Source organism: Halocatena pleomorpha, from assembly GCF_003862495.1.
In the GTDB taxonomy this organism is placed as follows: Archaea; Halobacteriota; Halobacteria; order Halobacteriales; family Haloarculaceae; genus Halocatena; species Halocatena pleomorpha.
This window is the reverse complement of sequence record NZ_RRCH01000008.1, coordinates 1-56248: the sequence shown is the minus strand read 5'-3', so window position 1 is coordinate 56248 and position 56248 is coordinate 1. Positions and strand designations below refer to the sequence as shown.

Annotated in this window: 60 protein-coding genes and 3 tRNA genes; 36 read left to right on the top strand and 27 right to left on the bottom strand. The window is 58.2% G+C overall.

Features of this window, described 5'->3' with window-relative positions; translation table 11 throughout:
* The first annotated feature begins 254 nt into the window (after positions 1 to 254).
* Entirely contained in the window at positions 255 to 1574 is a 1320-nt protein-coding gene (locus EIK79_RS04660; protein ID WP_124953977.1) for a dicarboxylate/amino acid:cation symporter, read from the top strand.
* Positions 1575 to 1615: 41 nt separating this feature from the next.
* Positions 1616 to 2800, top strand: coding sequence for an iron-containing alcohol dehydrogenase family protein (locus tag EIK79_RS04655; RefSeq protein WP_124953976.1), 1185 nt, complete (start codon positions 1616 to 1618; stop codon positions 2798 to 2800).
* A gap of 15 nt (positions 2801 to 2815) precedes the next feature.
* Here EIK79_RS04655 and EIK79_RS04650 read toward each other — a convergent pair.
* Positions 2816 to 2888 (bottom strand) — tRNA-Asn (locus EIK79_RS04650).
* Between the two features lie 95 nt (positions 2889 to 2983).
* On the opposite strand from EIK79_RS04650, the gene cca reads away from it, so the two are divergent.
* Positions 2984 to 4333 (top strand): CCA tRNA nucleotidyltransferase, encoded by a 1350-nt coding sequence (cca, locus tag EIK79_RS04645; protein ID WP_124953975.1) that lies wholly within the window; start codon positions 2984 to 2986, stop codon positions 4331 to 4333.
* Between the two features lie 121 nt (positions 4334 to 4454).
* Entirely contained in the window at positions 4455 to 4916 is a 462-nt protein-coding gene (locus EIK79_RS04640; RefSeq protein WP_124953974.1) for a DUF7529 family protein, read from the top strand.
* Here EIK79_RS04640 and EIK79_RS04635 read toward each other — a convergent pair whose 3' ends face one another.
* A complete protein-coding gene (locus EIK79_RS04635; protein ID WP_124953973.1) occupies positions 4917 to 5531 on the bottom strand; it encodes a DUF5806 family protein in 615 nt (204 codons plus the stop codon). It abuts the gene before it with no gap.
* 237 nt (positions 5532 to 5768) lie between these two features.
* On the opposite strand from EIK79_RS04635, the gene EIK79_RS04630 reads away from it, so the two are divergent.
* Both EIK79_RS04630 and EIK79_RS04625 read left to right on the top strand, forming a co-directional pair.
* A complete protein-coding gene (locus EIK79_RS04630; protein WP_124953972.1) occupies positions 5769 to 6134 on the top strand; it encodes a universal stress protein in 366 nt (121 codons plus the stop codon).
* Complete coding sequence (locus EIK79_RS04625) at positions 6131 to 6652, top strand: GNAT family N-acetyltransferase (protein ID WP_124953971.1); 522 nt, start codon at positions 6131 to 6133, stop codon at positions 6650 to 6652. Before EIK79_RS04630 ends, EIK79_RS04625 begins: the two co-directional genes overlap by 4 nt.
* A gap of 3 nt (positions 6653 to 6655) precedes the next feature.
* Here the strand turns inward: EIK79_RS04625 and EIK79_RS04620 are convergent, their stop codons facing one another.
* From EIK79_RS04620 to EIK79_RS04610, 3 genes are all read right to left on the bottom strand, one after another.
* A complete protein-coding gene (locus tag EIK79_RS04620; RefSeq protein ID WP_124953970.1) occupies positions 6656 to 6937 on the bottom strand; it encodes a DUF6360 family protein in 282 nt (93 codons plus the stop codon).
* A 43-nt stretch (positions 6938 to 6980) separates the two neighbouring features.
* Entirely contained in the window at positions 6981 to 8726 is a 1746-nt protein-coding gene (locus tag EIK79_RS04615; RefSeq protein ID WP_124953969.1) for a nitrite/sulfite reductase, read from the bottom strand.
* An 85-nt stretch (positions 8727 to 8811) separates the two neighbouring features.
* The gene (locus tag EIK79_RS04610) at positions 8812 to 9132 is read right to left on the bottom strand and encodes a hypothetical protein (protein ID WP_124953968.1); all 321 of its coding nucleotides are present in this window, start codon (positions 9130 to 9132) and stop codon (positions 8812 to 8814) included.
* Positions 9133 to 9500: 368 nt separating this feature from the next.
* On the opposite strand from EIK79_RS04610, the gene EIK79_RS04605 reads away from it, so the two are divergent.
* The 3 genes from EIK79_RS04605 (at position 9501) to EIK79_RS04595 (ending at position 10569) form a co-directional block, all read left to right on the top strand.
* Positions 9501 to 9680, top strand: coding sequence for a hypothetical protein (locus tag EIK79_RS04605; RefSeq protein WP_124953967.1), 180 nt, complete (start codon positions 9501 to 9503; stop codon positions 9678 to 9680).
* Between the two features lie 57 nt (positions 9681 to 9737).
* Positions 9738 to 10403 (top strand): DUF7119 family protein, encoded by a 666-nt coding sequence (locus EIK79_RS04600; RefSeq protein WP_124953966.1) that lies wholly within the window; start codon positions 9738 to 9740, stop codon positions 10401 to 10403.
* 92 nt (positions 10404 to 10495) lie between these two features.
* Positions 10496 to 10569, top strand: a tRNA-Lys gene (locus EIK79_RS04595).
* A gap of 12 nt (positions 10570 to 10581) precedes the next feature.
* On the opposite strand, the gene EIK79_RS04590 is transcribed toward EIK79_RS04595, so the two are convergent.
* Genes EIK79_RS04590 through EIK79_RS04580 form a run of 3 tightly spaced genes read right to left on the bottom strand, consistent with a single transcriptional unit; the run spans position 10582 to position 11576 of the window.
* Positions 10582 to 10767 carry a hypothetical protein gene (locus EIK79_RS04590; protein ID WP_124953965.1) on the bottom strand — a complete coding sequence of 62 codons (186 nt, stop codon included), beginning with the start codon at positions 10765 to 10767 and terminating at the stop codon, positions 10582 to 10584.
* Between the two features lie 43 nt (positions 10768 to 10810).
* Positions 10811 to 11071 (bottom strand): DUF7553 family protein, encoded by a 261-nt coding sequence (locus EIK79_RS04585; protein WP_124953964.1) that lies wholly within the window; start codon positions 11069 to 11071, stop codon positions 10811 to 10813.
* Positions 11072 to 11114: 43 nt separating this feature from the next.
* On the bottom strand, positions 11115 to 11576 hold the full coding sequence (locus EIK79_RS04580; RefSeq protein WP_124953963.1) for a restriction endonuclease: 462 nt from the start codon (positions 11574 to 11576) through the stop codon (positions 11115 to 11117).
* Positions 11577 to 11795: 219 nt separating this feature from the next.
* Here EIK79_RS04580 and EIK79_RS04575 point away from each other — a divergent pair, with 219 nt between their 5' ends.
* Genes EIK79_RS04575 through EIK79_RS04550 form a run of 6 tightly spaced genes read left to right on the top strand, consistent with a single transcriptional unit; the run spans position 11796 to position 16390 of the window.
* Positions 11796 to 12419: an HAD family hydrolase gene (locus EIK79_RS04575; RefSeq protein ID WP_124953962.1), complete on the top strand. Its 624-nt coding sequence runs from the start codon at positions 11796 to 11798 to the stop codon at positions 12417 to 12419.
* Entirely contained in the window at positions 12416 to 13360 is a 945-nt protein-coding gene (gene cbiB / locus EIK79_RS04570; protein ID WP_124953961.1) for an adenosylcobinamide-phosphate synthase CbiB, read from the top strand. Before EIK79_RS04575 ends, cbiB begins: the two co-directional genes overlap by 4 nt.
* Positions 13351 to 14112, top strand: coding sequence for an adenosylcobinamide-GDP ribazoletransferase (gene cobS, locus EIK79_RS04565; RefSeq protein ID WP_124953960.1), 762 nt, complete (start codon positions 13351 to 13353; stop codon positions 14110 to 14112). The genes cbiB and cobS overlap by 10 nt, the downstream gene beginning before the upstream one ends.
* Complete coding sequence (locus tag EIK79_RS04560) at positions 14097 to 14675, top strand: NTP transferase domain-containing protein (protein ID WP_233737938.1); 579 nt, start codon at positions 14097 to 14099, stop codon at positions 14673 to 14675. Before cobS ends, EIK79_RS04560 begins: the two co-directional genes overlap by 16 nt.
* Entirely contained in the window at positions 14665 to 15672 is a 1008-nt protein-coding gene (locus EIK79_RS04555; protein ID WP_124953959.1) for an aminotransferase class I/II-fold pyridoxal phosphate-dependent enzyme, read from the top strand. The genes EIK79_RS04560 and EIK79_RS04555 overlap by 11 nt, the downstream gene beginning before the upstream one ends.
* Entirely contained in the window at positions 15665 to 16390 is a 726-nt protein-coding gene (locus tag EIK79_RS04550) for an adenosylcobinamide amidohydrolase (RefSeq protein ID WP_124953958.1), read from the top strand. Before EIK79_RS04555 ends, EIK79_RS04550 begins: the two co-directional genes overlap by 8 nt.
* On the opposite strand, the gene EIK79_RS17955 is transcribed toward EIK79_RS04550, so the two are convergent.
* Complete coding sequence (locus tag EIK79_RS17955; RefSeq protein ID WP_185715506.1) at positions 16387 to 16554, bottom strand: hypothetical protein; 168 nt, start codon at positions 16552 to 16554, stop codon at positions 16387 to 16389. The genes EIK79_RS04550 and EIK79_RS17955 overlap by 4 nt on opposite strands.
* Before the next feature lie 189 nt (positions 16555 to 16743).
* On the opposite strand from EIK79_RS17955, the gene EIK79_RS04545 reads away from it, so the two are divergent.
* A complete protein-coding gene (locus EIK79_RS04545) occupies positions 16744 to 17568 on the top strand; it encodes a hypothetical protein (RefSeq protein ID WP_124953957.1) in 825 nt (274 codons plus the stop codon).
* A gap of 68 nt (positions 17569 to 17636) precedes the next feature.
* Here the strand turns inward: EIK79_RS04545 and EIK79_RS04540 are convergent, their stop codons facing one another.
* Complete coding sequence (locus EIK79_RS04540; protein ID WP_124953956.1) at positions 17637 to 18029, bottom strand: hypothetical protein; 393 nt, start codon at positions 18027 to 18029, stop codon at positions 17637 to 17639.
* 5 nt (positions 18030 to 18034) lie between these two features.
* Entirely contained in the window at positions 18035 to 19825 is a 1791-nt protein-coding gene (locus tag EIK79_RS04535; RefSeq protein ID WP_148094126.1) for a DUF1102 domain-containing protein, read from the bottom strand.
* Between the two features lie 600 nt (positions 19826 to 20425).
* Here EIK79_RS04535 and glpK point away from each other — a divergent pair.
* The 3 genes from glpK (at position 20426) to EIK79_RS04520 (ending at position 24353) form a co-directional block, all read left to right on the top strand.
* Positions 20426 to 21964, top strand: a complete 1539-nt coding sequence (gene glpK / locus EIK79_RS04530; RefSeq protein WP_124953954.1) for a glycerol kinase GlpK — start codon at positions 20426 to 20428, stop codon at positions 21962 to 21964.
* A gap of 2 nt (positions 21965 to 21966) precedes the next feature.
* On the top strand, positions 21967 to 23055 hold the full coding sequence (locus EIK79_RS04525) for a hypothetical protein (RefSeq protein WP_233737936.1): 1089 nt from the start codon (positions 21967 to 21969) through the stop codon (positions 23053 to 23055).
* Between the two features lie 131 nt (positions 23056 to 23186).
* Positions 23187 to 24353, top strand: coding sequence for a Cdc6/Cdc18 family protein (locus EIK79_RS04520; RefSeq protein WP_124953953.1), 1167 nt, complete (start codon positions 23187 to 23189; stop codon positions 24351 to 24353).
* Between the two features lie 9 nt (positions 24354 to 24362).
* Here the strand turns inward: EIK79_RS04520 and EIK79_RS17950 are convergent, their stop codons facing one another.
* The gene (locus tag EIK79_RS17950) at positions 24363 to 24509 is read right to left on the bottom strand and encodes a hypothetical protein (RefSeq protein ID WP_185715505.1); all 147 of its coding nucleotides are present in this window, start codon (positions 24507 to 24509) and stop codon (positions 24363 to 24365) included.
* Positions 24510 to 24584: 75 nt separating this feature from the next.
* Positions 24585 to 24782, bottom strand: coding sequence for a DUF5800 family protein (locus EIK79_RS04515; RefSeq protein WP_124953952.1), 198 nt, complete (start codon positions 24780 to 24782; stop codon positions 24585 to 24587).
* 110 nt (positions 24783 to 24892) lie between these two features.
* On the opposite strand from EIK79_RS04515, the gene EIK79_RS04510 reads away from it, so the two are divergent.
* Positions 24893 to 25771, top strand: a complete 879-nt coding sequence (locus tag EIK79_RS04510) for a polymer-forming cytoskeletal protein (protein ID WP_124953951.1) — start codon at positions 24893 to 24895, stop codon at positions 25769 to 25771.
* 126 nt (positions 25772 to 25897) lie between these two features.
* A complete protein-coding gene (locus tag EIK79_RS04505) occupies positions 25898 to 27088 on the top strand; it encodes a redox-regulated ATPase YchF (RefSeq protein ID WP_124953950.1) in 1191 nt (396 codons plus the stop codon).
* A gap of 10 nt (positions 27089 to 27098) precedes the next feature.
* Here EIK79_RS04505 and EIK79_RS04500 read toward each other — a convergent pair whose 3' ends face one another.
* A complete protein-coding gene (locus EIK79_RS04500) occupies positions 27099 to 27446 on the bottom strand; it encodes a DUF7344 domain-containing protein (RefSeq protein ID WP_124953949.1) in 348 nt (115 codons plus the stop codon).
* A gap of 73 nt (positions 27447 to 27519) precedes the next feature.
* The gene (locus EIK79_RS04495; protein ID WP_124953948.1) at positions 27520 to 28158 is read right to left on the bottom strand and encodes a helix-turn-helix domain-containing protein; all 639 of its coding nucleotides are present in this window, start codon (positions 28156 to 28158) and stop codon (positions 27520 to 27522) included.
* Positions 28159 to 28969: 811 nt separating this feature from the next.
* On the opposite strand from EIK79_RS04495, the gene EIK79_RS04490 reads away from it, so the two are divergent.
* Positions 28970 to 30244, top strand: a complete 1275-nt coding sequence (locus tag EIK79_RS04490; RefSeq protein ID WP_185715504.1) for an outer membrane protein assembly factor BamB family protein — start codon at positions 28970 to 28972, stop codon at positions 30242 to 30244.
* An 11-nt stretch (positions 30245 to 30255) separates the two neighbouring features.
* Here the strand turns inward: EIK79_RS04490 and EIK79_RS04485 are convergent, their stop codons facing one another.
* From EIK79_RS04485 to EIK79_RS04470, 4 genes are all read right to left on the bottom strand, one after another.
* Positions 30256 to 30573 (bottom strand): 2Fe-2S iron-sulfur cluster-binding protein, encoded by a 318-nt coding sequence (locus EIK79_RS04485; RefSeq protein WP_124953946.1) that lies wholly within the window; start codon positions 30571 to 30573, stop codon positions 30256 to 30258.
* Between the two features lie 6 nt (positions 30574 to 30579).
* Positions 30580 to 30867, bottom strand: a complete 288-nt coding sequence (locus EIK79_RS04480) for a hypothetical protein (protein ID WP_124953945.1) — start codon at positions 30865 to 30867, stop codon at positions 30580 to 30582.
* 1 nt (position 30868) lies between these two features.
* On the bottom strand, positions 30869 to 31915 hold the full coding sequence (locus EIK79_RS04475; RefSeq protein ID WP_124953944.1) for a ferritin family protein: 1047 nt from the start codon (positions 31913 to 31915) through the stop codon (positions 30869 to 30871).
* Positions 31916 to 32075: 160 nt separating this feature from the next.
* Positions 32076 to 32777 (bottom strand): sterol carrier protein, encoded by a 702-nt coding sequence (locus tag EIK79_RS04470; RefSeq protein WP_124953943.1) that lies wholly within the window; start codon positions 32775 to 32777, stop codon positions 32076 to 32078.
* 139 nt (positions 32778 to 32916) lie between these two features.
* Here EIK79_RS04470 and EIK79_RS04465 point away from each other — a divergent pair, with 139 nt between their 5' ends.
* The 5 genes from EIK79_RS04465 to EIK79_RS04450 all read left to right on the top strand — a co-directional run bounded on the left by EIK79_RS04465 (position 32917) and on the right by EIK79_RS04450 (position 38315).
* Complete coding sequence (locus tag EIK79_RS04465; protein WP_124953942.1) at positions 32917 to 33150, top strand: DUF5795 family protein; 234 nt, start codon at positions 32917 to 32919, stop codon at positions 33148 to 33150.
* Positions 33151 to 33226: 76 nt separating this feature from the next.
* Positions 33227 to 33495, top strand: a tRNA-Trp gene (locus tag EIK79_RS17945).
* A 205-nt stretch (positions 33496 to 33700) separates the two neighbouring features.
* A complete protein-coding gene (locus EIK79_RS04460; protein WP_124953941.1) occupies positions 33701 to 35116 on the top strand; it encodes an ATP-binding protein in 1416 nt (471 codons plus the stop codon).
* 235 nt (positions 35117 to 35351) lie between these two features.
* The gene (locus EIK79_RS04455; RefSeq protein ID WP_124953940.1) at positions 35352 to 36719 is read left to right on the top strand and encodes an adenosylhomocysteinase; all 1368 of its coding nucleotides are present in this window, start codon (positions 35352 to 35354) and stop codon (positions 36717 to 36719) included.
* Positions 36720 to 36959: 240 nt separating this feature from the next.
* Positions 36960 to 38315 (top strand): MmgE/PrpD family protein, encoded by a 1356-nt coding sequence (locus tag EIK79_RS04450; RefSeq protein WP_124953939.1) that lies wholly within the window; start codon positions 36960 to 36962, stop codon positions 38313 to 38315.
* A gap of 11 nt (positions 38316 to 38326) precedes the next feature.
* Here the strand turns inward: EIK79_RS04450 and EIK79_RS17940 are convergent, their stop codons facing one another.
* Complete coding sequence (locus tag EIK79_RS17940) at positions 38327 to 38467, bottom strand: hypothetical protein (RefSeq protein ID WP_185715503.1); 141 nt, start codon at positions 38465 to 38467, stop codon at positions 38327 to 38329.
* Here EIK79_RS17940 and EIK79_RS04445 point away from each other — a divergent pair.
* Complete coding sequence (locus tag EIK79_RS04445) at positions 38466 to 39299, top strand: phosphosulfolactate synthase (RefSeq protein ID WP_124953938.1); 834 nt, start codon at positions 38466 to 38468, stop codon at positions 39297 to 39299. The genes EIK79_RS17940 and EIK79_RS04445 overlap by 2 nt on opposite strands.
* 55 nt (positions 39300 to 39354) lie before the next feature.
* A complete protein-coding gene (locus tag EIK79_RS04440) occupies positions 39355 to 40101 on the top strand; it encodes a GNAT family N-acetyltransferase (RefSeq protein WP_124953937.1) in 747 nt (248 codons plus the stop codon).
* A gap of 3 nt (positions 40102 to 40104) precedes the next feature.
* On the opposite strand, the gene EIK79_RS04435 is transcribed toward EIK79_RS04440, so the two are convergent.
* Together EIK79_RS04435 and EIK79_RS04430 are read right to left on the bottom strand one after the other, a co-directional pair.
* Positions 40105 to 41634, bottom strand: a complete 1530-nt coding sequence (locus EIK79_RS04435) for a cobyric acid synthase (protein ID WP_124953936.1) — start codon at positions 41632 to 41634, stop codon at positions 40105 to 40107.
* 176 nt (positions 41635 to 41810) lie between these two features.
* Positions 41811 to 42485 (bottom strand): cob(I)yrinic acid a,c-diamide adenosyltransferase, encoded by a 675-nt coding sequence (locus EIK79_RS04430; RefSeq protein ID WP_124953935.1) that lies wholly within the window; start codon positions 42483 to 42485, stop codon positions 41811 to 41813.
* A 77-nt stretch (positions 42486 to 42562) separates the two neighbouring features.
* Between EIK79_RS04430 and EIK79_RS04425 the strand changes: the two genes are divergently transcribed.
* The 5 genes from EIK79_RS04425 (at position 42563) to msrA (ending at position 47503) form a co-directional block, all read left to right on the top strand.
* Positions 42563 to 43537, top strand: a complete 975-nt coding sequence (locus tag EIK79_RS04425; protein ID WP_124953934.1) for an NAD-dependent epimerase/dehydratase family protein — start codon at positions 42563 to 42565, stop codon at positions 43535 to 43537.
* A gap of 120 nt (positions 43538 to 43657) precedes the next feature.
* The gene (locus EIK79_RS04420; RefSeq protein ID WP_124953933.1) at positions 43658 to 44401 is read left to right on the top strand and encodes a DNA polymerase sliding clamp; all 744 of its coding nucleotides are present in this window, start codon (positions 43658 to 43660) and stop codon (positions 44399 to 44401) included.
* Positions 44402 to 45239: 838 nt separating this feature from the next.
* Entirely contained in the window at positions 45240 to 46022 is a 783-nt protein-coding gene (locus EIK79_RS04415; protein ID WP_124953932.1) for a hypothetical protein, read from the top strand.
* 58 nt (positions 46023 to 46080) lie between these two features.
* A complete protein-coding gene (locus EIK79_RS04410; protein WP_124953931.1) occupies positions 46081 to 46926 on the top strand; it encodes an aldo/keto reductase in 846 nt (281 codons plus the stop codon).
* Between the two features lie 46 nt (positions 46927 to 46972).
* Positions 46973 to 47503, top strand: coding sequence for a peptide-methionine (S)-S-oxide reductase MsrA (gene msrA / locus EIK79_RS04405; RefSeq protein ID WP_124953930.1), 531 nt, complete (start codon positions 46973 to 46975; stop codon positions 47501 to 47503).
* 244 nt (positions 47504 to 47747) lie between these two features.
* On the opposite strand, the gene ilvA is transcribed toward msrA, so the two are convergent.
* Positions 47748 to 48962 (bottom strand): threonine ammonia-lyase, encoded by a 1215-nt coding sequence (gene ilvA / locus EIK79_RS04400; RefSeq protein WP_124953929.1) that lies wholly within the window; start codon positions 48960 to 48962, stop codon positions 47748 to 47750.
* 165 nt (positions 48963 to 49127) lie between these two features.
* Here ilvA and EIK79_RS04395 point away from each other — a divergent pair, with 165 nt between their 5' ends.
* Entirely contained in the window at positions 49128 to 50903 is a 1776-nt protein-coding gene (locus EIK79_RS04395) for an ArnT family glycosyltransferase (RefSeq protein ID WP_124953928.1), read from the top strand.
* 14 nt (positions 50904 to 50917) lie between these two features.
* Here the strand turns inward: EIK79_RS04395 and EIK79_RS04390 are convergent, their stop codons facing one another.
* The 3 genes from EIK79_RS04390 to EIK79_RS04380 all read right to left on the bottom strand — a co-directional run bounded on the left by EIK79_RS04390 (position 50918) and on the right by EIK79_RS04380 (position 54473).
* A complete protein-coding gene (locus tag EIK79_RS04390; protein ID WP_124953927.1) occupies positions 50918 to 52162 on the bottom strand; it encodes an AI-2E family transporter in 1245 nt (414 codons plus the stop codon).
* 114 nt (positions 52163 to 52276) lie between these two features.
* On the bottom strand, positions 52277 to 53515 hold the full coding sequence (locus EIK79_RS04385; RefSeq protein WP_124953926.1) for a mandelate racemase/muconate lactonizing enzyme family protein: 1239 nt from the start codon (positions 53513 to 53515) through the stop codon (positions 52277 to 52279).
* 37 nt (positions 53516 to 53552) lie between these two features.
* Entirely contained in the window at positions 53553 to 54473 is a 921-nt protein-coding gene (locus EIK79_RS04380) for a dihydrodipicolinate synthase family protein (protein ID WP_124953925.1), read from the bottom strand.
* Positions 54474 to 54569: 96 nt separating this feature from the next.
* Here EIK79_RS04380 and EIK79_RS04375 point away from each other — a divergent pair, with 96 nt between their 5' ends.
* A complete protein-coding gene (locus EIK79_RS04375; protein WP_124953924.1) occupies positions 54570 to 55625 on the top strand; it encodes a glucose 1-dehydrogenase in 1056 nt (351 codons plus the stop codon).
* Between the two features lie 435 nt (positions 55626 to 56060).
* Here the strand turns inward: EIK79_RS04375 and EIK79_RS18405 are convergent.
* Positions 56061 to 56248 (bottom strand): hypothetical protein (locus tag EIK79_RS18405; protein WP_221621680.1); only part of this gene is annotated, 188 nt, incomplete at its 5' end.

Sequence of the window (56248 nt, the reverse complement as noted above, 5' to 3'; positions counted from 1 at the left end):
CACCTGACACGAATTCTGTCTTCGTTTGTCAATCACGCGTTTCCGTTCGTGCAGTTCACTCCACAGGACCCACCTCTCTCGACTCGATTGGATCGCCGTGATCACAACGGCTCGGTGCCGTGCAGTTGCTTCGTTCGGAGAGACTGTTGAGGGCGTTCCGTGGCTGAATACGGTTTGACAGGACTTTCCTTGCTGTTTCACACGGCGAGTCAACTCCGACAGCCATAGCAACGTCAAGCAACTACCGAGTATCGATGTCGGACTCTGAGTTTCTGGTCTTTCGTCTATGGCACCGGTATCACGCGGTACCGATCGTCTACCGACTTGCGATTTCGTTCGTTCTCGGCACAGTCGTCGCTTTCTCCGTCGGTGCCCCAGCCTCGCGGCTCGCCCCATTGGGCGATCTCTTTTTGAATCTATTGGAGATGATCGTAGTGCCAGTCGTTATATTCAGTTTACTCGCCGGGGTCCGACGGCTGTCACCGAGACAGATGGGACGCGTCGGTGGTATCGTTCTCGGATTGTACGCGGTAACGACGGCAGTCGCGGCAAGCATCGGTCTCGCAGTTGCGAATCTGCTTAGCCCCGGACAGGGCGTCGTTTTCACTGGCGGTGAAGCCCAATCTGCTCAGCCACCGAGCATCAACGAGGTGCTTCTCGGTATCGTTCCGACTAATCCCGTTAGTGCGTTGGCGAACGGCGATCTCCTATCCATCATCTTCTTCGTGATTGTCTTTGGGATCGCGCTCGCCATTGCTCGGGATCGCGCTGATGAGGCAGTAGTACAGAACGGTGCTGAGACGTTCTTCGAGTTGGCCGAGGCAGGGATGAACGCGGTGTTCATCCTTGTCTGGGGCGTTATGGAGTACGGTGTGATCGGCGTCTTTGCGCTCGTCGCCTCCGAACTGGCGGGCAAGGACGTGGGTGCCATCCTTGCGCTCGGATCACTCGTCGCAGTGGTGTTCGTCGGTGTGCTCATCCACATCACCGTTACGTATCTTGCCGTCATCGTTGGGGGACTAGTCGGAGAATCCCCACTGGCGTTCCTGCGCGGCGCGAAGAACGCGATGATCACGGCGTTCAGCATTCGCTCATCGAGCGCCACGCTGCCCGTGACGATGACCGACGCTGAAGAGCGGTTGCGCATCGACGAAAGCGTCTATGGCTTCTCACTCCCGCTTGGGTCGACAGCCAACATGGACGGTGCAGCGATCCGGCAGGCAGTGACAGTCGTCTTCGCCGCCAACGTCGTCGGCCAACCGCTCGGTCTTGGCGATCAGGTAGCGATCCTCCTCGTCACAGTGTTGATCAGCATCGGCACCGCTGGCGTTCCTGGAGCAGGGTTGATCATGCTGACGATCGTGCTTCAACAAGCCGGACTCCCGTTAACTGTCGTCGGGTTCGTCGCTGCCGTCGATCCAGTGCTCGGTCGGATAGCAACGATGAACAACGTCACTGGCGACCTTGCTGTGTCGACGATCGCTGCCAAGTGGACCGGTGCGATCGATCTTCAGGACGGCGTCTGGACTACCACCGAAACGGGATCCTCGCCACCCTCTGTGGCTGATGAGTAACCCAAAGACCGTTGTCAGCTCCATCCGAACAGCTGGGCACGATGACTGGTTCGTTCAGATTCGAGTACACACCGGGAACGATCGCGTACGGCCGTGAGAGTGTTGCTACCATGGGTGAGGAACTCGCCCAGCAGGGTATCGATCGCGCGCTCCTCGTCACCGGATCCACAGTTGGGTCCACCCCGAGCGTCATGGACCCGGTTCGAGCAGGGATTGGCGACCGGTTGGCTGGCGTATTCGCGGAGACGACGCCCGAAAAGCGACTAGCCACCGCACTTGATGGTGTCGAACAGTTGCGCGCGATCGACGCCGACGCGTTGGTGTGTCTCGGTGGCGGGAGTAGTCTAGACGTAGCGACAGTTATGAGTGTGCTCGCAGTCGATGATCGCCCGCGAGAGACGATCAGAACCGAGTTCCTCGACACGGGAACCGTCTCAGTCCCCGACGCGGAGCTGCCGCCCGTGTTCGCGGTGCCGACAACGTTGGCCGGTGCGGATCTCTCGATTGCTGCTGGACTCACTGCCGATCGCGGTAATCGGGCACCGATCCACGGTGGTGTGTTCGATGAGCGGCTCATGCCCGACGCGCTCGTGTACGATCCGGCGCTGATCGAGACGACCCCGCATGAGATCCTGTGTGCCTCCGCGATGAACGGTTTCGATAAAGGACTTGAATCACTGTACGCACGAAACCGGACACCAATCACGGACGCGACGGCAACGCGTGGGCTAGCGTTGCTTGCCGAAGGCCTTCCGCGACTGGGCTCCGGTGCGCACGACAACTCACTGCACGACGCGATTGTGGGGACGATACTGGTACAGTACGGCGTTTCCCGGAACACTGGATCGACGCTGTCACTGATTCACGCGTTCGGCCACGGCATCTCTCGTGGGTATGACATCCAGCAGGGTACTGCGCACGCCATCATCGCGCCCCACGCGCTCGAACTGCTGTTCGATCAGGTCGACGGTCGGCGCGAGGAGATCGCTGCTGCGCTCGGCGCTGGGGCGGGCGATGACCCAGCTACGGCCGTCGTTAACGCGGTCACTGACATTCGAGATTCGCTCGGACTACCCGCTCGTCTCCGGTCGATCCCGGATCTCTCACGAGAAGAGCTGACGATGGTCGCAAACGCGGTCATCACTGACGGACTGCTGGGGAACACGCCGGAGGGATTCGATCCGACGGAATCGGAGATCGAAGCCGTCCTCGAAAGCGCGTGGTGATGCGGTAGTAGAAAACGCCACCACCAGGGCTCGAACCTGGGACAACCTCGTTAACAGCGAGGTGCTCTACCAGCTGAGCTATGGCGGCCCGTCGTCGTAGTAACTGGTAGTCGCATTCGCTTGAAATCCTTTTCGCTTTCGCGGTCCGATATCCTTTACCGCCGGAGGGCCGTCCGCCGTGCTATGGGCGATGCGTTCGATGCAGTCACTGATCGGGCTCGTTCGCGCGTCGATCCCGATCCGACCGAACGGGAACGATTGGGAGCGGTCGCGGAGACGCTTATCGCGCGTGCGGAGACTGCAGTCGAGGAGCTCCCCGTCTCGGCAGACGTGTTACAGGTCGGTTCGACCGCGCGGAACACGTGGACCAGTGGTAACCGAGACATCGACGTATTCGTTCGGTTTCCTCCTAAACTGTCGCGCGAACAACTCGAACGATACGGGTTGCGGGTCGGGTGGGAGGTGCTTCCCGACGGCCGTGAAGAGTTCGCAGAACACCCCTACGTGACGGGCGAACGATCGGGATTTGGCGTAGATATCGTGCCGTGTTTCGCGGTCGAGAGTGCGGGCGCGATCCAATCAGCGGTCGATCGAACGCCGTTTCACACCGAATACGTTGCAACGCGTCTCGATTCCGAGACTGCGGGGGCGGTTCGTCTCGCCAAAGGCTTTCTGCGAGGGATCGGTGCCTACGGTAGCGATCTCAGAACGCGGGGCTTTTCTGGGTATCTGACGGAGTTACTCGTGCTCGAATACGGTTGTTTTCGCTCGCTCATCGAGTCGGTTGCGGAGTGGAAACTTCCCGTCACGATCGATCCCGAAGGACACGGGGAACGCTCATTCGACGCGCCGTTGGTCGTGATCGATCCAACCGATCCCGAGCGCAACGTCGCGGCTGTCTGCTCGGAGCGCAACGTCGCCCGGCTGATCCACCACGCCCGTGCGTTCCAGGACGATCCGACGGTTGATCGGTTCGTGCCGGACGATCCCGAACCGCTCTCTCAAGAAGCAATGCGCGCTCAGTTGTCCGACCGTGAAACGACGCCGGTCGCGGTGCGATTCGACGCTCCCGATCTGGTCGACGACCAGCTGTACCCCCAACTCGATCGATCACTCCGCGGGCTTCGTGACGAACTGGATCGACGCGGCTTCGATCCTCTCCGAGCAACCACTGTCGCGAATGATCATGCTGTGTTGTTCGTCGAATGTGAAGTGCCTGCTCGACCGGCAGTTGAACGCCACGTCGGTCCGCCCGTTGACGCCGGTGAGCACGCGAGCAGCTTCTACGAGAAATACGCCGACAGCGACGCGTACGGTCCGTTCATCGACGGCAATCGGTACGTGGTCGAGCGTTCCCGTGAACGCACGAGCGTCCGTTCGGTGCTCGAAGAACAACTGTTTTCGATCGCGCTTGGTGTGGATATCGAGGACGCGCTCAATGAGAACTACGAGATCATGATCGGTCCACGAACCGCGACGCTCGCCGAGGAGTTCGGCACCGAGTTCGCCCGCTACTTCGACCCGAAACCGTAGTCTGTGTTCGGACGGCCAGAACAGCCCTTCTGTTTCCCATATCAATCTTCGCCTCCTCTGCTCGACAGTCAGACACCCAGCAGAAGATAATCCCTATGCGCGTTGCTCTGTGAAACGGAGTATGGATGTACCGATCGAATCAGTCTCCGAACAGTGGGACGCCGTAATCGACGACATGGAAGCGACGGCGAACGACTACCGAGCTGCCGGCTGGACGGTCATCGAACTCCATCCCGGCGACGTGACGCCGCTTCCGGGCGAGCCACCGGGCTTCGACGTGCTCGTTCCTGATAACGAATTCTCCCAGCTACGGACGGCTGTGGCGGAGGCAGCGTTCGACGCCACCGAACTGTACCGGGCCGAGGACGGTGGCGTCATGTTCGTGCTCGCGGTCACTCGCGACGCCGAGCGCGAAATTGCTGTCTGTTGTCCGTTGTACTACGACCACCAAGCGGCAATGGAACTGGCCGAACAAGCCGACGACGGACTCATTGCCTCCATCAGAACACTCACGGGCGACCAGACAATCACCATCGACTACGACGACTTCGACCTCTTCGAGACCGGGTCCCCGTCGGCGTAGCTACTCCTCTTCGCGTTCGTCCGCTCGGAGTTCAGCACTGGCTTCACGCACTTCTCGCATCATGTTCGAAACGCGCTCTTCGGCTTCAAGTTCCTGTTCGACAGAGAGATCGACGCCCTCGACTTCCAGTAGGAACTTCGCAACCTCCGTAGATTCGTACATGATGTCGTCCAATTCTTCAGCAGTGAAGAAATCGCACATCGCGCCGTAGAGAAATGTCGCTCCCGCCGTCCTGATCTTCTCTTCGAACGCCGACCGGGCCTGATTGACCGCCTGCGGGGTGTAGGTGTCTTCCATGAACGGCACGAGATCTGGGAGATTTTCCCCGATTTTCGTCATCTCAACGCCGGTCTCGGTCCGGAAATCTGAACACAGTCGGGCGATGGCCCACTCGCGCGCCGTGATGTACGTCCGATCACGGAGGAACTCGTTCGCCCGCTCGTACTCGCTGCCGTCGATCTTCTTAAACCGATCGTATTGGCGGATGTCATCGGGCATCTCGCCTTCCTGTTCGGTTTCTGATTCCGCGTTCGCGTTGTCATCGTCGGGGGTGTCGTCAGATTCGATTGGAGGAACTGCGGATGATTCCCCGTTACCTACAGAATCGTCGGTCATACGCATACTGGGTACTGGGCGATGAAAAAGCGTGTCGCCAGAAATCTTTGATTTCTGGCTGCTAACCGGAACGCTTTCCATTCCGGTGATGTCGCCGAGCGACGCTCGGCTGCTAGCCAGAACATTCGGTTCTGGCGATGTCGCCAGAAATCTTTGATTTCTGGCTGCTAACCGGAACACGAAGCGTTCCGATAACGCCGCCGAGAGACTTTTAGCTCGCGCGAGCAATCGATCGCTATGAAACTGCTCGTCGGGATCGATCGCAGCGATCGAACGCAGGCAGTGCTTGAGACGGCTCTCAAGCGCGCCACAGCCATGGGGGACGAGATCACCGTCGCCATCGTGGAAACCGATAACGGTCCACCAGCTGATCTGCTCGAAGCGGAGGTTGAAGAGTTCTTTTCTGAATGTTCCATCGATGTTTCGATCAGATCGCTTACCGGGCACGCTGGCAGTGAACTCGTTGAACTCGCGGAGCGCGAGGATTTCGATCGAGTCATCATCGATGGCGGACGACGGAGTCCACTCGGGAAGATCCAACTCACGGACGTTGCGGAGTTCGTTCTCTTGAACGCAACAATGACGGTCACGCTAGTACGATGACGCGTGTCTATCCATCCGAACCGGCCGGGTCGTTCGAGTCCCCGCCGATACCGTTCGAGGACGCTGCCGGTCACACCGTGCGTATCCACGAGTACACCGGTGGCGATTTCGATGCCTTCCTTGAGATGTACCGCGCGTTCGATCCGACGGATCGGGCACAGGGAATTCCTCCGACGACCGACGACCGCATCCAGGAGTGGCTCGATCGCATCCTCACCGACGACGCTGTCAACGTCATCGCCTCGACGGAGGATCGACTTGTTGGCCACGCGACGCTCGTCCCCGACGGAACCGAGGAGTACGAACTCGCCATTTTCGTTTTGGGTGAGTTCCAGGAACTCGGAATCGGAACGAAACTCATCACGGCGCTGTTGGGGGCCGGACAGGAGCAGGGCATCGAACAGGTCTGGCTATCGGTCGAACGGTGGAACACCGCCGCGCGCACGCTCTACCGAAAGGTTGGGTTCGAACCGAGTAACACCCAGAACTTCGAATTCGAAATGTCGCTTCGACTGTAATCCTTACTCAGATTCTGATTCGATCTGTTTTGCGCACTCGGTAAGCTCTTGAGCCAGTGTCCGCGCCTGACCGGCGGTCAGCGTCACCGAGTCGGCGTGTGCTGGCAGGTGGTCGAGTTCGGTGTTGTCCAATTCGAGTTCGAGTGTGACGTGGTCTGGCTCCGTACGAGGCGTACGAACGTTGAGTGTCGCCATTGCGTCCTCCTCGAACCCGTGTCCCTCTGCGTGGCCCACGAGGAGATCGAGCGTGGTGTACGCGTTGACCGTCATGATTCGGTCGGCCATACCGGACGAACACGCCTGAGAACGGTAAACCTGACCGTTCGCGTTAATCGTCGGCCGGAGCGGGTGAACTCGCCATCGCGTCGTCCTCGGCGTATGGGTACCACGTCATTTTCGTGTTGTGCATGTAGGGATCCTCGTAACTCGTCTCCTCGGGGTCAGCGAGTTCTTGGAGTTCCTCCTCATCGTGGGCCGCGATGAACTCCCGGAAGCTCTCACCGTCGCGCTGGTCCTCGTACGTTCCGAGTAGATTTTCGATGTAGCCCGGCACCTCGTCGGCCGCGACGCGCATCTCGATCCAGTCGGCAAACTGGGGTTCTTCTCCGAGACCGCCGCCAAGACCGATATCGAATGCTTCGACCGGCTCACCGTTCTTTCTGGTTTTCATCCCGCGAAGGCTGATGTCAGCGATCTGTGGCTGAGCACACGACGCCGTACAGCCCGACAGGTGAATGTGGAAGTCTTCTACGCCGTCCGGTACCGAAACGTTGTTTCGGAGCCAGCGGGCGTACCGCACCATTCGGTTTTTCGTTTCAACGATCGACAGCGAGCAGAACTCCGTGCCCGTACACGCGATCGAACCACGCATGAACGGATGGGGATCGGGGCTGTACTCCGTCAACAGCGGTTCTGCGAGGAAGTCATCGAGATCCGACTCGTCGATATCAGCGACGATGAGGTTCTGGCGCTGGGTGACGCCGATGAGTTCGGAGCCGTACGCCCCAGCAGTGTCAGCGAGTTCGATGACTTCTTCTGCCCCCATTCGACCCACGAGCACGCTCAACCCGACGAAATGCTGCCCGTCGTGTTGCTCGTGGACCCCAATATAATCGCCAGGGGCGTCGGCGCGCCCTGCGTTGTAATCGTACTCATCACGGAGGTCCTCACCCGCGGTCGGTAGCTCGTAGTCGACGTACTCCTCGTCGAGAACCCGCCGGAACTTCGCTGGACCCCACTCGTCCATCAAGAACTTGACCCGAGCGCTGAAGCGATCGTCGCGGTCGCCGTGATCTCTGAACAGGGCCGACACGGCCCCAGCCACGTCGTAAATCGTCTCGGGCGTGCAGAACACGTCAATATCACGGGCGAACCGGGGCTCTTTCCGAGCGAGTCCACCCCCAACGCGGACGTTAAAGCCCGAGACCGTTTCACCGTCGATCTCCTTGACCGCCGGCTCAAACGCGAGATCGTTGATGTCTCCCTGACCTGCGCCGCGAGTGTCTCCCGTTACCGACACCTTCCACTTGCGAGGAAGGTTAGCGTGATCGGGATTGTTCTTGAACTCCTCGTTCAATCCTTCGATGACCGGCCACACGTTCATGTGCTCGTCAGCGTCCCGACCGGCGACGGGACTCCCGACGATGTTGCGCCAAGAGTCACCACACGCCTGAATCGTCGACAGTCCGTGTGCGTCGAGTTTCTCGAAGATTTCCGGAATGTCTTCAATCTGAATCCAGTGTAGCTGAATCGATTGGCGAGTAGTAAAATCGACGAATCCGTCTCCGAATTCGGGGTTATCGACCGGGCCATGGGCGTACTCTGCAGCGATTTCCCCGATAGTGCGGAGTTGGTCGGGTGTGAGACGGCCACCAGGCACTCCGACACGCATCATGAAATTGCCTTCTTGACCCTTGCGCTGGTGGTACAACCCCCACCATTTGAACCGCTCGAACCACGCATCGTGTTCGTCCTCTGGAATCGAGTCCCACCCTTCTTCAGCGAACTGAAAGAGATGTTCACGGATTTCGGCTCCGTACACCTCGTCTTTCCATCCCTCGACCTTACTCGGCATATCAACGCCCAACAGTCCTGCGCCTAAATCTTCACGTATTCCGACAAGGCTCCCTCCCTCATCAGCTATCAGGAAAATATGTCCGCTATCTCGTGACAGGATGTGGCCGGTGAACGCTCTCAGGAACGACGGGGCGGAACTGGCCGGTTTCCGGGTCGACGGTGCCCATCTGGAGCCATCCAGTCACGCCGTCGGAGCCACAGACGATACACTGGCCTGCAATCCGCGCTTCGACGTTCAAGCGATCGGTGCCGACCTCGACGAACCCTTCAGCGAGTACGTCAGCCACCTCACACTCACAGAACTCGTGATCTCGTAACTGCCACAGATCGCTCACAGGCATAACGCGACGGTCGTTCACGCTGATCCACGCCCCGTCGTCGAGTTGATGAACCGAGGTCGTCACACCTAGTTGTTCCATCCCGACAGTAGTAATCCCGACGATCGGAAGCAGTCACAGGCTACACGAAAACATCAATTATCTATTATGTATAACATGGGAACTTCGCTTTCGCTCTCGTCACCAACTCTGGTGACGCTTCGAACGGACATAACCACTGGACAGAACCCGAATGGTCAGATATACGCCGGCACAGATACGGGCAAATAATTCCTCAAAACGATAGCACGGGCCAGCCTTACAGCGGGACATGGGCTTATACATGATAGCATCGTAAGAGGAGTGATGACAGACGCGGAACTGAGTGAAGTGCGCCAGCACACGTCGGCAGATGTCGCGCCGGAACTTTACGAAGATCCTGAGGTGTGTTTCAGATGAGCAACGCCGACAGCATGACGTCGAACGTGGATGTGGATTCGGAGACCGATGCGTGTCGATTCGACAGTGGTGAGGACACCGACCAAGAGACCGATCGGTCGCATCTCGAAGGAGTCGAGGACGGCTGTGGATGTACGGAGATCTGGGAACATCTCTCCGAACAGCGGGACGGGTGAGTGTCCCAGATTTGTTTCCCGAGACGTTTTTCATCATTGCCTTCGTTTCCGTGAATAATGAGTGGTAATCCACCGCCGACAGACCGTGAATCTCCCGTCGGCCAGCCAGTGATTCGTGGCAATCCGGAGTTGGCGGGTGAACGGGCCCCACAAGCGGTTCAGTTCGATCCGTCTGATCCCGAGAGTCTGTCAGCGGCGGCAGAAACAGTGCGAGCGTTCGCAGACAACACGGCCGGAGCCGAAGACAACATCTACATGCTCCGCGGCGCGGCGGCGTGTGCTGCTTTGGTCCGTGGCGAAGGGTCGTACAAGAGCGCTGCTGAGCGCGCCGGTGATGGGGTAACGGTGTCGTTCATCCGGAAGTGGGCGCGGGTTCACGATCTTCCTCGGCCGGTACGAAAATACGTTGCCACGGGTCGGATCGCGCCCACCGCGGCCAAACACATCGCTCGCGTTCACGGAGAAACCCGGTACCAACTCGCGTGGACTGTGCTTGACCACGATCTCACTGTCAGAGAGGTTCGGGCGATCGCAAGCGACGTGAACGATGGCCGCTCACTCGGAGCTGCGCTCGAAAAACGCGGGCTTGAACTCGGTCGGCTCACGCTGTCTCTGCCATCGCAAACGTATCTCGAACTCCGGCGTGTCGCTGCCATCAACGACACTGATCCTGAAACAATCGTCACCGACGCGCTTGAACAGACCACCAACCAGAGACGGTAACAAGGTTTGATATCGCTCTCCACTACCCCAAGTAGCTCACGGGAAACGTATTCCGTAACGGTTTAGCCGGGGGACGGTAAACGTGCAGATGAGGGCTGGTAGCTCAGTCTGGCAGAGCGTCTGGCTTTTAACCAGATGGCCGGGGGTTCAAGTCCCTCCCAGCCCGTTTTTGGTGTTCCTATCCGCGAACGGGGAGATACGACAATCCGATTATAAGGATCCCGGCGAGCAGACTCATTACTGCTACAGCCCCGAGTCCTCCAGCACGTCCTGCTGGAACGTTAGCCATTGTTCGGATCGCGTACGCCCCGATTCCGATCACGAGAAAGAACAGCAAATACGTCGCGGCTGCTCGTCGTTGCATATCTGAATCTTGGAATACGTCCATAAAACGGTTGCTTTTCAGCTCATACGCCGCTCACGCCCTGTCGATATGCTTGGAGTCGCTCGTAGGCGCGCTCGATATCGGGATCATTGGTCTCATCGTGGAGTTCTCTGAGAACGTTCATGTGTCGATCCAACCGGCCGTGATCGGGATCTTGTTCCCGTTCGGCCAACTGCTTGAGCTGTTCGGACTGGTCTTCGATTCGCTGGCGGTGACGGTCGTCCGCGCCCGTGGTGGCCTGATTGAGCGCTTTGCTCGCCGTCATAAGCTCCTCTCGTGTCATACATCACCTATCGAGAAGCACGCGCAAAAGCGTACGGCTTCGATTACCGCCAGCCCGGATGAACGACACCGTTGTTCGTGAGTCTTGTGATGAGCTGTTGCCCGTCGAGCAGTTCAATGGTGCCGTTGTCGACGGCAGCGTTCCGAATCGCGTCTCTGAACGGCTTCGGTCGTGCGAGTATGCCCTGACTGGCTCCGTTGATTCCTCGGCCACGCTCTAACTGGTTGACTGTTGGTAACGAGACGGTGCCTCCAGGAGGAATGACTGAGATAACGATCGTCTTTGACCGGATAAATCCCGATTTCTTTGCGATGAGATCGATTCCCCCTTCGACAGTGGGTCCTGCCCCCTCGACATCGAATCCGTCGGCGGTGTACAAGGCACCCACCACTCGCTCGAACGCCGCCGGAGACAACTCGTACAGAGCCCTGCTGTCCCACTCGTATCCACCCCCCGACGAATCACCCCCAAGTAACGAGCTGAAACGATTCCCATCATCTCCCATATGTATTTATATGTGGTAGTCAAACAAACAGCTTTCGCAAGTCAGGAATTGTCTTTTATTTTCCCAGCCAAGTGTCTTCTACACCAGTTTACTATGTCAATAATTGTGGTATTTAACTTTTGAAGAATCTCATCAACTAACGTGACTCATCTACCATGTGATCCGGAACGTTTAGGGAAGACCGGGACGTTCAAGTCTGCTTGGACTAATACCACAGAAGTGGTCGTTTCGTTCGATTGTTTTGGCACGCTTCTCGCGGTTCAGACTCCAGCCGATCCTGCTAGCGCTGTGGCCGTGGAACTGTCGAACCGAGGGGTGTCGGTGCCGACGGATTGGTCGGTCGCGTACGGTGAGTCCCATACGCCCGTCCCGAGCGGTGGAGAGACATCACTCACCGAGCACGTGGTTCACGCGCTGGAGAGTCGTGGCGTTGAGCCGGATCGCGACCGGTGTGCTCGCGCCGTTGCTACGGCGTTTGCGCCTGACGTACGGACTCGCCGGGGTGCGCGGATAGCGCTCGCGGCGGCCGCTCATAAAGGACAGATCGCTGTCTGTTCGAACTGCAGTGTGTCTGGACTTGTCGAGCGGGCGCTCGCCCGTTCGGCGGTTGATCGGTCGTTCGACGCAGTCATCACGAGCGTCGGCTGTGGGTGGCGAAAGCCACATCCACGCGCGTTCGAAGCCGTTGCCGAACGATTCGGGACGAGCGGAGACGCTCTCGTTCACGTTGGTGACAACCCCGACACGGACGGCGGGATCGAAACGATCGGTGGAACGTTCATCGACGTGAATGAGTGTCCACTCGAAACGATTCCGGCGCGATTGCAGGAGATTGAGGGATGATTACCGGCACGCTAGCACCCGCGGCATCGATCGCGCTTGCGTTGGTGCTCGACACCACTGTCGGGGAGTTTCCCGAGCGTGTGCATCCCGTGTCGTGGCTAGGTCGAATGATCGCCCCCTTCGATCGTGAGTGGTCTCGACCGTTGGTTGTCGGCGGAATCGTCGGAGGCTCTGTTTCGCTCCTCGCAGCCGGTAGCGCTGGCGGCGTGGTCGTTCTCGTCAGCCGGATCCATCCGTGGAGTGGTGTTTTCGCTGCTGGTCTCGTGTTGTTCGTAACGACGAGCCGCCGCTTGTTGCTCGATACGGCTCGATCGGTCGTCACGCACACAGCGACGGATGTGCCGGACGCACGCACACGACTTCGGGCGCTGGCCGGCCGTGACGCCACCGCTCTGTCGGCTGGGCAGATCAGAAGTGGTGCTGTCGAGAGCGCCGCAGAGAACCTTTCTGATGGACTGGTTGCACCCCTGTGTGCGTTCGTGGTGCTCGCACCTGTCTCGCTTGCGCTCGGTGCGGCGGGTGCCACAGCGGTGAAGGCGGTCAACACGCTGGATTCGATGCTGGGCTATGAGCACAAGCCGGTCGGAACGGTCAGCGCTCGCCTTGATGATCTCGTGATGTGGATCCCTGCTCGGGTGAGCGCCCTGCTGTTGGCCGTCGGATCTCCGTCTGCGCTCTCGACCCAGCGGGCGTGGTTGGCCACTGTTCCCTCGCCCAATGCGGGCTGGCCGATGGGCACGCTCGCTGCTGTCGTCGACTGTCGACTGGAGAAACCGGACGTGTACACGCTCAACCCAGACCGCCCGCTCCCATCAGTTACGGTCGCACACAGGGCCATCCAGCGCGTCAGCCGCGTAAGTCTGCTGGCATTCGTGCTCGGGGCGGTTCTCGTGACCGGGCTTCGGATCTGTGTGGCTGGAGGGATGAAACCATGGTTCTGAGGGCTGTCTGGGGTGCGATTGGATTTCTGACACGACTACCGATCGGCACCGACGAGGCGGCGTGGACGGCGTTCCGTCGGACTCCCGTTTCGTTCGTGCTCGCCGCCTACCCGATCGGTGTGATCATCGCGCTCCCTGTCGGCGTCGGCGTGTGGCTCGTCCCCGGTGTCGAGGGGTCGATTGCGGCACTGTTGATGGGTGGCGTGATCGGTCTCACCGGCGTTAATCACGCCGACGGGATCGCGGACCTCGGTGACGCAGCGGTTGTCCACGGCGACCGTGAGCGCAGGCGCGCGGTGATGAAAGACACGACCGTCGGTGTTGGGGCCGTGCTCGCGCTCACGAGCACACTGATTGGGTTGGCGCTTGCGGGACTGGCGCTTGCAAACTGTCCTCCGCTCGTCGCCGTCGGACTCATAGTCGCTGCGGAGGTCGGCACGAAACTCGGGCTGGCCGCGATCGCCTGTCTCGGCACTGCGGCCCACGAGGGACTCGGATCGGCGGTCACGACGGCAGCCACTCCACGAGAGCTGTTCGGGCCGTTAATCGTGGCGCTGGTTGCCTGCGGACTGACTGGTCGATCGCTGGGCGGGGCGACCGCTGCGGTGACCGGGTTGTGTACCGGGCTTGCCGTGTTGGTGTGGGCACGCCGAACGCTCGGGGGTGTGAGTGGCGACGTGTTTGGTGGCGCAAACGAACTCGGGCGCGTTCTCGCGCTGCACGCGGGGGTGATCGCATGGACGCTCTCGTGATGTGTGGCGGTGCTGGAACGCGGCTTGGCTGTGGTGAAAAACCCCTTGTGTCGGTCGATGGTCGCCCGATGATCGACCGCGTGATCGATGCGCTCGTTGCCGCCCGGATTGATACGGTGCATGCCGTCGTCTCTCCGAACACACCACGGACGGCCACCCGGATCGAGGGAGTGCTCGACACGTCGACGATCGAGACGCCGGGTGCGGGATACGTTTCTGACCTCGGACGAGCACTCGATCGCGTCGCGTCGCCGGTGCTGACCGTCGCGGCCGATCTCCCACTGCTTGACGGACCGATAATCGATGCCGTACTCGATCGACACGGCACCGGCTCGCTCACCGTCTGCGTTCCCATCGAACGAAAACACGCGCTGGGAACGAGCGTCGATGCCACCCTCGACGGCGACGAATCGCTCGCTCCAACCGGCGTAAACGTGGTTGCGGACACTGATTCCGAAGAATACATGATCAGGGACGACGCCCGACTCGCAGTGAACGTGAACCGACCGAGAGACGCATGGATCGCTCAAACGCTGCTGGCGGAGGCGAATGATGGAGCCTGACGCCGTCGGCTCTGTCGATCGCGTCGAACACGGCAGCGACACCGCTGTTAGGTATGATTTCAGCGCGAACTGTAATCCACGCATTCCCGATGGGACGCGTGATGTGTACCGGGCGGCCTTCGAGCGGGCACGTTCCTACCCCGGTGGATACGACGCGTTTCGACGGGCGGCAGCGGCGTTCGTCGGCTGTGCTCCACAGCAGGTGATACCCACGGCAGGCGGCATGGCTGCCATTCGACTCACGATTGAAACGACCGTAACCGCTTCGTCGTCAGTGCTCGTTCCGACGCCGTCGTTCGGTGAGTACGCCCGTGAGGTGCACCTTCAGGACGCAACCCCTGTGTTTGTTCCGTTCGAGGAGTTGCTTACCTCTGATCCGGGTGACCATGCCCTCGTCGTCGTCCCCACCCCGAACAATCCGACCGGCGGCTTGCCCGGCCGTGACGAACTGCTCGCGTTCGTGGACCGCTGTCGATCTGCCGGAACTGTGGTGCTCGTTGATGAAGCGTTTCTCGGATTCACTGATCAGTCCTCGCTCGCTGGCACTCCCGGCGTTGTGGTCGCTCGCTCTCTGACGAAACTGTTCGGATTGCCCGGTCTTCGAATGGGGTACGCCGTGGCGACCGGCGGGATGAACGAGCAGCTTCACAACGCCGTCGAACCGTGGGCAATGGGCGTCCCGAGTGCTGCTGTCGGTGCGCACTGTCTCGCGGCCTCGGAGTTCGTGACGCGAACGCGCGAACGTGTCCGACGCGAACGTAAACGGCTGACTGAGGCGCTTTCTGTCCGTTTCGAGGTGGCTCCCTCTCGTGCCCCGTTTTTGCTGGTCGATGTTGGTGATGATCCCGGGCCGGATTCGATCCGCCGCTCTCTCCGTGCAGCCGGTATCGCCGTTCGAGACGGGACGACGTTCCGTGGACTCGATACGCACATCCGGATTGCGGTTCGAACATCCGAGGAAAACACACGGCTCATTGATGCGCTTCTCGATGTCTGAGATCAGTATCGAAGACGAGGTCCTCCAGTACTGCCGACCGGGCACGCGCTGGCTCTCAAGTGGGTGGCGAGGGGGATATCGGACTGATCCGGCTGTGTACAACGTCTCTGTTCCCGAGGAGTGGGACCACGTCGATCTGGACGCGTACGGGAGTCGGCGGCGCGACCGGGCGGGATTCGACGCGCCCGGTCCAACGCTGTTCACCGGGGTCGATCTTGAACACGCACGGGGCGCGCGGTGTGGTTCCGTTGAGGCCGTCACGACCGCCGGAATCTCGAATCCGGCAATCCTTCCGATGGTCCCCGACCGACAGGCGGCCACATCCGAATCCTCGATCGGGTTTCATCCCGGCACTGTCAATATCATCCTCTCTGCCTCCGAACCGCTCACTGATGGTGCGCTTGCGACACTGCTCGGAACCGCCGTTGAAGCCAAAACCGCAACGCTGCTCGCTGAGTCCGGTATTACTGGCACCACATCGGACGCGATCGTCGTCGGCTGTGACGGACATCGTTCCTCAGACGATCGGACGCAGTCCGGCGACGATAAACGACAGCCGTTTGCTGGCAGTGCAACCACAGTCGGTACTGCGGCTCGGGCGTGTGTCCGAGAAAGTGTCCATGCGAGTCTTTCTTCCCGGTACGCAGAGACGCCGTCGCCCGACGAAACTGAACACGGCGTCACGACGACCCGACGAGCGACCGTCTTCGAGGTTTAGGAAAGATCCGGAACGAGCGGATCGATGGCGTAACGCTCCTCTGCCGGCAACACGTCCGGACCCCGCTGGGCCTCTCTGAGTACGCCACCGTCCGTCCAAATGTGGGATTGTGGCATCACCGGCACCAGCGGTTCGATTTCGTCTGTGGGTCGGTCGTCGATCATGGTACATCCACGTATTCATCATGGAAGATCATAAAGGTACATGGTTTATCATTTCTTGCCTGAATCAGTTTCGTACCAGTCGTGTTCCCTAGGGATGCCTGAAATATCAGACGTATACACACCTTAATCGATTGCCATTATTTATTCAAACACCGATAGATATATTTCCTGTCGTGAAGTGAACCCTCTATGCATGTACAGTCCGTTTTCGACGCGCTTCGTCGACCAGAATACACTGGTGATAACCGATGTGTTCCATGTACGATAAATAATCTCGCTGTCGCCGCCGTTGTGTGTATCTGGCTGTGGGTCATGTGGTGGCCGGGCGCGATGGTGTTTGGCGCGGTGGCGCTCGCGAGCATCGTTTTTCGGGGGTACCTTGTGCCGGGTACACCGACGTTGACGAAGCGGTATCTCCCCGACCGTGTGGTCTCAGTGTTCGAGACCTGGGGAGACGAACCGATGACGACTGAGGAGACGGTTGCGGCCAACACCGAGCGGTTGCTCGTTGAATCGGGACCACTCAAACCGTGTGAGGAGTTCGATGATCTCTGTCTCACCCCGCAGTTTCGGGAGTCGTGGTACGGACGGATGGAGCAGATCACCACTTCCGAGACCGAACGCGAAGCGCTGTCGGAGACGCTCGATACGGACGGCGAGATCGCCTTTCTTGATCACGGGGAAGCGTTTACCGCCCACATTAACGGTCGATCGATCGGGCAGTGGGAATCCCACGCCGCGTTCGTCGCGGATCTTGCGGCTGCGCGGGAGCTGCCGCAGTGGATCGATCAGTGGGACCGTCTCGATGTGGCCGAGCAAGGGACGCTCATCCGGGGTCTCCGCGTGTTTATCGATCTGTGCCCGAACTGTGAGGGGCAAGTCACGCCGATGACGGAAACCGTCGAATCGTGCTGTCGGGAACACACTGTGCTCGCCATCTCGTGTGATGGCTGTGACGCGCGGCTGTTCGAATCCGTCGCTGACTCGATCGAACGAGACCAAAAGACGGTGTGAACGCGTCGTGAGTCGGTTGGGGGATGCTCTGGGTTGTCGATCCGTATTGGAACAAAGTATTTTTATTCCTAGGAATCGTCTTCGTATGGATCGTATTCCCAACGATCTATTCCGAATAACGGTAGTATGTTATTTTTAACAACTCCGATGGGAATTATAATAATAATTGCATAAACCATCAATAATATATCTGTTGATTTAGTATTATCATCAAATATGAGTATCATTATAATATAGTATACAAATAATCCAAGTAGAATGGTCACGAATAGCGCTAGCTGGGCTGGACTATCGGGATAGCGGCCGACACGGCTGTCTGGGTTGTACGTGAAAACTGGATGGAGGCTCATCAAAGCAGGATGAATAAATTCCCAAAACACCTGCCAAACGATTGCGAGAGTAACTAGTCCACCAACTAATACCCAAAGTGCACTGGGTAAGTTATCCTCAAAATCACTCATATTCTTCAATATCTATTTATGTGGTAAATATTTTCTTGTATTAGTGCCTTCGATCGTTTATTTCCCTGATTATTCTTGTCTTTGGTTTGCGAATCTGATCTTGCACCTTCCCAACTATTATGCGCTACTACTGCTTTCGCAATTTCAAGTGTTGATCTTTTAACAGTCCATCCACTGATCTCTCTATTTAGTATTTCTACTTGCTTTTTTGTTGGATATTTATCTAATTCGTCCATCTGATTTATTTTCGTTATGAGGTTCTTGGTTGTATCCGGTGGGACTCCATTTTCTTGCAGCATACTGACCCCTCCGAGCCACATATCGTTATCGACGTAGTAGTTGATATCCGAATGCGGTACCCGTTGGGACTTGAGTTTGCTGACTTTCTCTAGATCAGCTCCTTTATCAACAAAGTGTTTGATCTCCTCTTTTCTGAAGCCTTGGGAGCTGAGTTCGCTTGCCTTTTTCAGATCAGCGCCCATATCGATGAGTTCGACGATTTCCTTGCGGTTGTAGTTTTGTGAGCGGAGTGTGCTGATCGATTTCTTCGATCCGTCTCCGAGCCGGAACCTGATACGGTTAGGCTTCATTCCCTCGTCTCGGAGCTGTTTCACAAGTCCAAGATTGATGCCCTCATCGACGTAGAATCTGATATCCTCAACTGAGACACCCTTTGAGCGGAGTTCGAGCACCCGATCGAAATTGACATTCTCATCTTGGTATTTTATGATATCGTCCACTGGCACCTTCTCCTTTGTGAGTTTTTTCACCGGTGCATCGGAGACAGCACCGAGTAATTTCGCTCCCACTCCGCTCGGAAGATGTTTGATCAATCCGTTTGAAAGGAATGAGACCGCCTCATCAGCCTTTGAGGGGAATTCGTCCATCCACTTGGTGGTGATTTTCCGCAGTTCAGTCACCTTCTGTAGATTCCCGACAACAGGGATCAGTCCTAATCCGATGAGAACGTTTTCTATCGTGACTATCTTCCCATCAGCCAAGTTCGATCCGAGATCTCGGAGATCAGAGACGACACTTATCGCCGGCGGTGCAAACGCATTGATCAGCTGTCCTAAAAGATAAAACGGTGAGGAGACTTCTGATGCTGTAAAATTAAAGAGACCACCGGGCATCCCAGCGTTCCCATACAGGGCACCCTCTATGGTTGCTTTCACTGCTGTCCCTGCTTTGAAGTCTTCGCTTTTCTTATCCTTTGAGGGAGTAGTTTCCATCTTATCCTTTCCTCTGTCCTTCGTGGACTCGCCGCTATCATTTTGCGGCTGTGAATCGTCAGATGTGTCCTCTGGTGGTGTAGCGGGCTGCCCACTACTTGAGGTTCCAGTTTTATCCCTGGGCGCAGTCGTTCCCCCCACATCGCTAGCAGCGTTGATGGTGAGCTGTGTGCTGAGATCCTCAGCACTGGTGTCGGTCGTATCGATAGCAAGCCCGACGCGGACGGTATCGCCCGGTGTCAGTGTGACGGCGTTGCCTTTTCCTTCGAGTGTGTCACCATTCCCCCGCTGGAATTCGATACTGTCGTCGGTGTCCTGCAACCAGACACCCACTGATTGGGTGCCTTGATTGGTGATGTTGACGACACCCCCAATACTGGTTTTGGCTCCGTGGTTGACACCGCTCCCGGATGGCGCGTCCTCGCCTTTGCGTGCACCGTTTAATTGGAGTTGGAGTTTCCCGTTCTGGTAGGTGGTGTACTCACCGTTCTCACCCGGCGTGAGTCCGAGATATCCTGCCTTATCACCAACCACGTCTACGCTCGTCTCGCGTGATGTCGTCAAATTCGAAAACGCGCCTGTCGCGTAGATGGCGCTTGTCACGAGACCGATGGCAACCAACACGATCGCAAGACGACGTACCCGACGCATTGATGACTGGCTCTACACCACCCCATGGCCCTTGGGTACTTTGTATTGGTGTGCTTGAAGATCTTCAAGCCCAGCTTGAAACCATTGTTCGCACTGTTCACTTCGTTTAACAACCAGTTAACATATTATACATTTACACTATCTAAATAATCCTGTCTAATACATACCAACTACTACAAATACATCTATAATCTACTGGTGTATCGATTCGACTTCGACTAGAACTGGATCCGCTGCACAAACCTCCGGGACGCCAGAATTCATAGAGGGCGATCGACTGAACGCGACCACTCGACAGCAGTGTACTTTATCTCTGTACTCCTGCCACCGATAAATCGCTGATCCCACCATATCGATCGTCCGGAACATCTGCCCTGTTTTGACGAACTTCAAACGGAAAGTGATTGAAATCCGTCGGTAGATTTATAATGGACGACTCAATTGTTTACCAGTAGATCAGAATCATGGATAAACAAATCGACCACGCTGTTTGGACCACAGGAGAGGACAGCTATGACTGAGACGTACGTCGGCGCGATCGATCAGGGGACGACCGGCACCCGATTCATGGTGTTCGATCAGGGCGGTCGGGTCGTCGCCAGCGCGTATGAGAAACACGAGCAGTTCTATCCCGAGCCGGGTTGGGTCGAGCACGATCCCATCGAGATCTGGGAGAACACGAAGGCGGTTATCACACAGGCGCTAACGGATGCAGGGATCGATGCGGAGCAGTTGGCGGCGCTTGGGGTGACGAATCAGCGCGAAACTACGGTGCTGTGGGACCGGGATACGGGTTCACCGATCCACAACGCCATCGTGTGGCAGGACCGACGGACAACCAGCCGTATCGAGGAGTTAGAGGCGGCGGGCAAGACCGAAGAGATCCGTGCAAAGACAGGGCTACAGGCAGACGCGTACTTTTCGGCCACGAAAGCGGAGTGGCTGTTAGACAACGCTGAGCCCATCAAAACCCAACGCGCCCGACCTGCTGATCTCCGCGAGCGCGCAGCGGACGGCGAGATCCGTTTTGGAACGATCGATTCGTGGCTCATCCACAACCTCACTGGCAATCACATCACGGAGATAACCAATGCCTCTCGAACGATGCTGTACAACATCCACGATCTCGCGTGGGATGAGGATCTCCTTGAGGAGTTTGGGGTTCCACGGCCGATGTTACCGGAGGTTCGGCCATCGAGCGACGACGAATACTACGGCTACACCGATCCGTCTGGCTTTTTGGAAGCCGAAATACCGGTCGCAGGAGCGTTTGGTGATCAGCAGGCAGCGCTGTTCGGCCAGACGTGTTTCGAGCCGGGAGAGGCGAAAAACACCTACGGTACGGGATCGTTCTTCCTCGCCAACACCGGTGAGGAAGCGGTTGAGAGCGACCACGGACTGTTGACGACGATCGGATTTCAGCGTTCGGGCGAGCCAGTACAGTACGCACTCGAAGGGTCGATCTTCATCACAGGCGCGGCGATCGAGTGGCTCGAAGATGTCGATCTGATCGACAACGCGCTCGACACCGAAGAGATCGCTCGCAGCGTCGAGTCGACTGACGGCGTGTATCTCGTCCCTGCGTTCACCGGTCTCGGGGCACCCCACTGGGACGGCCGCGCACGCGGGACGATCGTCGGGATGACCCGTGGAACTACCCGCGCTCACATCGTTCGGGCGGCGCTCGAATCGATCGCCTTCCAAACGCGGGACGTTGCAGAAGCGATGGAAGCCGACGCTGGCATCAAGATAACCGACTTGAAAGTCGACGGCGGCGCGGTGAAAAACAACTTCCTTTGTCAGCAGCAGGCCGACATCATCGAGGCGACCATCGTCCGGCCGGAAGTCGACGAGACGACCGCCTTGGGATCAGCGTACGCGGCCGGGCTTGCCGTGGACTACTGGGACAGCCCCGACGAACTCCGGAGCAACTGGCAGGCCGACCGGGAGTTTACCCCAGAGATGGATAGCGAGAAGGCTGACGCGATGTACAGCCGCTGGAACGACGCTGTCGATCGCTCGCTCGATTGGGCACAGGAGGGGGATGTCTGATCGTGAGCGTCGGAGCAGTCATTAGCGCACTCAGCGATCCGGGGTTGTGGCTCGCTGCCTTTGCGGGCGGCGCGTTCGGAGCGGCCCTCGGCGCGCTGCCGGCGTTCGCCTTCATGGGAATCATCGTTATCGCTGGTGAGACGGCAAACGTCGTTACCGAAGCGGTTGGGGTTGAAGCCCAGATCGCTATTACGGACAGCATCGCGTTCGGTCCCGTGTTCGGCCCGCACATCTCGTTCGCTGGTGGTGCTGCTGCGGCCGCGTACGCGGCACGGAAGGGGTATATGGACACTGGCTTCGATTATCACGAGGCGAAAAACATCTCGCACGCGCTCGGGACGAGGTACGACGTACTCGCTGTCGGCGGCGTGTTCGGCGTGTTTGGGATGATCGTTCGGCAGACATCAGGCGGGCTAGGCATGCCGTGGGATCCGATCGCAATGGGGGTCGTTATCTCCGCGGTTGCCCACCGACTGATCTTTGGCTACTCGCTGATCGGTTCCGTTCACGTCGATAGCCTCTGGGATATGACACCGTTCGAGAGCGAGGAGATGCACACGACCGCCGAAGGCGGTGAGATCGTTGCCGATGGGGGTGAAACAGCCGAGAAGGCAGCCACCGATCGCGAGGACGGTTCACAGCGACTCGTCGTTGAGCCGTGGCTTCCCCAGCAGTACCGATGGGGCAACGTGGCGATGCTGGGACTCGTCGTCGGTCTCCTAGGGGGGTATCTCGTGGTCGTTACCGGAAGCGTGTTTCTCGGGTTCGGCATCAGTGCGGCCACGCTCTTCTTTTTAGCCTGTGGCGTAGAGCAGATTCCCGTGACCCACCACATCACGCTGCCGGCGTCGACCGCGGCAGTGGCGTTAGCCGGTGGAACCACAGATATGGCGATGCTGCCAGCACTGGCAATCGCCGCTGTGTTCGGTCTCAGCGGTGCGCTGTCCGGCGAGATCGTCCAGCGCGTCTTCTATGCCCACGGTGACACCCACTTCGATCCACCCGCGGCCGCGATCGCACTCAACACGTTTTTCATCGCTGTGTTGTACTACGTGGGTCTCTTCCCGGGCTTCTCATGGTTACCGCTGTGACCGAACAGCGAGTACCACGCTATTTCACCCCGGAAGACGAAGCGGTTTTCCCATCCCATTACCGTAGTTCCAATTACAACGCACGTATTGATTAGAGCGAGATACATGCTTCCGACGCACGTGCTTCCACGATGAATCTGACAGCCCGCATCCGTCGCCGCCAACGCTCCGGGCCCACCACTCGACTCATTGTCGAGTACGACGCCATCAGTCCGGCAGTTCACGTCGAGGAGCCGATCGGACGAGGACCTGTAGTAGAGCGACTACTGGACTACATGGAATCGGCGTTCGATGGTGAGCTTCCGCCAAACGCCTACGTTTGGGGCGCGCCCGGAGCGGGGAAATCAGCCATCATCACCGCCCTATTTGACCGTCTTGAGCGACTTCTTCACCGCTCGCGGGAGGCGATTCACACGGCCACCCGTACGCATCCGGACGGCACGCCGTCGTTCGTCTATGTGGACGCACGCCGGTCAACGAGCGAGTTCGGATTACACCAGACGATTCTCGACAGCGTGGTCGTAGAGTCGGTGCCCGAGCACGGCGTCGGCATCGATTCGATCCAGTCGTGGCTCAACGAGTTCCTCACTGACAATCGGACGCTCGTCGCCGTTGATCACGTCGGTGAGTCCGGAACGTACTCCGTCTTGGAGCTCGCTTCGATGCTGGAGCAGTTCGATGGATTATCGTGGGTTGCCGTCGGTCAGCAACCACCGGATGAACTGGAACGCGTTCCATCGGAACGCATCGAGATTCCAGCGTACGACGATCACGTGCTCGTCGATGTTCTCACCGAACGGGCGTCAAACGGTCTCGCCCAACGTGCTGTCTCTCATGAACAACTGCGCCGCCTCGTCGGATGGGCCGATGGAAACGCTCACGACGCGATCGCGGCGTTGTTCGGCGCGGCGATCGACGCGATCGAACACGATCGATCGCGGATCAGCGAACAGAACCTCCAGACCGGAATGGCGGTCGTCCCACGTCCGTCGGTGTCGCTTGCCCGCGTGCTGTCTCTGGCCGACAGCCGTCAGTCCGTGCTCCGAGAGCTCGTCGATCTTGCGGAGTCACAACGGTCATCCGTCGGAACGACGACGAAGGCAATCGCCGCGTCGTCCACCATCGAACTGTCGGAGGCGACGGTCAAACGATTCCTGTACGAGCTTGCTGAAACCGGTGTTATCGAGCGGGTCACGAACGACACCGGCGAACGTTCTATCGGGCGCCCACCGAGTCGAATCGAACCGCGGTTTCCGACGCGGGTATTTCGTCACGTGTACGATCTCAAGCGCGAATGAACGCAGCGTTCACAGTGTGAACAACAGGTATGGCAGGACGAACAACGCGACAAACAGCACCAGCAGTACGAGACCGTACCCTGCAAGGGTTCCGACCGCGGTCAGCCACGATGGATGATTGAACCCGGCGTCGCTCAGGGAGACGAACTTGCTCATTACCCCATGGATCGACCGCTCAACCAATAGACCTGTCGGTGTCGACGCTCATCGCCGGTCGTCGATCAGTGCTACTCACCGAATGATGTCCTGAATCCGTCGGGGTTCGCCTTCGAGCGCGGGGTTCTCTTCGATGATTTGCAACACCTCGTGGTCGGTGACGTTCGGATACGATTTTTCGATCGCGTCTTCGATGAGCTGGCGTTCAAGTCGAAATTCGGTCCCTTGATAGACGACATCGACACCGTGCTCGTCGAACGAAAGAACGGTCATACGAGGAGTTATTCGCGGCGAAATAAAAATCTCGCCGCTCACATGCCCAACGTCTGCCACGCGTCAGACGTTCCCAAGAGGTTATAGCCCCGTCGTGGTAACCATACGGCGTGTCGATTCGCGGCGAAGCGCTTGACCGGCTCGTCATTCCCGATGGAACGACGGTTGAGGAACGCGACCTCGTGACCGATGGCGACGTGATCATCGGTGGACAGAGCACGGTCGAGTTCGGGGTGCGAGGACGAACTGTCATCGCCGGTGAGCGCACTGTCTTTGATGGGTCGATCGAGTCCAGAGCGGACTGTCGACTCGACATGTGGTGTGAAATTCAGGGCAACGTTCTAGTTGGTGCCGACGCTTACATCGGTGAACGGGCCCACGTCGGCGGCCAGCTGATGGTCTCAGGTGATCTCGACATCGGTGATGAAGTGACTATCGAAGAGGGGTTCGAAGCCAGCGGATGGATCGTCATCCGGAATCCGATGCCCTCAATCGTGTTCCTGTTCATCTATCTCTCTCATCTACTCCGGATCGGTGAGGAAGAAGCCGCTCAAACCGTCGCTTCCGAGTTGCTGAACGAGGACGACGACGCACCGGATCCGCTCGTCATCCCCCGAGGTTCGCGTGTCAACGACGATACGTGGCGAGTTTCCACTCGCGGTGAGATCGGTGACGACTGTCGATTGCACGGCAACATCCGAGCCACCAGTCTCGATATCGGTGCGAACAACGAGGTGTTCGGAAGCCTCCGTACGAAACGGTGTATCACGATCGGACAGAACACCTGTATTCACGGTGATGTGACCACCCGTCACGGGACGGTCACTATCGCTGAAGGGGCCGAGATACGGGGTGACGTGAGCTGTGGCGATCTCGATCTCCACGAAAACGCCCACATCGACGGCTCGATCCGCGCCAGCGGTGAGATGTCGATCACGAACGAGGCGCTGGTCGATGTTGATGTCGGTCCCGATATCGATCCCGCGTAGTGCGGAACGATTCTCTCCGCTTATTCTACGTTTACTAGCAGCTGTAACAAGCGTGTCTGCAGTTCCGAGAACAGGATGGCTACACGGAACCGAAAGGCACACTCCGCTCGGTCACCCTGTAGGCGTATGACCGCCGGCTCTCTTTCGCTCGCACTCGCCGGAAAGCCCAATGCGGGGAAATCGACCTTTTTCCGTGCGGCGACGCTGGCCGATGTCGAGATTGGGAACTACCCGTTTACGACGATTGACGCCAATCGCGGTGTCACTCACGTGCGTACCGATTGCCCGTGTCTTGATCGTGACGAGCGGTGTGACAGCGAGAACTGCCACGACGGGATTCGGTTCGTGCCGGTAGAACTGCTCGATGTAGCCGGGTTGGTTCCTGGTGCACACGAAGGACGCGGTCTCGGCAACCAGTTTCTAGACGCGCTCTCGAACGCCGATGCCGTTCTCAATGTTGTCGACGCCAGCGGCGGGACAAACGCCGAGGGCGAACCTGTCGAAGTCGGCGCGTATGATCCCGTTCAAGACGTTGATTTCGTCCGAGAGGAAATGGATCTCTGGCTGGCGGGAATCGTTGATCGGAACTGGGAAACCGTCGAACGTCAATCTCGGTCCCCCGATTTCGACCTTGAGGACGCGCTCACGGAGCTGTTGACCGGTTTTGGTGCGAGCGAGCCGTCGGTTGCGGCCACGCTCCGGAGCGTTGCGTATCCCGACGATCCCAGATCGTGGACCGACGAGGACCGCGAACGGCTTGCCCGTGAGCTCCGAGCGCGGACGAAGCCGATTCTCGTTGTCGGCAACAAAGCCGATGTCGCGGATACGGACACCATTGACCAACTCCGAAACGCGGCGAGCGATGTCGTTCCCACGACGGCAGAGGGCGAACTGGCCCTCCGACAGGCCAGTGACGCAGGCGCTATCGAGTACGAACCCGGTGATCCCGAGTTTACCATCGTCGAGGAACTCACTGCCGAACAGGATGAGGGTCTCGAACGCATCCAGTCGGTCATGCACGAGTGGGACGGGACAGGTGTCCAAAGCGCGCTGGATACGGCCGTCTACGACCGTCTCGACTACATTACCGTTTATCCCGTCCAAAACGAGACCAACTGGACCGACGGACAGGGCACTGTTCTCCCCGACGCTGTGCTTCTTCCTCACGGCGCAACCCCGACCGATCTCGCCTACGCCGTCCACTCCGACATCGGTGATGGATACCTCCACGCTGTCGATGCACGGGACGGCCGCCGCGTGAGCGATGACCACGAACTCACAGAGGGTGACGTGATCAAGGTCGTCAGCACGACGTGAACTGTACGTTTCACTGAGTCGATGTGTACTGATGGTCTAGGTACTGTGCGAGTTGCGCTCCGTTCTCCGCCAGTGCCACAACGTCTCGGTCTTGGTTGTAGTGAATAACGCTCTTATCTTCCAACTCTGAGATGTGGTCGTGATAGAGAGACATATAAACTCGTTTCACCTCTTCGGCAGAAATCTCAGCAATAGACGCGTCGTGTTCTCGGACGGCAACTTCCTCGGCTAAGTCGGCTAGTGCCAACGGGTCCTCGAATTGATGCAGACAATGAAGAGCACAGTGTCGACGCCGATCGGCCTGCATTTCGCGGTGAGGATCGAATGAGTTGAAGTCGCTTTCATAATACTTTTCCATGGCATCACTCTGTACTTGCTCTATCAGCAATCCCTCCGCTGCGTGAATATTCACCCATTTAAGTCGGCTCCGCTCACAGTGCTGTATCAATCACGGTGGCTGTTCCTCGGCGGAGTCGTTCTGAGAGCGCCTGCGAAGAGATCCCGCAATGGTCCGCAACAGTTGCCAAGGGGACCCGTCGTGGAACTTGGAAGTAGCCAAGCTCGCGTGCAGTAAGTAACGCCTCTCGTTGACTGCTCGTGAGCTGGGTGTCGGCTTCGGTGGTGTTTTCTCTCACTTTGTGCACTGTCTTGAGGAAAATGTCGATACCGTTCTCCGCACATATCTCCTGAAACTGTTGGAGCGTCTCTCGATTGGACATTTGTATCCGGAGGATCCATCCCCCGTGTGTTGTTGCGGTTGTTGCATCGAGTAAGCTCATATCCAATTCAGGCCAGGCCGGGTAGGTAGCAACGCTCTTTCCATACTTAGTGAACGTCACTCGATACAAGCGTCGCGTCTGGGTTTCAGCCAACTGCGTCGGATTCGCCACTGTTGGGTCAGCATCGAGACCGTCTTCAAACGCTGCCAAATCACCTTCCGTTGTCCAAAACAGAAACAGGATTTCGTTGCCAGTTTGGTACATCTCCTCATAATTGATGATCATCTCTGGGGCGTGAGCGAGGCTTTCTTGGAGGATTGGTGACTCCATTCGGACTTCAACGACTATCATACGACGAGTATGGCCCGGAGCGATAAATGAATGTCACTCGTTCACACGGCTGTACAGCGTAATGGCAGACTGGCGTCGATTCGTGCGGGTAGCTCACCCCCCCTATATTTCAACTGGAACTCCGAGACCACAATATCACTCGCGCTCTTTGATCCAGTAGGAGCAGCAACACAGGGACGTTGCGCTCAGTTTTACATATGTACATACATTTTTAATTTCTCTTTTCTCTCCTGACCGTCCAGTTCCGGTGGAGATGATTGCCGACGTCTACAACCGATTATGGCTGTGATGGTACTGACCTGTAATCGCGATCCCCTCCATTTCGAGAATTCAATATCGAATTCTACCCCGACACACATGAATACAATTAGTGGAGATATAAAATATGTCTAACCCTCCATATGAACTTAGGGGGCACAAGACTCATACCTATGTGGCACTGAGTATCATGTGGACGTCGGACGTGCAACAACGCGGCGTGACGGTTTCATCCAATCGAAGCAATCCCCCGGCGTCCCAATCTGGCATAGTCCGACCAGCGTTGTCGCACCCGTGGTCTCCGGCCCGACTACGGGGTTCGTCTACCAGTGGTGACCCCATTCGTCATCGCCGGACCTACCCCAGTGTCGTCTCATTGCCACTCTCGGTCACCGGTGGTTTCGGCTGGTCGGTCATTTTTTCTCGGTCGTCGAACAATTACACAGTACTGAGCCGCTCGTGGGCCGCCCCGGATCTGTCTGTCCTCGATCCGGCTTCTGTATTCACAATGGCCAGAAGGCACTTGTAACATACGATGTTTTTTGTATCCGTGATGAAAGGTAACGCATCGATGTTCAGTCGCCGTTCGTTTCTGAAACGTGTTGTCGTCGGCTCTGTCGGGATCGGTGTCGTCGGACGCGGTTTGGATCGGGCGACAGCGGCTCCCGATCAGCAGTCGGGGAGTGTGTGGTCGCAGTACAAGGCCGATGCGGGCCAGTCTGCTCGACTTCCGGCTGGCATTGGTCCCACTGGTGGTATCCAAGAGGCGTGGACGGTGTCCCACGATCGCATTCACGACGGTGTGGCGGTCGTCAACCAAACGGTGTACGTCGGTGGAAAGACTCTTGTCGCACTGAACGCACAGAACGGCACTGCTCAGTGGTCGTTTGAGCCGGCCCTTCCGGATATCGACGACCCCGGCGAGCCGCTGATTCCAGATGTCGGTTCCCCGGCCGTGATCGACGGCACTGTTTACGCAAACGTTTGGTTCGGCCCTTACGATGGCGGAACGTACGATACGGCGTTCATCGCGGTCGATGCGAACACCGGTGAGCGTCAGTGGCGGATCGATACCGGCGGGGCTTCCTCTCGGTCGTTTGCTCCACCGACGGTCACTGACGACACAGTTCTAACGACGATGCCCCAAGGCGAGGGATACGGCGACGGTCGAATGGTCACCGCTCTCGATCTCGATGGCACCCTGCGTTGGCAGACGTGGCTCGATAATCCGTACTCAGGATCGCTCCCTGTTTCTGAGAACCGCGTGTACATCCCGACAGCGAGCGGTGTCCGAACGCTCGATCTGCAGACCGGGAGTACCGTCTGGACGGCACTTCCACAGGTACAGTTCCAGCCTGCTGCCGCGCCACTCGTTTCGGATGGAACGGTGTTCGTTGCTGAGACGGCCGAGCCGGGGGTGACGTTCATCGCACTCGATGCGGCGACCGGTAACGAACACTGGCGTACCGCATACGCTCCGGATGCCCGCTACTCGACGGGGATCGGGACGGTTGACAACGAACGGGTGTATCTCCAGATGGGAGCAGTCGACGACGATGTCATCGCACTCGACCGAGCGGACGGCAGCGAGCGCTGGCGAGCAGCCATCGACCAGCCCGACCGGAAGCACGTCCCAACCGATGGCATGGCACGGGTTGGCGATCTCCTGTACGTCGGCGGAGCAGCGGTCGATCCGACCGACGGATCCACCGTGTGGAAACATCCCCTCCCGGTCGCTGGCTACGGTCGGGAACTGAGTGCCGTCGCTGGTGGACGTGTGTACGTCGGCGGACAAGGACTCACTGCGCTCACGGGGACCACCGAGTGATCATCCGGATCTCATAACATGTCGAGACCGAGTAGTTCCTGTTGGATGCCGTCACCAGCTTCGATATGACAGTCCGTCCGAGGATAGGAACTACACAGTAGGGCATACCCATCCTCTTTCTGGTCGGATTCGAGCGCCAGTCCGTCGCTCTGGTCAATATCACCATCGAGTAGTTTTCCGACACAGCTCGTACAGTTCCCGTTACGACAGGAAAACGGGAGATCAAGCCCCGCCTCGTGACCCGCGTCAAGGATGTACTCATCGTCGGACACCGTTACTGTCGTCGTGTCACCGTCGAATTCGAAGGTGACCTCGTAATCGGTGCTCACGCTTCGTTAGAGCCGCTGTCGGAGTTTGTACATTTCGAGCGCTTCGAGACGCGGGTCGCCGGTGCTCGAAACGTCGTCATCGAGACTCGCACCGCTCACCATCTCGTTAAACGAGGTGCTCACACCTTCCTCTTCGAACGTCGAATCCATGATGTAGGCAACGTTCTCGCGGACCTTCTCGGAGGATTCGCCCAACTCCTCGGCCGCTTCCTCGATCGCCTGTTCGACTTCCTCGTCGGTTGCGGTGAACTCCGCGCCGCGAGCGAGTTCCCTGAGTTCTCTGTCAAGTGCCATCTCAGATCCCCCCGTCGGTGGTAACCCCGCGCTTTCGTTGGTAATGCTGTTCCTGTTCGTGAACCCGCTGTTTGAGGTCCCACTCGTTGATCTCCAGATACCGGTCGCGGACAACGTTGAGTACTTCCATGTAGTCGATGTCGAGTCCGAGCGTCTCGTTGTACATGCCGTCGATGAGATTGCCCCCACGCATCAGCACCTCATTGAAATCGAGTTCGAGCGGATCATCGAGGGCGTCAGTGAACATGTAACCGAAATCAGCCATATACGGCACGTCTTGGTACAGCGTTTCGACGATCCCTTGTTTTACCCCTTGGAACTGCGGGTTGCCAGCCTCCTCCTTTTCGATGAGTTCTTTTAGCAGTTCGATCCCGTGGGTGATGTGGCGTCCCTCGTCCGTGCTGACGAACTTGAACGCGTAGTTCAACAGCGGGAAATCGGCCCGCTCGGGGAACCGACTGATTGCGCTCGCTCCGACGCGTGCGAGGATCCCCTCTACGTTCAGGTGGTAGTTTGTCGCGGCCTTGGCGATGTCGACCGGATCTAAGGTGTTCGCGGCTTTCGCCGTTAACAGTCCCTGGTGTTCGAATACCTCTCCGAGTCCCGTCGCTTGCACGACCGGAATCCGCGTCCCACGCCGGGGATCGAGATCGTTGTAATTGTCTCGATCGTCCATCACTTCCTGCATATACACGTCTAGAAATTGGGTGTGTTTGTGCTCGGTCAGCGTGAGCATCGTCATGTACATCTCCTTTTCCGTGTTCCCATCGAGACACGGCGCGCCCATAATGCGCTGGAGGTTCGTCGCTGCATCGCCTGCGACCTCGCGCTCACCGTCTAAAAACCCCGAAATTAAATACCGAATCTGGTCCCGCTCGTCTTGAGACAACTTTTGCCAGGATTCCCGATCCTGTTCGAATCCGATCTCCTCGAACAGCTTTTCGACGTTCCACGTCCCGAGTTCGACACCCTTCTGAAACAGGGTGTACCACTTGCTCCCGGTGTCCACCCGTTGGCCCGAGTATTGTGACTGGAGCACCTGTGACATACACACTCCCATCGTCGTCAAATCCGTATCAGGGTTCGGCCGCGCATACGGGGTAATTTAAACTGTTATGGATATACTATGGTTATTAATTTAGACGAACAGTTAGATAATCTCTCAACGGGGGCGGTTTCGTGTACGGATAATTCATATTTTAAAGGTATCAGAACAGGAACGTCGTTTCCATTCTGCCGGCGGTGTCGCCCATCTCCTGTGCGGCTTCGGGATAGATGATGACGTTGGTGATATCTCCGTCGAGATCCATATCTTGTGACATGACAGCTTCGATCACGTCAGCGCCTTCGATGAGTTCAGTCCATTTCCCGTAGGGGGCAGTGAGAACGAATCCAGTCGCCTCCGTGGGCGGCGTTTCGAGCACTTCTGTTGCACGGCACTCGCCATCATGGAGATCGATCGACGCATACACCGTATCCTTGTGGACGTATCGTTCCAGTTGGTCAAGGAGATCATCAAGATCGTCGGGCATCTCCGTACAGAGATCGGGCCACGTCACGGCCGGTGCGTCCTCGATTTCGGTCTCTAGCAGCGCGGTGATGAATCGCTCTCGCGGACTGTCGGCAGCTACGTCGCTCATCCGCTCGGCAAGCTCGGGTGGTGCTGCCTCGATTAGCTCCTCGATCCGGGCTGCAGAGACAGATTCGAGCCGTTCACGAAACGCAGCCGAAAGCTCCGGTGGGAGATCACCGATGGTCGTCTCAGTGACGGGAAGATCAGTGATCTCGAAGACGAATCCGCCATCGAAGTCGACGCCCCACCCTTCGCTTTGTTTCTCATACGTCTCGTTTTCGTTCAGTCGCTTGCGGTAGGCCGTCAGCCATTCGCGTGACGGAAACCAGTTCGTCATGGACGTGCTCTGTGAGCGACTGGCATGAGGATACGGGCTTGGATGGCTGGTGATTTATTTGGGTCTCGTTCTTTCAGCACGATCGATCGCCTCTGGGGGACGGACATGGTTTAGTTTCAGCAGTTCGAACGGTGCTGGTATGACCGAGAAAGAGAACCGCGTTGTCCAAGGCCGAATGGTGACGCCGAAATCGCTCGCTGAACGCATCGAAGACGGCTCAGTGATGGACGCGGAGGCCATTGTGGATGCCGACCGAGAGTGTCCGGAGTGTGGCGGTCCCGTCGTTTCGGTTGGATACATGCCGTCAGTGATGGAATTCGTAACTGGCTATAAATGTCAGGACTGCGATTGGAAGGCGACAGATCGGGAGTGACGACGTTCGAGTCGGATCACGTACTCACCTACTGAACCGAAACCGCTTTAGGGAAGATGGCCCTTCTTGGGGGTACGGGGACGTGGCCAAGCCAGGCATGGCGACTGACTCCAGAGGTCACACGCCCGGTGACTGAGCTGAGCAAAGCTCAGTTGGCAACCGGACGTAGTCCGGTGACAGAGCGGAACAACGTTCCGCAAGCAACCGGCCGAAGGCCGGTGACGAAACTCCAGAACTGATATACCGAGCGGTCGGCTGATCACCGTCCGCGATGACGACCCTCTGGAGTACCGAGGCGAAACCGGAGATATCAGTCGATCGGGGGTTCAAATCCCTCCGTCCCCATTTTATTATACCCGATTGTGAGCGGTTGTGTTGGGGTCTGAGTGGATTCATACCGAATCTGTTGTACGTAAAACTGCACTCAGCGATGCAGCCGCTTCATGTATTACCCGTCCAGCTCCAAAATCGTGATTAGCAAAATCGTGATTAGTAAAATTACGATTTTACTATCGGACTCGTTTTATCTGATGCGTGTGTAGATCGATGTATGACCGGAGCCGACACGGCATTCATTAACCGTACGGAGCATCTTGCGGAACTTCGCTCTCGCTATGAGCGTGATCAAGCGGACTGTATCGTGATGTACGGGCGACGACGGCTAGGAAAAAGCACGCTTGCACGTGAGTCAATCCGTGATCGTGATGATGCAGTCTACTGGCAGGCGACCGAGGAGACACCGGAGGTACAACTCGATGATTTCGTGACCGCAGCAAGCGAAACGTATCCGCATGTCGCGGACATCCGCCACGACTGGGAGCCGCTCTTGCGAGCGCTTGGGCGGGAGGATGCGGTTGTCGTCCTTGACGAGTTTCCGTATCTCATCCAATCGGACGATGCAGTTCCATCAAAGATCCAACGCGTTTGGGACACTCACTTAGAAGAGACATCGACGACGCTCGTTCTCGTCGGGTCGTCGATCAGTATTATGGAAGAGAAAGTCCTTGGAGGAGGGAGTCCACTGTACGGTCGCAGAACGCACTCGATCGATCTTCCACCGCTTCAGATCGGTGACGCGATCCACTTCTATCCGGCTGATGATGCGGATACGATTCTACAGGCGTGGAGCGTGTTCGGTGGGACACCTTACTACCTCCGTGCAATCGATCAGACGTGCTCATTAGCGGAGAATATCCAGTCTCTCATTCTCTCAGAACACGGTGTGTTACACGATGAACCAGAGTTTCTCGTGCGGACGGAGTTCGGAATCCGTGAACCACAAACCTACTACACCATTCTTCGGGCGCTCGCACAGGGAAAACGCGAGACGAATGAAATCGCGGGCTTCGCCGGGGTTGACTCGAACAGTCTCGGATCATATCTGACGAAGCTTCGCCGTCTCCGCCTTATCGTCCGTGATATCCCGGTCACCGAGAGTCCGAATGCCACCCGGAAAAGTCGCTATCGATTGAGCGAACCACTCTTCCGGTTTTGGTTCCGCTTCGTCTACGGCCAAGAAGGAACGATCGCACAGCTCGGCGAAACAGCCTACGAACAACTCGTCGCCCCGGAATTCACTGACTATATGGGTGCACTCTTCGAGAGCGCCTGTCAGCGTGCACTCCCACAACTCGTCCCGAAAACCTACCAGGGAGTCGGATACTGGTGGCACAAACAGCATGAGCTGGACGCCGTCGGACTCGCTGCCGACGGCACGATCGTCGCTGGCGAGTGTAAGTACACGTCTCGTCGTATGACCGAAGGTGATCTCGCCCGGCTTGAGCGGACGGCAGCCACCATTGAGTGGACACCACCTGATGGCGGCGAGCCAACGTATCAGTACTGCTGTTTCTGTCGCTCCGGGTTCTCTGAGGATCTCACGCAACTTGCAGAAAACCGCGACGATGTCCGGCTATTTACGCCTAAGGAAATCGTCACCAGCCTCACGACGACCCATGGAAGATAGCGGAGCTACCGTACAAACGTAGAACTCGTGCTGATCGAATTCACATCCAATACGTGATCCGAGTATACTCACTGCTTCGAAACGGCTACAGTAAAAACGGGCTGAGTGCCTCGGGGTCTCGCACGCCGCAGAGCGAATGTGCTGGATACGAGAAATCGAAGCCTTCCTTTGATTTGACCTCGGGTGCAGTTCACGCTTCGATACCGTTTTCCCACCGCTCAATCAACGGCCACCAATGAGCGCGACATATTCTCAGATCACCGACCAGCTCGACGATCCCGAAGCGGCTGTCGAGTCCGGACGCCAGAAGATCGACTGGGCGCGCCAGCACATGCCCATCTGTGCGACGCTTCGAGAGGAGTTCGAGGCGTCCCAACCGTTCGACGATCAGCGGATCGGGATGGCGATGCACGTCGAGGCCAAAACGGCCGTGCTTGTCGAAACGCTCGCTGCAGGCGGTGCGGAGATCGCCATCACGGGGTGTAATCCGCTGTCGACCCACGACGACGTGAGTGCCGCGCTCGACGCCCAACAAAACATCACGTCGTATGCGAAACACGATCTCCCTGAAGAGGACTATTACGCGGCCATCGAATCCGTCATTGATCTCGAACCGACGATCACCGTTGACGACGGTGGCGACCTCGTGTTCCGTATCCACGAAGAGCATCCGGAACTGATCGATGGCATCATCGGCGGGTGTGAGGAGACGACGACAGGCGTCAACCGACTGCGTGCGATGGACGCAGACGACGCGCTCGACTATCCGGTGTTTGCGGTGAACGACACGCCGATGAAACGGCTGTTCGACAACGTCCACGGGACGGGTGAGTCTTCACTAGCGAACATCGCCATGACCACCAACCTCTCGTTTGCCGGGAAAACCGTCGTCGTCGCGGGATACGGCGACTGTGGCCGCGGGCTTGCGAAAAAAGCTGCGGGCCAGAACGCACACGTCATCGTTTGTGAAGTCGATCCCCGCCGTGCGCTCGAAGCGCACATGGAGGGGTACGACGTTATGTCGATGCGTGAAGCCGCGCCGAAGGGCGACGTGTTCCTCACCGCAACGGGCAATACGGACGTTATCACGCACGAGCATTTCGAGCGGATGAACGACGGCGTTGTGCTCGCCAACGCAGGCCATTTCGACGTGGAAGTGAACCTCGATGATCTTTCCGAGTTGGCCACCTCGGTAACCGACGTTCGAGATGGGGTTCAGGAGTACGAGCTACCGGACGGCCGCCGACTGAACGTGCTCGCGGAAGGTCGGCTCGTCAATCTCGCTGGTCCGCGCGCGCTCGGCCATCCGGCTGAAGTGATGGATCAGAGTTTCGGCGTCCAAGCGGTCTGTGTCCGAGAACTCGTCGGTGCACACGAAACCGGGCTTCCCGATCGGTTGCTGACAGCGATCCGGGACCGGTTCGGACGCGCTAACGGCTCGCAGGCCGTCGCCAACCACAGCTACGATGCTGGCGTTCACGAGGTGCCCGACGTGCTCGATCGGGAAGTCGCCAGCATCAAACTCGACGCCGAAAACATCACTACTGACGATCTCTCTGAAGAACAACGGGAGTACGTGAGTAGCTGGCAACACGGAACCTGACGACCATTAAAGTGATAGTGGGTCCGGTATACGGCAGATGCCCGGCACCACGAGAGAATCGGCTGTGATTGAAATATCCCAACACGGACAGACGACGATCTCGATGCATCCCCGATTGGTGTGACGTGCAAACGATTTCGGACAGAAGGTGTCTGATACTGTTCGGTTTCGGTCTTGGCTCAGAGCGCCTGTGAGTATGCCGGCCACGCGCTTATCCGGTGTCCACGTAACGTATCGTGTATGACGACAACCGCGGAGCTCGCTGATTTTGCGCTGTCTGTCAGCTACAAGGAGCTGTCCGAGGACGTGCGCGAGGAGTTGAAAAAGCGCGTGCTCGATTCGATCGGGATCGCGGTTGGTGCGTTGGGGGCCGACGCGATCGACAGCGTGCGTGCGACCTGCACCGAACTGGAGTCCGACGGACCGTGCCGGCTGTGGGGGACCGACCGTACCGCCTCGCCGGTCGGAGCCGCGATGTACAACACCGCACTCACCCGGTATCTCGATTACATGGATTCGTTTCTCGCGCCGGGGGAGACACCTCATCCCAGTGATAACATCGGCAGCGTGATCGCGTGTGCTGAAGCTGCCGATCGCACCGGCCGCGAGCTGCTCGCGGGCATCGGCGTCGCCTACGAGGTGCAGGGCGAACTGGCGTGGAACGCCCCTGTTCGGGACCGTGGCTACGACCACGTGACCCATACAGTGTTGTCGGCGGCGACGGGCGCGGGCGTGGTTCGGGAGCTCAATCGGGAACAGTTACGCAACGCCATCGGGATCGCTGGTACCGCACACAACGCGCTCCGGGTGACCAGAACCGGCGGCATCAACGAGTGGAAAGGGATCGCCAGCGCGAACGCCGCCCGGAACGCGGTGTACTCGGTGGTGCTCGCGGCCCACGGGATGGAGGGTCCGACGAACCTGTTCGAAGGCCAAAAAGGGTGGAAGCAGATCATTAGCGGCGCGTTCGATGTCTCTCTCGATCCGGAGTGTGAACGCGTCTTCGACACGATGACCAAACGCTACGTGGCAGAAACGTACGCCCAATCCGCTGTCGAGGCGATCATCGAACTCGCTGAGAGCCATGATATCGACCCGGAAACGGTCGAATCTATCCACCTCGACACGTTCGCGGGTGCGAAGCTCATCATCGGCGGTGGTGAGGGATCGCGCTATGAAGTCGAAACGAAAGCTCAGGCCGATCACTCGCTGCCGTACATGCTCGCTGCTGCGCTCATTGATCGCCAGTTGACCAATGACGCGTACGAGTCCGAGCGCATCACCCGTGACGATGTCCAAACGCTGTTGCGAACCGTTACAGTCGAAGAAGATGAGGAATTCACAGAGCGCTTCGAACGGGGGGAGATGCCCGCTCGGATTGCTGTGGAACTGGAGGATGGCACCACTCACCGCGCCGAAACGGGCGATTTCAGCGGTCACCCGAACAACCCGATGTCGTGGGAGCAGATCGAAGAGAAATTCACCACTATGACTGACGGTCGGTACGACCAGTCTCGGCAACAGGAGATCATCGACACCGTACGAACGCTTGAGGAACACGACGTACGCGATCTCACTCGATTGTTAGAGCGATAATACAGCTGCTGTCATGCGTGAACGCCGTCATTCCGTTCGGAGACAGTGACCGCTGTGACAACAGCAAGGCCCTTTGTTCGAACAGGGTCATCTCTGCTTGCGTACTCCCGGTCAACCGATAAGTGGCTGGCAACTGTGGCTACTGTTTGCATGCCAGTAGACAACCGAGCGTTCGATTTTCTCCGGGTGAACGACCGTCCCGACAAGCCCCGAGAGAACGGCATCACGGAGATCCGTGGGCCGTACTACGATCCGATGGGACCACGCGAGTTGCGCGACATCCTCGAAACGATGGGGCACTACGTGGATATCTACAAGTTTTCGGGCGGTTCGTTCGCGTTGATGCCCGAAGACGCAGTAACCGAACTGATCGAGACGTGCCACGAGTTCGATGTCGAGGTCTCGACTGGTGGGTTCATCGAACACGTGCTCGTCGCGGACAACGCCCACGTTGAGGACTACGTTGCGGAGGCAGGGGAACTCGGCTTCGACATCGTGGAGATCTCCTCGGGCTTTCTCGCCATCGATGTCGACGACGTGGTTGCGCTCACCGAACTGGTCGTTGATCACGGACTGAAGGCCAAACCCGAGATCAACGTTCAGTTCGGTGCTGGCGGTGCCTCCAGCGAGGAAGAACTGTTAGAAGAGACCCAGCAAGATCCCGCGCTGGCGATCGAAGAAGGGAAGCGTCACCTTGATGCCGGCGCGTACAAGTTGATGGTTGAAGCCGAGGGTATTACCGAGAACGTGACCGATTGGCGGACTGATGTTGCCTATCAGATCGCCACCGAGCTAGGGCTTGAAAACTGCGTGTTCGAAGCGCCCGGTCCGGAGATGTTCGAATGGTACATCAAGAACTTCGGTCCCAACGTGAACATGTTCATCGACAACTCTCAGATTGTCGAGTGTGAGTGCCTCCGATCCGGACTGTGGGGTAAAAAATCGACGTGGGGACGTGTCACGTCCTACGATAGTGGGGCCTAACGCGTTGAGCGTCAGATCGAGTGTACGCTTATTCCCGCTGCTGTCCAAAGTCACTATGAATATCCGCACCGCAACCGAGGCAGACACCACGAAGATCTACGACATCGCACAACAGTCGACACAGGCGTCATACGCGGTTAGTCCAACCGCAATCGACATTATCGTGGAAGAGTGGTTCGATGTGGGGGTGCTAGAAGATCGACTCGATGAGCACGTGATCGGGGTTGCTGAGACCGACGAATCCGTCGTGGGATTTGCAGAGGGAACGATCACGGACGACACGGGGGAACTGTTGTGGCTCCACGTTCATCCCGAAGAGCGCGGACAACATGCGGGTACGGAGCTGTTCGAATGGACGCGCGAGACGCTTCTCGATCGAGGGGCAACCGACGTGCACGTTCGAATCCTTGCCAGCAACACCGAAGGTGACGGCTTCGCTGAACGGTTTGGCTACGAACGAATCGATCAGCGAGATACCGAGTTCGGTGGCGAGAGCTGGCGAGAGCACATCTACGCGCCGATCGCTGAAGATACGGGTGCGACGGCTCCAGCCGAACCCCGAGATGTTCCCTCGACGATCGAAGCGGACGGCGAGGAACGGTTCCTTGCAGACGAAGCGATTCCAGGTGACGCTGCTCCCTTCTACCCGTTGTACAACGACGAGAGCTACGACGAACAGTACGGCTACTACTGCTCAAACTGTGGTTCGACCGCCCAGGCGGCTGATGAACTGGACCGGATCAAGTGTACGGAATGTGGAAACGTTCACCGACCAGACGACTGGGACGACGCGTATCTGTAGCCGTTAATACACATCGTTCGGTCCTCTGGTGGGAAGGCCGAGCGGTTCGAGATCAACGTACTCACGGATGAGATCGGCTGCCCGGTCGCACGCCGCCTCCAGATCCACCCGTCTCACTGGTTCGTCGGCTTCAGACCGATCAAGGTCGGCGTGGGTGAACACGCTGTCGAGAAACGCCGCCCGAACCGATCGGTTCTCGAACAGTCCGTGGACGTACGTTCCGAGCACCCGATCGGTTGCCGCTCCCGCGCCGTCGAACGGTCGATCGACGGGGGAAAGCAGCGTCGTCTCTCCCATGTGGATCTCGTAACCGGTGATCGTTCCGGTGGCTCCGTCAAGCGGGCCACAGCCATGGATCGTTCGGTTCACTGGCTCGACGTGTTTTTCGGTCGAAAACCGCGTTTCAGTGGGAAGCATCCCGACCCCCTCAACCACATCGATGGAACCAGTTGCCTCAACCGCGGCGTTCGTGAGCCGTTCGCCTAAGAGCTGATATCCGCCACAGATCCCGACGACCGGTCCATCGAACGCGCGGAGTGACGCGTCAAATCCATTCGACCGGAGCGCGAGACAGTCATCGACCGTGTTTTTGGTCCCCGGAACGACGACTCCATCGGCAGCTGCGAGCTGTTTGCCCGCCGAAAGCGGGAGATACGTCACTCGAACGCCCGGCGTGCGTTCTAACGGCGTGAGGTCGGTGAAGTTCGAAATCCGAGGGAGGCGGGGAACGGCGATCGTAACTGATTCCGTCTCTGGGACGCCGTCGTCGGTCCCGACCGTGGCGCGCTCGGTTTCTGGGGGTAACGCCACGCTGTCTTCCTCGGGAAGCCCCGGATCGTCGTAGGGGAGCACACCGAGAACAGGGACGCCCGTTCGTTGTTCAAACGCTTCGATCCCCGGCGCGAGCAGCGACCGATCCCCTCGGAATTTCGTGATAAGACAGCCGACGACCCGCTCTCGAAGATCATCGGGCAACAGCGATAGCGTTCCCACGAGGCTGCCAAAGACGCCGCCGCGTTCGATATCCCCGACGAGAAGAATGTCAGCGTCAGCGAACCGGGCGGTCTCGACGTTCGCAAGATCACGGTGATGGAGGTTGATCTCCGCGATCGATCCGGCTCCCTCCGCGACAACGTACTCGTGTTCCTCGGACAATCGTTCCCATGACGTTCGTGCCGCCGACCGAGCGCGGTCCCAGTGCTCGGCGTAATACTCACCCGCCTCATAATGGCCGACCGCCTGTCCGTTGATCACCAGCTGTGAATCCCCATCTCCGCGTGGCTTTAACAACACGGGATTCACGTCCGTCGTCGGGTGTACATCGCCTGCGCGTGCTTGTACGTACTGAGAAACACCGATCTCTCCCATCCCCCCCGACGGCGTTGGCACTACGTGGGCGTTGTTCGACATGTTTTGGGCCTTGAACGGAGCGACGGGGGTGTCGAAGGATGCGAACAGGCGACAAAGCCCTACCACGATAGTCGTCTTTCCAACGTGGCTCGCTGTTCCCGCGACGAGGAGCGTGTGAGTCATGGGGTTGAGCGTGCGTCGCCCCGTACCCTAGACCGGGCGCGAGAGGAACAAAGGGAGCGTGCGCCGCCTTGTCCTCCACCGCAATTCGTTAACGCTGCCACAATTAATGTTTCGTTTTCTATCCGATCGTTATGTGTAGTATATAAATTTTCGACTGTATTATACAAATTTATTTATTAATATTCGGTTCCTTGTCGTCCTCTGTATCCAGAATCAAACGGATGAATATCTTTCTCGACATGGGTGATCAGGTCTGCGTGGGTTTCGAGGAAGTCGGGACGTTCGTGGCCACCGGTGAGCACGAGTTCGAGGTCGTCAGGTTTGGTTTCGATGAGCTCTATCACGTCCGCGGCTGCGACGAGGTCACGCTCCGTGGCGTACAGTAGTTCGTCGAGCACGAGCATGTGAACGCCCTGTTCTGGTGGAGCGTCGAGTTCGAGCGGTTGGGAGAGGTTCGCTTCGCGGATCGTCTCGATCAGCTCAGTTGCGCGTTCGTAACCGGCGACGGCCTCCGTTTCGTGGTCGCGGTCGTCGGTGCCGTCGTTCAGGGCGTGCCAACCGTAGTGACCGAGGTTTTCGTAGCTGAAGCCGGGCAGCGCAGCGATGGCATTGTACTCACCACGAACAGATTCAACGCTAGAGACGCCGCCTTTCATGAACTGGAGGACGTGAACCCGGTAGCCGTGGCCGATGGCGCGCAGTCCCATCCCGAGCGCAGCGGTCGTTTTTCCCTTGCCGTCACCCCACCACGCCTGAACAAGTCCGAACTCCGCGGGAGCATCGGCCTCGATCGGCTGTGCCGTCGGTTTTTTCCCTTCGCCGGGGGTGCGTGACAGTTGATCGTCGGACATGGCTGTGGTCGGTCGTGATCAAAGAAATGTGTACCGCACATCAGTACATCCATTGGCTGGGCGGTGATACGTAGACCATGGATACAGCGCTCATCATCGGTGGAACGCGGTTCATCGGTCGTCACACCGTTCGTGAGTTTCGAGATCACGGATACGACGTTGCGATCTTCAACCGGGGCCGCCACGACAACCCGTTCATTACGGAGGATGTCGTTCACGTCACCGGCGACCGGACAGACCAGGACGCACTCGACCGTGCGCGCAGACAGATCAAACCAGACGTGGTGGTTGACTGTGCGGCCTACCATCCGGAAAATGTTCGGTCAGCGACGGAGATCTTCGCCAACACCGACGCGTACGTGTACGTTTCGAGCGGCGCAGCGTACGGTGAGGAGGTAATCCCCAAGCGCGAGGATGAGACACCGCTGTGTGCGTGCACTCCTGAACAGGCGACTGACGATTCTTGGGAGACGTACGGTCCCCGGAAGGCACAGGGAGATCGAGCTGTCTTTGCGGCCGGCGACCGAGGTGTTCGTGCGATGAGCGTCCGGCCGCCGATCGTCTACGGTCCATACGACTACACCAACCGTTTTGCGTACTGGATCGACCGGGTTCAGGCGTACGACCGCATCGTCGTCCCCTACACCGCGCTGCGGCATCTCGTATACGTGGGCGATGTGGCTAGTGCCATCAGAGCGATCGCCGAACGCGGCGACGCTGGCACCGCCTACAACGTCGGCACCCACACGCTTCCGGTGCTCACAGAATGGATTGAACTCATCGCTGACACGCTCGGAACGAGTGTCGAATCGGTTGAAGTAAGCGAGCGCGAACTCGCCACGGTCTCTCTCGAACCGTCAGATTTCCCGCTCTACCGCGAGTATCCACACGTTCTCGACACCCACAAACTCGAATCGATCGGCTGGGAGGCGACACCGATCCCGAAGACGGTTACGACTACTGTTGATCGCGTTGTCGCTACCGCCCAGACGATCGACCAAGGTCCTGACCGAACGCAGGAGCGCCGGGTGCTTGAAACGGTCTCTTCTTAATAGTGTGCTGATTAAATCATCGTGAAACGATGGGAGGACACCGACTGTCGGGATGTCGGTCAGCCTTCCTGAATTGGTCGAATGAATCGTTTTTTAACCCGTCGAGGTGAATCGCCATCCATGTTCACGGCTATCGTGAGTTCGGGGACGCTGTTGGCAGCACTCGACTCGGTGAGCGTGTTGGTTGATGAGTGTAAGATCCGACTCGACGAGGAGGGCGCTACCATCCGTGCGGTCGATCCCGCTAACGCCGGGATGGTGAACCTACGGCTCGATACGAGCGCGTTCGAATCCTACGAGACGGACGGAGAGACGATCGGAGTCAACCTCACCCGGCTTGAGGACATCGCTGGCATGGCCAACGCGGATGACCTGATCCACTTGGAACTCGATGAGACGACGCGAAAGCTCCACATCCAGATCGATGGATTGGAGTACACGCTGGCGCTCATCGATCCCGATTCCATTCGACAGGAGCCAGATCTTCCGGATCTTGATCTGCCCGCCACGATCGGTGTCGAAGGCCGGGATATTGACCGGGCGGTGACAGCCGCGGATATGGTGTCCGACCACATCGCACTCGGCGTCGACGCCGACGCGGAGTATTTCTACGTTGACGCAGAGGGCGACACCGATGACGTGCATTTCGAACTTGACCGCGACGAACTCATTACGCTCTCTGCTGGAGACGCCCACTCGCTATTCAGCCTCGATTACCTCAAAGAGATGAACAAGGCGATTCCGAACGACGCCGAAGTGAGCGTCGAACTCGGTGAAGAATTTCCCGTCAATCTCCATTTCGATATCGCGGCTGGAGACGGGTCCGTTACTTTCGTGCTTGCCCCCCGTATCCAAGGCAATTAACCACCTGTCGTAACATACGGCAGCAAACGGCGATTGAACTCACGTCTCACGGTGTTTGGGACCTGCGAAAACGAGTACAGTAGTTGTGCCTACGGGTCGATAGTGTTCGCCCGGTGTCACCAGCTCCCAAGAATGTTGGTACTACCACATTTGGGGCAACGCATGAGATCACCGAGTGGGGGGACTTGGGCGGAGTCCCATTCTCCACCATCGTGTGGGGCTTCAAAGCCACAGTTGAGACATCGCGGCATCTCTTTTAGCATGGGTTCCTCCACCATGTCCTTCTATACCACAGCGATCGGCATAATCGTTTCTACCGTTCTGGTCGAGTCCGCCACCGGTTGGAGAAGAACGAACCGGCGAGACGGGTGTCACTTATTTTTAATATGCTCCGACCAATCGACGCGCTCGATCGCGTAGCCACCACATTCGGGACAAACCTGGTACTGAAGTGAAAACCGACGATCGCAACTCTGACAGGCATAGGGACCCTGACGGTGCTCTTTATCGAAAAAAGCATCACTGATTCGATCGATAACGCTCATCCTGGATCCCCTCGATCTGATCACCAGATAGTTTGTGTACTGTAAATACTATCCTGATGATCGTATCTAAAGATAGGAATGGTGCTGGTATAAGCCTTCTGCCTAACGACTCGTAGCTAATCCGGAGGAACTTGATGGTATCCGTTTCCAACACTCCCCATGTAGCGTATTCGAAGCTGTGACGGTTTCTGGCGGGTAATGGTTTCTGACGGCGGTTGGCGGATCTGTCTCGCTCGTAAACCGATTCATTGATACGATAGATGGTCAACAGGACATCTGGGTTGTTATCACCGATGCCAGTGCCATCGTCGGAATCGAACTCGATACTCACGGATCGTGGACGAGCACTGTGCGATCGCCTTACCGAGGAGTTATACACAACGGACAGCCGTCCGTACGAGGAGTGGAAGCGGCTCACGGCCCTGTATGGGTTCGGGTGGAGCGTCGGGTCGGGAAACCGGGTTGCTGGACGGCTGCCAGCGCAGTTAAACGGTGAGCCGATCGTTCAGGGGTCCTGTGACTACGTTCTCAAGATCGAATTCGATGTGGACGCCGACACTCCTCACACGGAGATGGGAAACTGGGTCGAAGCAACGATCTGGAAGCAGGCCGAAGAACGGGGCGTGACGGATCTGTTCGCTTCCGTCATCGCTCACGCTGAGGATTATCGGTGGCTCGTGATGGAGGAAGTCGAGACGATCGGATACGACCATCCGCAGGGTTCGACGGATCCCTCTCAGACACAACAACGGGAGGCGTACGAACGCCGCGTTTCGATGTTTGAGCAACAACTCGACGACGCCGGGTTGGGACTCGGGCTTGACGGTGCGGGTCAGATCGGTGTTTCACAGTCTGGAAACGTTGTTGCGCTTGATTACGAACACGTCATCGACGAGAGCGGCGTCGACCAGCCCGCGTGGATCGGCAGCTACAACCGCTACCGAGGGGAGCGCCTCACTGCCGAGGATGTCACACAGCTCGGCGGTCGACGGGAGCGGTTACGACGGATCACGACCGGAGCCAACGGATCGATCACGGGATACGAGATCCGTGCGCGACTCAACGAATGGCGATGAACCTGTCGTTCAGTATGATGTCACAACCTCTTACTTCGTGTCCGCCGTTGCCCATGGTATGGCTGATACCACTCCGACGACGTTCGACATCGGTGGGGAACTGACCGTTCACCGACTCGGCTTTGGTGCGATGCGACTCACAGGTGAGAAGATCATTGGACCGCCGACGGACGAGAACGCCGCGAAGGCGGTGCTTCGGCGCGCGATTGATCTCGGTATCGATCTCATCGATACGGCCGACTCGTATGGACCAGGTGTGAGCGAGCGGCTCATACGCGAGACGCTCCATCCGTATCCTGAGGAGGTTGTGATCGCCACGAAGGGCGGTCTCCTCCGGAACCGGGACGGCGACTGGCTTCCTTGTGGCGATCCAGACTACCTCCGCAACGCGGTGTTGTGTAGCCGCGACCGTCTCGGTGTCGAGACGATCGATCTGTACCAGTACCACCGACCGGATCCCGACGTGTCTTTCGAGGATTCAATCACGGCGCTCGCTGAACTACGCGATGACGGCGTAATCGAGCATCTCGGCGTGAGCAACGTCACTGTCGAACAACTCGATCAAGCGCGAGAGATCACGGAGATCGCAACCGTCCAAAACGAGTACAATATCACGACGCGCGACGACGAAGACGTCCTCAACGCCTGTGAGGAGGCGGGCATCGGATTCATCCCGTGGGCACCCATGGACGCGGGCTCAGTCGGTGAGGACACCGACGCGCTCCGAACGGTGGCCGAGGCACACGACGCGACACCACACCAGATCGCGCTCGCGTGGTTGCTCCATCATTCGCCGGTGATTCTTCCGATTCCCGGTACCGCGAGCGTCGACCACCTCGAAGAGAACGTCGCCGCTGCGGAGATCGAACTGACCGATACAGAACTGCGACAGTTGCGTGAGTGACGCACCCGCGCGCCACATACATACCGCTCGGTGCACTACGAACGGTATGACCGACCATGCAACGTTCGGTGGCGGCTGTTTCTGGTGTACTGAAGCCGCGATGAAAGTACTCGACGGCGTCGAGTCGGTCACGTCGGGATACGCTGGTGGACACGTAGACGATCCTACTTACGAAGCGGTCTGTTCCGGCGAGACCGGCCACGCCGAGGTCGTGCAAGTCGAATACGACCCGAGTGTGCGCTCGTACGACGAGCTGCTTGAGGCGTTCTTTCGGACGCACGACCCGACTCAGCGCAACCGACAGGGACCAGATATCGGCACCCAGTATCGATCGATCGTGCTGTATCACGACGCGGAGCAGCGGACGACGGCCGAGGCGTACATCGATGCGCTCGACGCCGAACACGACGACGACGTCGTGACCGAACTGGAACCGCTCGAACAGTTCTGGCCGGCAGAGGAGTATCATCAGGACTATTTCGAAAAGAATCCCTCTGACGCCTACTGCCAGGCGCACGCACAGCCAAAAGTAGAGAAAGTCAGACAGCAGTTCGAGACGAACGTCCAACAACACTAACCGCTCCGTTTTCGCTCCGTCTCCCGGTGTTGTGGTGGTTCGATAAATAGACGCCCTGTACAGATTCGGAGATCAGATCAGGCGCGGCCGAGGTGTGGTGATCCGGTGTGCATCGACCATGCAGACAGGCCAGTCGTTCGGGGCCACGGGGATCGTCCGGGGCGTACAGGGCAGTTGTACGTGGGGGAGATACAGTGATAACCGTCATGGCCGATCTCTCGAAACCGTGACGAGCGATCGCTGCTTATGCCATTCGTTCGACCGGGTAGCCCCGGTCTTCGATAGCTTCGATGATGTTTTGCGCGTGGCCAGTCCCGTTGGTGGTGATCTGGAACACGAGATACGCCTCTCCGACGTGGAGATCCTCGACAGCCCGGTCGTGGCGGACGGATCTGATGTTCGCACCGAGGTTCCCGATGACCGAGGACAGTTCCCCCATCGTCCCCGGCTGATCGTCGATCCGCACGCGAAACCGGAGGAGCTGTGACCGATCGGTCAGCGCGTGGGTGAGTACCGTCTGGAGCAGGGAGATGTCGATGTTGCCCCCGCCCAACACCGGAACGACGGTCTCGCCGGCCGCGTCGAGATCGTCCGAGAGCAGTGCCGCGACCGAAGCCGCTGCGGCTCCTTCAACGAGCTGCTTGGTCCGTTCGAGGAGAATAAGCGTGGCGTTTGCGATCTGTTCGTCGTTGACGAGCACGATCTCATCGACGTGGTCCTCGATGAGCGACAGCGTCAGTTCTGATATCCCGCCGGTCGCGATCCCGTCGGCAATCGTTCGGGGATGGTCGATATCGACTGGAAGCCCCTTGTCGAGGCTTTCGGGAACGGTAGCCGCCTCTTTGGCTTGGACACCGACGACGCGGATATCCGGATCGAGTGCCTTCAACGCCGTTGCGACGCCGCCGATCAGCCCACCACCACCGATCGGCACGATCACCGTATCGACCGCCGCAAGCGCCTCGTGGATCTCTAATCCGAGTGTTCCCTGACCGGCGACGATGGCCGGATCGTCGTAGGCGTGGATGAACACTGCGTCGGTTTCTTCGGTCAGGGTTTGGGCGTGTTCCAGTGCTGCCTGGAAGTCCCGGCCTTCAAGTGCCACTTCGGCCCCGTACCCTCGCGTGGCATTGATCTTCGTTTGGGGCGCGTTTTCGGGCATCACAATAGTGGCGTCCAGTCCGACCGTTGTCGCTGCCAGCGCGACGCCTTGGGCGTGGTTGCCGGCGCTCGCCGCGACCACCTTCTCGCAACTGTCTGCGATCTGAACGAGCTTGTTGTACGCGCCGCGCGTTTTGAACGACCCTGTTCGTTGGAGATGCTCCATCTTCAAATGGACATCCGCCCCAGACAGATCGCTCAACGAGCGACTCTGATCGAGCGGCGTCTCACGAACGACCGACTCGTCGCCACACCGTTTGCGGGCTGCACGAACGTCAGAGAGCGTCACTGTCGGCATGGGATAGCACACGAAACACACCGCCGCCCACTAACAAATATTGCTCGAAACGAAATGGGACACGGCGAGCTATATCAGCTAACAGAAAGAACGCGGCAGCGGAGACAGATACCGATGATTGATATGTCTCCTCGTCACGTTTCAACCTGTGGTCGATACAGACGTATGCTACAGTCTCTCTATGAGTTATCAGCTCGGGCGAAGCAACAGGTAGTTGATGATATACGGTCGGATCCACATCTCCTGTACATTTTAGGGGTGGCAGCGGTTTTAGCCGGCTTCTGGTTTTGGCACCGCATTCCAAACTTCGCTACACGAGACGAACGTGATCGGGTCTTTGACGTGTTGGTGGCGTACGGCACGTTTCTCAATGATCCTGGGATTGAGTCGCTGCGAGATGGGATCAGTTGGGGCCGGGTCCCGTTCGCGGCGACGTTCTATCTGTACGCTATCGCTCTTCTGCCGGTCATAGTAGTGACGGTACTCGTCGGCGGTCTCGACATCGTTGTTGCGTTCGATCATCCCGATCCGACGTTTGGTTTCTGGAACGTTTGGCACGAAACGCCTGAATGGTTCTGGACACTGGTGTTGGCGATCGTTCGGTTGACATCAGTCGCTTTAGCAGTCGGATCGGTGTATCTCACCTATCGGATCGGGGCGCTCCTCCGTGATCGACTGGCCGGTCGGCTGTCAGCGACAGTGCTGACGCTCACCTACGGCTTTCTCGTCGTCGCTCACGAGGGCGGTGAGGACATGCCAGCGCTGTTTTTCATTTTGCTCGCTCTCTATCTCGTGCTCCGGTACGTAGAAACAGGGGACACTGTGGCGTTTCTGTCCGGCTGTGTGTCTGGTGGCGTAGCGCTCGCGTTCAAGCTCACGGCAGGCCCGATCGTTCTCCTCATCGGCGCTGCGTATCTTCTGCGTGCGCGCCACGTGGATGACGCGATTGACGTGCTCACGCGGCCGAAATTGCTCGTGGGCGGCGCAGCACTGGGAGCGGTGACGGTCCTCGTTGGCTTCCCGATTGTGCTCGTCTCAGGCGTGGGTCCGCTCGCCGGTCGGGTGTTGCATGGAGCAACGGTCGGTCCCCAGCGCTACCACGGACCGGGTGCATCGATCTTGTGGTGGTATCTTCGGAACTATCTCAACGGACTCGGTCTCGTGTTGTTTGTCGCCAGCGCCTCCAGCGTGGTGGCGAGTCTTCCCCGACTGCGCAAGCGATCGATGGAATCCAGCGGAACTCTCTTGCTGTTGGTCGGACTCGGTTCGTACCTCTTACTGTTTTCCACGTGGCATGACCTGCGTGTTCACCATCTTCTCCCGACGTTTTCGTTCTTAGCGGTCCTGCTCGGAGTGACCCTCTCGCGCTTGACAGACCGGTCCCCACGGATCGCCCGTCCCGTGATCGCCGTTCTCCTGGTGACCGGCGGTGCTTACGCCGTCGTCGGTGATCTCGGCTACGCCACACAACCCCGTGATGAGGCGACAGCGTGGCTGGAGCAAAACGCACCCGAGAACGCGACGATGGAAACGTACCGCCGCGATCTACAAGACACAGCAGTCCCACACGAGATGGAGATCTATTCCCCCGTCGCTGCTGGACACGATATCCGTGATCGAAACATTCGCTGTCCAGAGTACATCCAGCTTGGCTACCGGGATCTCTTTTATCTCAATCCGGATACGTACGCCCGAAATAGCCCGAGCCGAAGGATGTACCTCCAAACGCTGCTTTCTCCCGACTCTCAATACGAGATCGTTGCCGAGTTCGGCCAGCGACCGGACAACTACGTGGCCCGTCCATCGAATCCGGGCTCTGTGAAGGACGCCATTCGGAATGGAATCGTGCCCCAGATCACACAGTACGGTGACGAACAGGAAGTCGGTCCCGACCAGTACACCCTCATCCTGCGACGGACCGAGCCGTGTCTCGTTCGCTGATCCGCGACTGATCGCTATCTTTTTTCGTGGTCGCTGTTATCCGGTTCACTGGACTGATCGGAATCGGTGACTGGCTCCTCCGATCCTGATTCTTCGCTCGGTGTTGCGTCCGGACCACTGCCCGCTGGATCGGGGTTCGGAATGGGATCTCTCCCGACGGCAGAGGGAGTGAGTGGTTCACCGTGGATGAGCTCTGGCAACACGATCCGAGCGAGGTGAACGATCAACACGAGGATGAGCGGGCCGAAGAACAACCCATACCAGCCGAACATGAGGGGACCGAGGATGTAGGCGAACAGCACGAGTCCGACGTGGAGGTTTCGCCCGGAGATGTACGGCCGGAGTATCAGCTCTGTGAGTCCATCGAGCAAGAGCACTGAGACAAGCAAGAATACGGCCGGAAACCACACGAGTCGGAGTTCGGTCGTGCCGGCGACGACACCGAGATACACCGCGACGGGGACGTAGACGATTTTCATGCCGATAACGGGAATCAGACTCGCCGCACCGGTTAACAGGCCGAGCAGCGTCGGAGAGGGGATCGCTCCGCCGGGGGGAGCGATGAGATTGAGTGCGTTGTACGCGAACAACGCCGTCACGGCGACCACGAACGCGTTCAGAATGTTACCGAAAAAGACGATCTTCAGATCCTGATCGACAGCCTGCCCGTATGCGACGAGTGTATCGTTGTCTCGACTCAGTGCGGACTGTACCCATCCGGCGAGCTTGTGGTCATCCCGAAGGAGATAGAACGCGACGGCAAGCGCGATGAACGCTTTGAACAGTCCCGAAGCGATCATTCCGAGGTACGCCCCTATCGATCCGAGCAGTTGTTCGATAGTCCCGACTGAAACGATCTCTCTCAGTTGCTGGGGATCGCTCGTGACAAGAGAAATCACGTCTTGGGGCGACTGCACTGGTGGAAGATTGAGATACGGAGATACCAAATCACGGTACGGGCCGATGTCCGGGGCAACGCCGATGAACTGGCTGAGCGCAACCGCGAGGGTGTAGCCGATCAACACGAGTACCGGCAGTGAGATCGTCAACAGCGCGATCGTTACCCCGACGTTCGGATATGGCATCCGATCAGCGAACTGTTCGTAGATCGGTCGGGTTGCGTAGTAGATGAACACCCCGAGCACGAACGCACCGAGATATGTGATGATAATATACGCGAGAATCCCTCCCAACAGGAGTGTGAACGCCCACCACGCCAACCGAGATCGCCGTTCGATGAACAGCGGTCGACAATCCATACGCCCACTTATTTCGAATAATACAAATTCTTTCCGGCCTGATACGGCTCCCGTCACCGACCGAGGAACTGTGAGACGCGATAGGTGTCAGTCGTGCTGGCTATCTGTTCGGCGTTACACTTCGTCAAACATCGTTTCACCCTCGACGAGATGGTCAGCAACCACGTCGAGATCCAGCGTCACGCCGAGACCGGGCTGTTCATTGAGTTCGATCTCGCCGTTCTCGATCACGGTCTCCTCGACCATCTCCGACCACCACGGGAGTTCATAGGAGTGGTATTCGACGGCGAGCGCGTTCGGGATGGCCGTGCCGACGTGTGCAGCGGCCATCGTCGCAACTGGTGAGGCGACGTTGTGCAGGGCGATCGGAACGTAGTACGTGTCGGCTAGGTCCGCGATCTTCCGGGTTTCTCGCATACCACCCACCTTGGGAAGATCCGGCGCGAGGATATCGACCGCCTGCTCCTCGATGAGTCGGCGCTGTCCGTGCTTTCGGTAGACGTTTTCTCCGGCTGTGATCGGGACTGTCGTGTCCTGTGTTACAGTGCGTTGAACGTCGTGGTTCTCGGGGGGGACCGGATCTTCGAGCCACCACACGTCACAGTCTTCGATGGCGCGCGCAAGCCGCTTGGCGCTTCCTCCCGAAAACGACCAGTGACAGTCGAAGGCCACGTCTGCCCGGTCACCAACGCGTTCGGTGACTGTTCGAACGATCTCGGCTTTGTGTTCGATTTCCGGATCACTGAGATGCCGGTTAGCGCGGTCCTTCTCGTGGCCGCTCGGAACGTCGAGATCGAACTTCAGCGCGTCGTATCCCAATTCTTCAACGACACGTTCTGCCTCCTCAGCGCAGGACTCCGGTTCAGACTCATCGCCAGCGTGACAGTCACAGTACACCCGAACCGCGTCCCGGTATTTCCCGCCCAGTAGCTGGTAGGCGGGCAGGTCTACCGCTTTCCCGGCGAGATCGTGCAGCGCGATCTCGATGCCGGAGATCGCTGTCACCGTCACGCCTGCGATCGATCCCTCGCCGGACATCTTCTGAACCAGATGCTCGTACAGTCGGTCGATGTCTAAGGGATTTTCACCGATGAGAAACGGCTTCATCCGCTCGATCAGTTCCGGTACACCCGCTCCCCAGTACGCTTCACCCGTTCCGACGATCCCCGCGTCGGTGTAGACGCGCACGAGCGTCCACGGGAAATTGCCGTCGACCATCGCTGTTTGCACGTCGGTGATCTCGATGTCGCGCGATCCACCACGCGAACGTGTCACACCCATCGTTTCCGCCGACAGATCCCGCATCGTATACTCCGCGTTCGGATCCCGGAGCGCGTTGTACTTTCCTCCCATACCCCCCGTTCACTCGTACCGTAGTAAATTATTGTGATTAACGGCTCAGGAGTTCCAGTCGCTCCAGTTCTTCGGCCAGCGTTGTCTCCTCAGCGTCGCTCATTCGGCGGAGCGGACTGCGAAGCGGGCCGCTGTCGAAACCGCGAAGCGAGAGCGCGCTTTTGACACCGGCGAGATACGGCCCTTGTTTGAATGCGCGCCGAACTTCGAACACTGTTTCTTGGAGCGCCTGCGCCCGCTCTTCGTCGCCGTCGTCGTAGGCGTCGTACAACTCAACGACGAGTTCCGGGAAGGCGTTCGCCACGGCGCTGACGAGCCCGCAACAGCCAAGATTCAGCCCCGGAACGAGCAGGGAATCCGACCCCGCGAAGAAGCTCGCGTTCGGTGCGTCAGCGACGACTTGACCGAGCAACGGCACGTCTTTGCTGGAGTCCTTTATGCCTGCGATCCCATCGAGTTCGGCAATTTCGATGAGCGTCTCCCGTGACAGGGCGTTTCCAGTTTTGCTCGGAATGTGGTAGACGTACACCGGTAGCGATGTCGACTGTGCCACCCGTCGGTAATGTTCGACGGCCCCTTCGTCATCGATCGGGTAGTAGTAGGGCGTGACGACGACCAGCCCGTCTACTCCTACGTTTGCGGCCTGCTTTGCGTGATCGATGGTCTCGTGCGTGCTTGGCGCACCGACTCCCGCGATCACCGGAACCTCGCCGTCGATCTCGGTGACGACTGCTTCGATCACCCGCGTGCGTTCGTCGGGCGTCAACAGGGTGAACTCCCCGTTGGTTCCGAGCGGAAAGACGCCGTGTACGCCACGATCGACGACGAACCGAGCGTGGGCGGCCGTCGTCTTCGGATCGACTGATTCGTCCTCGGTAAACGCCGTTATCGTCGGTGGGATGACGCCCTGAAGCGCGAGTGGATCGTCCGCTCCGGGCGCTGGTGCGTGTGCTGACATCGTGTGTTCCCTCTTCGGGAAGGCATGTAAGCCCTCCCGTCTTCACACAAAGCTTTAACTCGAAATAGAATAAGTATTTTCAAGGAGGACGGACAGATGGATGCCATTGCGGTGTACGATAATGGGGATGCGCCCGAACTGATCGACGTTCCACGGCCGACACCGGCGTCGGAGGAGGCGCTCATCCGCGTGTTGCGCGCTGGGATTGACGGGACGGATCACGAGGTCATTGCCGGTGAGCACGGTGTTTCACCCGACGACGACGACTATCTCGTGTTGGGACACGAAGCGGTCGGTGTGGTTGAGGATCCGAACGGAACTGAGCTTACGGCGGGTGAGACGGTCGTCCCGATGGTTCGACGCCCACCGGGAGCCGAAAACGAGTATTTCCAGCGCGACGAGCCGGACATGGCACCGACGGGGCAGTACCACGAGCGGGGCATCGTTGGCGCACACGGATACATGTGTGAGTATTTCACGAGTCGTCCCGAGTATCTCGTTTCGGTTCCCGAGACGGTGGCGCAGTATGGATTTTTGATTGAACCGGTGAGCATCACGGAGAAGGCGCTCGAACACGCGCTCGCCGCACGGGCTGCGTTCGAGTGGACGCCCGAAAGCGCGCTCGTGTTGGGCAACGGCTCGCTCGGACTGCTGACGCTTGCTATGTTAGATCAGAGCGGGTTTGATCGTACGTACTGTCTCGGCCGGCGTGACAGACCCGATCCGACGATCGACATCATCGAGTCGCTCGGCGCGACGTACGTCGATTCCCGAGAAACGCCCGTCGATCGCGTTGCAGATGGGTATGAGCCGATGGATCTGGTGTTTGAGGCGACGGGCCACGCGCCCCACGCCTTCGAGACTGTTGAGGCACTCGCACCCAACGGTGTGGGCGCGCTCGTCGGTGTTCCAAGCTCTCACGAGTTCGAGATTGACGGCGGAACGCTCCACGAGGAACTCGTGTTACACAATAAGGCGCTCGTTGGCACTGTCAACTCCGGGCGAACACATTTCGAGCACGCTGTCGAAACGCTCGAATCGCTTCCGGAGTGGTTCCTTGACGATCTCGTGACCGATGTGGTCGGCGTTGACGCTTTTGAACGCGCTTTCTCTGCCGACGACCACACCATCAAAACGGCTGTTGAGTTCTAGCCACTTTTTTGCGTGGGGGGTGCGCTTTGCGCACCCCCCACGCAAAAAACATGGGGAAAAAGCCGCTCGCTGGCGCTCGCGGTGAGTGACCTCGCCCGCTCCGCTTCCGCGACCGCCTCCGCTTCCGTAACGCTCCGCGACCGTGCACGATGTGTTTACAGAAGTGCCCCCCGGTGTTGCACAAACTTGACCGGCGCGCAGATGAACGATATGAGTTACTGACGCATTGGTAACAGCTACTGCCAGTGACTCAGTGTCATCCTACGAGCATCTACTGACGAACGAGTTGTTGGTATGACACAACATTATTCATTACATCAGTACCTTTATGTGTGATGGGGCAAGGAACGATAGATGAGAACGCTTGCGTGCGCCATGGGGCGTGTGCGTTCATGTTGAACGCGCCGGGTGATTGGGCCACCCGACGCAGGGTTCTCACGACAGAGAAACCCATGACTGGGAACGAAGCAGAGACATGTAACGGTGTCGAATCGTATCAGAAATACGAACAGCGTACGCGCTGTCAAAACTGTGGCCGTCCGATTCGGTCGCGGCACGCGCATCGGGTGGGGTGTCCATTGCTGGAGGGTCGTCGATGACCCACCTTTTTTCCGCTCGGGTAG

Coding starts and splice junctions, on each gene's coding strand:
- EIK79_RS04550 (WP_124953958.1), top strand. CDS start 15,665: ATGTCTGAGATCAGTATCGAAGACGAGGTCCTCCAGTACTGCCGACCG.
- EIK79_RS04435 (WP_124953936.1), bottom strand. CDS start 41,634: ATGACTCACACGCTCCTCGTCGCGGGAACAGCGAGCCACGTTGGAAAG.
- EIK79_RS04580 (WP_124953963.1), bottom strand. CDS start 11,576: ATGGGAGATGATGGGAATCGTTTCAGCTCGTTACTTGGGGGTGATTCG.
- EIK79_RS04560 (WP_233737938.1), top strand. CDS start 14,097: ATGGACGCTCTCGTGATGTGTGGCGGTGCTGGAACGCGGCTTGGCTGT.
- EIK79_RS04655 (WP_124953976.1), top strand. CDS start 1,616: ATGACTGGTTCGTTCAGATTCGAGTACACACCGGGAACGATCGCGTAC.
- EIK79_RS17950 (WP_185715505.1), bottom strand. CDS start 24,509: ATGAGCAAGTTCGTCTCCCTGAGCGACGCCGGGTTCAATCATCCATCG.
- EIK79_RS04555 (WP_124953959.1), top strand. CDS start 14,665: ATGGAGCCTGACGCCGTCGGCTCTGTCGATCGCGTCGAACACGGCAGC.
- EIK79_RS04455 (WP_124953940.1), top strand. CDS start 35,352: ATGAGCGCGACATATTCTCAGATCACCGACCAGCTCGACGATCCCGAA.
- cobS (WP_124953960.1), top strand. CDS start 13,351: ATGGTTCTGAGGGCTGTCTGGGGTGCGATTGGATTTCTGACACGACTA.
- EIK79_RS04500 (WP_124953949.1), bottom strand. CDS start 27,446: ATGGAAAAGTATTATGAAAGCGACTTCAACTCATTCGATCCTCACCGC.
- EIK79_RS04585 (WP_124953964.1), bottom strand. CDS start 11,071: ATGACACGAGAGGAGCTTATGACGGCGAGCAAAGCGCTCAATCAGGCC.
- EIK79_RS04395 (WP_124953928.1), top strand. CDS start 49,128: ATGCTACAGTCTCTCTATGAGTTATCAGCTCGGGCGAAGCAACAGGTA.
- EIK79_RS04520 (WP_124953953.1), top strand. CDS start 23,187: ATGAATCTGACAGCCCGCATCCGTCGCCGCCAACGCTCCGGGCCCACC.
- EIK79_RS04495 (WP_124953948.1), bottom strand. CDS start 28,158: ATGATAGTCGTTGAAGTCCGAATGGAGTCACCAATCCTCCAAGAAAGC.
- EIK79_RS04545 (WP_124953957.1), top strand. CDS start 16,744: ATGCATGTACAGTCCGTTTTCGACGCGCTTCGTCGACCAGAATACACT.
- ilvA (WP_124953929.1), bottom strand. CDS start 48,962: ATGCCGACAGTGACGCTCTCTGACGTTCGTGCAGCCCGCAAACGGTGT.
- EIK79_RS04620 (WP_124953970.1), bottom strand. CDS start 6,937: ATGGCCGACCGAATCATGACGGTCAACGCGTACACCACGCTCGATCTC.
- EIK79_RS04415 (WP_124953932.1), top strand. CDS start 45,240: ATGCCAGTGCCATCGTCGGAATCGAACTCGATACTCACGGATCGTGGA.
- EIK79_RS04410 (WP_124953931.1), top strand. CDS start 46,081: ATGGCTGATACCACTCCGACGACGTTCGACATCGGTGGGGAACTGACC.
- EIK79_RS04625 (WP_124953971.1), top strand. CDS start 6,131: ATGACGCGTGTCTATCCATCCGAACCGGCCGGGTCGTTCGAGTCCCCG.
- EIK79_RS04490 (WP_185715504.1), top strand. CDS start 28,970: ATGAAAGGTAACGCATCGATGTTCAGTCGCCGTTCGTTTCTGAAACGT.
- cca (WP_124953975.1), top strand. CDS start 2,984: ATGGGCGATGCGTTCGATGCAGTCACTGATCGGGCTCGTTCGCGCGTC.
- EIK79_RS04390 (WP_124953927.1), bottom strand. CDS start 52,162: ATGGATTGTCGACCGCTGTTCATCGAACGGCGATCTCGGTTGGCGTGG.
- EIK79_RS04460 (WP_124953941.1), top strand. CDS start 33,701: ATGACCGGAGCCGACACGGCATTCATTAACCGTACGGAGCATCTTGCG.
- EIK79_RS04475 (WP_124953944.1), bottom strand. CDS start 31,915: ATGTCACAGGTGCTCCAGTCACAATACTCGGGCCAACGGGTGGACACC.
- EIK79_RS04660 (WP_124953977.1), top strand. CDS start 255: ATGTCGGACTCTGAGTTTCTGGTCTTTCGTCTATGGCACCGGTATCAC.
- EIK79_RS04605 (WP_124953967.1), top strand. CDS start 9,501: ATGAGCAACGCCGACAGCATGACGTCGAACGTGGATGTGGATTCGGAG.
- EIK79_RS04450 (WP_124953939.1), top strand. CDS start 36,960: ATGACGACAACCGCGGAGCTCGCTGATTTTGCGCTGTCTGTCAGCTAC.
- EIK79_RS04380 (WP_124953925.1), bottom strand. CDS start 54,473: ATGTCAGCACACGCACCAGCGCCCGGAGCGGACGATCCACTCGCGCTT.
- EIK79_RS04480 (WP_124953945.1), bottom strand. CDS start 30,867: ATGGCACTTGACAGAGAACTCAGGGAACTCGCTCGCGGCGCGGAGTTC.
- glpK (WP_124953954.1), top strand. CDS start 20,426: ATGACTGAGACGTACGTCGGCGCGATCGATCAGGGGACGACCGGCACC.
- EIK79_RS04590 (WP_124953965.1), bottom strand. CDS start 10,767: ATGCAACGACGAGCAGCCGCGACGTATTTGCTGTTCTTTCTCGTGATC.
- EIK79_RS04375 (WP_124953924.1), top strand. CDS start 54,570: ATGGATGCCATTGCGGTGTACGATAATGGGGATGCGCCCGAACTGATC.
- EIK79_RS04600 (WP_124953966.1), top strand. CDS start 9,738: ATGAGTGGTAATCCACCGCCGACAGACCGTGAATCTCCCGTCGGCCAG.
- EIK79_RS04540 (WP_124953956.1), bottom strand. CDS start 18,029: ATGAGTGATTTTGAGGATAACTTACCCAGTGCACTTTGGGTATTAGTT.
- EIK79_RS04385 (WP_124953926.1), bottom strand. CDS start 53,515: ATGGGAGGAAAGTACAACGCGCTCCGGGATCCGAACGCGGAGTATACG.
- msrA (WP_124953930.1), top strand. CDS start 46,973: ATGACCGACCATGCAACGTTCGGTGGCGGCTGTTTCTGGTGTACTGAA.
- EIK79_RS04420 (WP_124953933.1), top strand. CDS start 43,658: ATGTTCACGGCTATCGTGAGTTCGGGGACGCTGTTGGCAGCACTCGAC.
- EIK79_RS04505 (WP_124953950.1), top strand. CDS start 25,898: ATGACCGCCGGCTCTCTTTCGCTCGCACTCGCCGGAAAGCCCAATGCG.
- EIK79_RS04635 (WP_124953973.1), bottom strand. CDS start 5,531: ATGACCGACGATTCTGTAGGTAACGGGGAATCATCCGCAGTTCCTCCA.
- EIK79_RS04430 (WP_124953935.1), bottom strand. CDS start 42,485: ATGTCCGACGATCAACTGTCACGCACCCCCGGCGAAGGGAAAAAACCG.
- EIK79_RS04425 (WP_124953934.1), top strand. CDS start 42,563: ATGGATACAGCGCTCATCATCGGTGGAACGCGGTTCATCGGTCGTCAC.
- EIK79_RS04615 (WP_124953969.1), bottom strand. CDS start 8,726: ATGCCGAGTAAGGTCGAGGGATGGAAAGACGAGGTGTACGGAGCCGAA.
- EIK79_RS04630 (WP_124953972.1), top strand. CDS start 5,769: ATGAAACTGCTCGTCGGGATCGATCGCAGCGATCGAACGCAGGCAGTG.
- EIK79_RS04515 (WP_124953952.1), bottom strand. CDS start 24,782: ATGACCGTTCTTTCGTTCGACGAGCACGGTGTCGATGTCGTCTATCAA.
- EIK79_RS04470 (WP_124953943.1), bottom strand. CDS start 32,777: ATGACGAACTGGTTTCCGTCACGCGAATGGCTGACGGCCTACCGCAAG.
- EIK79_RS04440 (WP_124953937.1), top strand. CDS start 39,355: ATGAATATCCGCACCGCAACCGAGGCAGACACCACGAAGATCTACGAC.
- EIK79_RS04465 (WP_124953942.1), top strand. CDS start 32,917: ATGACCGAGAAAGAGAACCGCGTTGTCCAAGGCCGAATGGTGACGCCG.
- EIK79_RS04640 (WP_124953974.1), top strand. CDS start 4,455: ATGGATGTACCGATCGAATCAGTCTCCGAACAGTGGGACGCCGTAATC.
- EIK79_RS17940 (WP_185715503.1), bottom strand. CDS start 38,467: ATGCAAACAGTAGCCACAGTTGCCAGCCACTTATCGGTTGACCGGGAG.
- EIK79_RS17955 (WP_185715506.1), bottom strand. CDS start 16,554: ATGATCGACGACCGACCCACAGACGAAATCGAACCGCTGGTGCCGGTG.
- EIK79_RS04445 (WP_124953938.1), top strand. CDS start 38,466: ATGCCAGTAGACAACCGAGCGTTCGATTTTCTCCGGGTGAACGACCGT.
- cbiB (WP_124953961.1), top strand. CDS start 12,416: ATGATTACCGGCACGCTAGCACCCGCGGCATCGATCGCGCTTGCGTTG.